Genomic DNA, 56908 nt, shown 5'->3' with positions numbered 1-56908 from the left:
AGGCCGCAGCAAAGGTGTCGCTGCCGCCCGCGGACGTTAGCCAGAAAACCATCACCGTGGATGGCAAGCCGATCAGCCTGACGATCGTGCGCCCGGCCGGCGCGAAGGGCACGCTGCCTGGCTTCATCTTCGTGCACGGCGGCGGCTGGGTGCTGGGCGACTTCCCCACGCACGAACGCTTTGTGCGCGACCTGGTGGCCGATTCCGGCGCCGTCGCTGTCTTTGTCAACTACACGCCGTCGCCCGAGGCGCGGTATCCGGTAGCCATCAACCAGATCTACGCCGCCACTAAATGGGTGGCAGAAAACGGCGCGCAGATTGGCGTAGACGGCAAGCGGCTGGCGATTGCCGGCAACAGCGTGGGCGGCAACATGGCCGCCGTGGTGACCCTGATGGCCAAGGCGCACGGTACGCCCGCACTGCGCACGCAAGTCCTGTTCTGGCCGGTTACGAATGCCAGCTTCGAGAACGCGTCGTACGACGAATTTGCGCAGGGGCACTTCCTGACCAAGCCGATGATGCAGTGGTTCTGGAACGCCTACACGACTGATCCGGCACAGCGTCAGCAGATCTACGCATCGCCGCTGCTGGCCACCCCCGACCAGTTGAAGGGGCTGCCGCCCGCGCTGGTGATCACGGCCGAGAAGGATGTGTTGCGCGATGAAGGCGAAGCCTACGCACGCAAGCTCGACGCCGCCGGCGTGGACGTCACGGCCACGCGCTACAACGGCATGATTCACGACTTCGGCTTGCTCAATGCGCTGGCCGGTGTGCCTGCAACGCGTGCAGCGCTGCATCAAGCCAGTGAAGAGCTGAAGGCGCGGTTGAAGTAATTGGGTGGGCGGGTTGTTTCACCGCCTTCGCCGCCTTCACCGTTCATTGGTCAGCCAGCAATGCGCCCGCCCGTGTCTTTTGCACGCGGTGGGCGTGTTGCGTTGTGTTTCGGTCTGCAACGCTAGCCGCATGAAACAGCCCAACCTGGAAGCCCAAACAACCGTGGCAACCAAGGCATCCACCGTCGTGCAGATCCGTCGCACAAAGCCACTACAATAGCGCGCCTTCGCCGGTGGCGCCCGCTCCTGACACCCCGTGCAGGCGCATGCCTCCCGCTGCACTCCAGAAGCCACAATCCTATGATGTCAAACGCCTGCGGCGTCGATTTCGGCACGTCCAACTCCACCGTCGGCTGGCTGAGACCGGACGCGCCCACCCTGCTGCCGCTCGAAGACGGCAAGGCTACGCTGCCTTCCGTCATCTTCTTTCATGCCGAAGACCCGACGGTCAGCTACGGGCGGGCCGCGCTGGCCGACTATCTTGCCGGCTACGAGGGCCGCCTGATGCGCTCGCTCAAGAGCCTGCTCGGCACATCGATGATGGACGACAGCACCGAGGTCATGGGCCAGGCCATGCCCTTCCGCAAGCTGCTGGCGCATTTCATTGGCGAACTGAAGCGGCGGGCCGAGCACGCCGCCGGCCATGAATTCCGCCGCGCCGTGCTTGGCCGCCCGGTGTTCTTCATCGACGAAGACCCCGAGGCCGACCAGCTTGCCGAAGACACGCTGGCGGACATCGCGCGCGATGCCGGCTTTGGCGAGATCGCCTTCCAGTACGAGCCCATCGCCGCCGCGTTCGACTACGAGGCCGGCATCAGCGGTGAAGAACTTGTGCTGGTGGCGGACATTGGCGGCGGCACGTCGGACTTCTCGCTGGTGCGCCTGTCGCCCGACCGCGCGAAACGCCTTGACCGCCGCGAAGACATCCTCGCCAACGGCGGCGTTCACATCGGTGGCACCGACCTCGACCGCGCCCTGAGCCTGGCCAGCGTGATGCCGCTACTGGGCCTGAACAGCACGCTGCGCAACGGCAAGGCGATGCCATCCGGCCAGTATTTCGACCTGGCGAGCTGGCACACCATCAACCACGTGTACACGCGCAAGGCGTGGGCGGTGGTGATGGACAACTACCGAGATGCCGCCGACACCAACAAACTCGACCGCCTCATCCGCCTGATCCGCGAGCGCGCCGGCCACTGGCTCGCTATTCAGGTGGAAGCCGCAAAGATCGCGCTGTCGGACGCCCCCGTGGCGGAGATCGATCTGCACCGCATCGCGCCCGAGTTGAAGCAGCCCGTCACGCGCGAAGACTTCGACCAGTCGATTGGGAAGCTGGTCGGCAAGACGGTCTCGACGGTGCAGGCGATGCTGAAGACGGCGGGCGTTGCAGCGGAAAAGGTCGATACCATTCTTTTTGCCGGCGGCTCCAGCGGGGTGCCGTTGCTGCGCGAGCAACTGGCGCAGGTGCTGCCGTCGGCGCGGCGCGTTGAGGGCGACCTGTTTGGCGGGATCGGCTCGGGCCTGGCGCGCGATGCGGCGCGCAAGTTTGGCTGACGGGTTGAGAGGCTGGGGGGTAGCGGGACGTTTCAAGCGTACCGGGACGACCGCTTCTGGCCGGTAGCAAGCAATCCAACAGCCAACGCCCAACTGCCACTCCGACCCCACACAGGCATTCCCGCCCGTCACGGGAATGCGTCCATCTCTTGTTATTGGCTATAGCCCCGCCGCTCTATGGCGGCTAACACGTCCCACGTTTGCGGATCGACATCGCGGCCCCCGAGCGACATCGATACGTACGCATCAATCGCATCCACAAAGCCTTTGATAAAAGCCGGCGGAAACGCGTGCGCGGACAGATGTTGAAGCTGCTCGCGCAGCATGCCCGGGCGGCATTGGCCGTGCGAGCGCATGGCGGTGCGCGTGCGCTTGAGATACGCCTGCGCTGCGATGGCGCCGTTCAGGTAAGTACGGTTCTTGGTGAGCCTACCTGTGTCGGATGACGTGGGCGGTGGGCTGGGTGATGCGGGTGGAGATGGGTACGACGCTGGTCGCGTCTCGTCTGCAATAGGCATAGGCGCCTCCGTGAGTATTGATTGGAGGTCCGCCTTCTCGTCGCCAGACGAAGGTGGCGGGCCTGACGGCGGGGCTGGCGAACCGGTACTCACGGCAACCGGCAGACCTTGCGGTCTCCCCACCCGGCCCGCCATAGGAGGCATGCGCGAGTGTGCCCGAGCGTATCCGCCAAGCGGATGCTCGTTGTGAGTATGTCGAGTCGCCAAACCCGACTGCCGTTGGTGCGGCAGCGGAATGGATTATAGCGACGGGGGCAGCGGCAAAAGTTGGATTCTTGATTCGCGGGCAGCCACTGTCAGCAGGTCACGCTCCACCCTCAAACAGTGGCGCTTCACCCTCAGAGAGTGGAACGCGAGAGTCAGACACTGGCGTTTCACTGTTTGAGGGTCGAGCGCCAGTGTCAAAGAGTCGAATTCGACCCTTTGGTGGTCGCGTTTGAGCCTAAAACACTCGAACCTCACTGTCTGAGGGTCACGTTTCACCGTCTGAGGGTCGAGCGTCAGTGTCAGGGCGTCGAGTTCGACAGTCCAAGGCTCGCGCTTCACGCTCCAATATTCGAACGGCGTGAGCGGGCTTGCTCGCCCCATGTGCGGGCGCTTTCCGTCAAAAGTTGTGTACAGCATTGCGATACGCCGCAGCCGTAGCCAACCTCACCGGGTTGTGCCAATCGGCATGACGTTGATATCCGCGTTAGAAGGAACGCAATGTCTCAGAACTTGATCTCGTTTCAACCCAGCGCCACCGACCTGACCGCCATTGACGGTGCGCTCAAGACACTGGAAGAAAAGCTCGTCGGCCTGATTGGCCTGTCAGTCGAGCAGCGCAGCACGCTCATGAAGATGGGCGACAAGTCCGAAGCGTTCTGCCGCCAGGCAGTGGAACTGCTGAGCAACAACCCCGGCGTGCTTCCCGCCAATTTCAACCTGCAGGAAATGCGAGGTGACTTGGTGGGCTTTGACACCCTGCGCCCTCGCCTCGCCCGCGTGGAGAAGTTGCTGGAAAGGATGCAGGATTCGCAACTGGCGATGGGCAGTGACCTGATGACGGCCGCGCTGGAGGGTTACCTGAGTTCGCTGTGTGCCATTCTCGACAAGCTCGCCGATGAGACGTTCAAGGCGCAGCAACTGTCGCAACGATTTCGCGAACTCGAAATCTATTGGGGCATTGCCAACGCGTCGGTCAACTCGTCGATCATCAATGTGACGAAATACCAACGCCTGCTCCGCGAGCAAGTCCGCTTGGACAGCATCCCGAAGCGTCATCCGATATACCAGCGTCTTTCTTACGGCACGCTCGGTCACTACAGCAGTGCGGCACTGCGCTGGGGCCTTGTCGAGCCGGATGGACGCACCCTAAGTCCGCAGGGACGTGATCTCGCAGATGCGTTCTCATCGCGCAGCAAGGCGCAGCGGTTTCACGACGCGTTAGCGAACTGGCAGGACAATCACGTCGTCTCGCAAGGTGATTTCGAGCGAGTGGGCAAGCACTACGGCCTCGATGCGTCGGCTTCGCACAGGGAAAGCGAGATCTGGCGCAAGCTCATCGACATCTGGTGCAGAAAGAATCCGCGCGCCGAACCGTTGTGGCGCGCGCCACCAGAACGGAAAAAACTGCAGGAAGCCTTTGCCAACGCCTCGGCTTATCAGGCGTTCTGGACCGACGCATGCGAGCAATACGACGGCATCGCCACCGAGTTGATAGCGATGGCCCGCTTCGAGCGGCTCGCAGCGGCCACGCAATTCGTGCTCGATTTGCGCATTGCTTCGCTCGAATTTGGTGACACGTTCCGGGACGTGTTGCCGCAGGGTGCGAAATCTTTTGCCGCAGCCACGACGACACTGGCCGCTAAATATGTCGCCGCGCCTGCCTTCCACGATTCGCGCTATCTGTTTTCCAGCGTTGCACAGATCGACGGCGACTTCGCCACGTTGACGCGCTGCGTAGTCGATCACCATATCGACCATCAGACGGCGAAGGGCACCTCTCCGATCGTGAATCGAGGCGAATTGTTGGTGAGCGGTCGCGTGAATCTCAGCACGCTTAAAGACGCCCTATCGATCTTCGACAACGCGCCGAACGACACAGTTGCCCAACTCGACGGTCTTCAATATCTTTATCGCCGCCAATGGCACTTTGAAAAGTGCCGCAGTTGGTCCGACTGGGCCTTCCCGCAGAAGGAGACCGTGCAATGACGGAGCAGGTTGAATCGCTACGCGAGTACTTCACGGGCGTCTTCGAGTCATGCAACGGACGCGATAACGCGTTGCAACACGTGGTGGTGCTCAGTTACGAGTTCGACGACCAGCAAGTGTTGAACCTCGCTCTGCGGCGTTCGCTGAGCGCGGCGCCCGAGGCGCGGACTTCTGATATCGCCGATATGCTACGCATCGTGCCGGTGATGATCTACGACGCGCGGAAGACTCGCGAGCACAATCAGTTGCCGCATTTCATGGAATTGCTGCCGGTGCGCACGCGGCCCTGGACCTGCCATCACGCGAAGGCCTATTTGGTGGTTACACAGCGTCAGGTGCATCTTGCACTGGGCTCGATGAACCTGACGCGCACTGGGCTCTTCGCGAATCGCGAGGTTTTCGAAACGTTCGCATGGGGCGATAGCGGGAACGGTGGGCGGGCAGACCTCGGCATACTGCGCGAGTTCGTTGAGGTGCTGGCGCGTGGCTACGCATCGTTCGATTCGAGGCCGCTGGCTATGGCGATAGAGTCGATTCAGCAGAGGTTGGATCGTTGGGGCGCGTCGGAAAACCAGGAAGGTGCCGTGCTGATCCATCAAGGCTACGACGGCGCAACCGGACTGGATACTCTCGCTCGTGCATGGCGTAGTGCATTCGGCGACGCGTCGCCGGAGCGCGCGATCGCCGTATCGCCGTTCTTCGATCGCAGCGCGCGGGGGGCCGTGTTTGCGCAGGATCTGAAGCAAACCTTCCCGTCTGTCAATGCGCTCGATGTCGTGACGGATGCGCCGGTCGCCAAGCATCTTTGCCGCGATCATTTTCGCGCGCTGCCACGCATACGGCTGTTTCTGATCCCCGAAACTCTCACCGAGTGCGAGCGCGAGCGCATCGCGCAGGCCAATCAACCAGCTGACCTTGCCGGGCTCGCGATTACGCGCAAGCTCCACGCCAAGATACTGGTGCTAGCACGCGGCAACGAAGCGCTTGTCTATCTGGGTAGCGCCAACTTCACCCGCAATGCGTGGTGCGGCGCCAATCACGAAATGGGCGTGGCGCGCGTGCACCGTGGTTCGATCGACAAGTTGTTCGGCGCGATTTGCAACGGCCTGAGCGCGGAGCAGATGGACCGTTATCGTGATCTGCCGTCCGACACGCCGGACGAGATGCCCGAGTCGGACGATGATTATCAGGACCAACCCGACTACCCTGAATTTGTTCAGGCCATTGAGCTCGCCGAATTGCCAAATACGGATCTGATGGCATTCGACGTACGTGTCGAGCCGTCTGAACTTGCGAAACTAGCTGACTACGACGTGAGTTGGGGCGGCATGCCGCTTCATTTCACCAACGGACGCTCGAATCCACTCGATCAATCACAACTGATTGGCCGGATTATCGGCGCGCGCAACCTGAAGTTCGTGCACCACAGCGTGCCCGAACGTGTCTATTACCTTCCGTTCCGGCATGCCGCCACGCTGTTCCAACAGCGCGAGGGCTATGTACTGTCCACCGCGGAAGACTGGATGCTGCATTACCTCAAGGAGAGGTTACCGCTCGACCGCGACGCGGATGAGTTCGTACCGGGCGATCCGAATAGCATCGACGACGATCCCGCCACCGCAATTCGCGCCATGCGCGAACGCAACATCGTGATCGGGATGCAGCAGCATCTGAGCCTCTTCGCGCGCGTGCAGAATGTCTTTCGAAAACGCGCAACGCAATGCCTGGAAGCGGCATTGCCCGAGCAGTCCAGCCGGTGGCGGGACGAGGTGGAGGAGCCGCTTGCCACCTTCGCGGACGTTCTCTTGCGCGACGCAAAAAGCCGCCCGCAATCGAGCGCGGACTCGCTGTTCAGGCTGGGCGAACTGGTGCTGTTCACTCGCGAACTTGCTGCCGAATCGGACGCGGGCCACGTGTTATGGACGCGCCTCAAGGCTAAGTTGCCCACGCAACACCGTGACGCAGCAGTCAAGGAGTATCTTAGTTTCTGCCATGAGGGTCTCCGATCTTGAGTTCGCAACGGTTCGATACGGTAATTCGCGCGGAGGCTGAACGCCCTAGCTTCCAGAAGGATTGGGACCGCCAGCGCAACACGGCGCGGGAGTTCCTCACCCGGTTTGAGAATGGCTTCGACACGCAGTTGCTCGCCGACGAGGTGGGCATGGGCAAGACGTACGTTGCGATGGGCGTGATCGCCGCGCGGCTGCTAGGTGCGAGAGACGCCGACGCGCGCGCGTTGCTTATCACGCCGTCGAGTGCCGTGCTGCGCGCGAAGTGGGAGCAGGAGTTACGCAGCTTTTCGGCGTGCTATGTGAACGGCCAGAACCGGGCGAGCAAGCGTACCTTGCGTCCACTTGTCGTGCATAGCTACTGGGAACTGATCGCTTGTCTTCACGCTTACAAGAACACCACCATCAGCCGCATCAGACCGGAAACGACGTGCTGCATCTTGCAATCGGTTTACGAATGGGCGAGCCGGAACCGGTACCTGTCCCGACGTAGCAGATTCAAGCGCCTGGAGGGCTTCGATGAAAGCTCCAAAAAGGCGCTGGAATTCGCCTCCCAGTATTCGCAGACCGGCTGGTTCAGATACCTCGACGAACTGAAGGCCACGCAAGACCAAACCATGCGCGCGCACCTCACAGCGCTACGCACGGATGACAGACCGGATGCCAGCAACTGGTTCAAGGACGCATTCAAGGAGTTCGCTGCCAAGCAGGAACGGTATTTGCCCAACGTGCTGATTCTGGGCATGTCGTCCCTCGACCGGCCGCGAACCGATCAGGCAGATACGCGGCGCTTCAGCACCTTCGTGCTTGGCGTGCTGGCGACGGGCCTGCACGCGCCCACTCGCGATGCACTGCTGAGTTCGCTGCGCAGGGCCAACATCTTGCTGCCCAATGCCACCAAGGAGTCGCTTAAGGAACTGGCGTCAAGCGATCTGTATCGCACCTACGATTGCGTCATCAAGGCGCGCGACCACGATCCGGATCTCAAGGCTCGCTGGTCGTCATTGCGTGCCGGGGCGGACGACAGTTCGATCAAGAACTTCTTCAAGGATCTGATGAACGCAGTGGTTCAGCAAAAGCTACGCGAGTCCAGAATCGAATTGGCTGTGGTGGACGAAGTACACAACTGGAAGGGCGGCAAACATGGCGCGAAGGCGTTCAGCAAGACGTTCTCCCCTTCGATCCCCAACAAGCTGCTGCTGTCGGCCACGCCGTTCCAGCTCGAAGAGCGCGAAATGCTCACGGTGTTCGACTTCGCGACGGACAAGAACAGTGCAACGTATCGCGTCCTGGATGCTATTTATCGCCCGAACGGCGAGGTCGCCAATTGCCTGAACGCCAACAAGAACTTTCAGAAGGCGTGGGATGCACTCTCCGGTGACGACGAAAGTGTGGCTCGCTTGAACGCATTGTGCGAGGGCACGATTCACGACGCCATCGAACCGATGCTTTCCGATCTAATCACCGACCCCGCCGCGCAACCGGCGTTGCGCGCGTTCAGCGATGCCGCCGTGGCCTATCGCAAGGCGGTGGATCAACTCACGGCCTTGCAGCGCAAGATTGTGATTCGCCATTTGAAGCCGCGCGGGCATCGGTCGTTTCATGCCGGGCAGGATTTCGGCACCGGCCCGGCGGCACAACGAACGATGCTGTACGACGTGGAAGGCATGTCGCGGGACAGCGATGCTTTCATCCATTTTCTGGCGATGCGGGTCGATCAGCAGACGCGCGCGGCGGACGGCAAGCGCGATGGGGCTAATGCGCGTCTGATGAGCGGGCTGACGTCGAGCGTTAGGGCATTCGAAAGCAGCGCGGCCGTGATGGCTCAAGAAAAGCGTGCCTTTGATGCTGAAACGGCGAATTACATGGCGATGTTCCGGCGTGTGCTCGGCATGAGCGAACATCCGAAAGTCCGCGCGACCGTCGACAGAGCTTTGACCAACTATCAGAATGGCCGTAAGACGCTGATCTTCTGTGAACGCGTGGAAACGCTCAATGAGATCGGTGCGATGCTGCAGTCGCGCATCAACCCCACTGAAGCCACAGCACTTGACTTGCGCGCGAAGCGCAAGAGTCTGCTTGAGGAGGCTGCGTTCGTGGACCTGCCGCTTGCGCGCAGCTTCGCGCAAGCCTCGCAGCTCGAGGCGAACCAGATGGAGAGTCTGATAGGAAAATGGCGCTCCGAGGCGGTCGCATTCGCAATCGACTGCCTCTCACGCTGCCGTGTGAGCGCGACCGAGCGGCGCGTATTCCGTTTGCTTGATCTGTGGCTCTTAGTTCAGTTTCGCCGCAGCCGGCGCGTGCGGACTCCGGCCATGCGATTGTTCGAACTCCTGCGTGAAATGGCAATGTCGGAGGGGCAGGATGAACGCTGGCTCCGCACATCGTTTCTCGCGGCGGAGGGGACTAGCGCGGAATCGGCGGAAACCATCAGGGAACTGGTCAACCGTCACGCCGGGACTTTTTTCGAGCGGCCGCTGAATCTCTGGGACGGCGATGACACCGGTTCTTTCGCAACGAATCTGTGGGCACTGATCGAGTCGGAAGCGAGCCTTCTCGTGGACGACGCCGGCATCGACGCCAACGCGCGCCAAGTCGCGCCGGGCTTTTTCGACACGGTACTGGACCTTCAGAAGGGCTTGCGCAAGGTGCTGCTGCGTCCGGACCTGTTCCGCACGTATCTGGGGCCGTTACTGGCTAATCCGTCTGATGATCCGCGCATGGCGGAGATCGTTCGCGCCGTCCATAGTGGCATACGTGCGCCGCGCGGCATGGGTGAATCGATGTGGCGGCGCATGGTGCGCTTCCTGTTGAGCCTTTGCGAAGCGAACGGTTCCATGAATACCGACGACCATACCAACACGCGGCGCCGCAGCTTGTGGCGCGGGGTCAATCTGCAGCGAAGCCGCGCCGACGCGAAGCACGACGACGAAGTAAGCAGCGATGCCAACAAACACGATGACTATGCGGTGCGCACGCTCGACGGCTCCATAAAGCACGACAGCCGCATCGTGCTATGTGCAGCTTTCAATTCGCCGTTGGCGCCGGACATTTTGATCTGCACCTCAATCGGCTCCGAGGGTATCGACTTGCATCGTGAATGCGCCGAGATCATCCATCATGACCTGCCGTGGAATCCGGCGCGGCTGGAGCAGCGTATTGGCCGTGTCGATCGCGTTGGTAGTCTGGCAGAAGCAAGCCGGACCGATCAACCCGGCACAGGGCTCGTGCAAGTCGGCATACCGTTCCAGCAGCAGAGCTACGAGCGCTTCCAGTACAGCGTGCTACTGGCGCGCGCCCAGCGTTTCGAGGTGCTGCTCGGCAAGCCGGACTTCGCCTTGGATGCCCTGGACGAGGAAGAACTGGGCGAGAAGGAACTCGGCGATGTGCTAGAGGCTGTCACCGACCAGGATCTGACGCTCGAGACGCCGCCGCCCTGCTTGCCAGAAGAACTAGCGCGCTGGTTCAGGGTCGATTTGTCACTGTAGACGTGCTGCAGTTGAGGCGGTCAGTAAAGGGCGGCCTCGCGCTCCATCTCTTCCTCCTGCGCTTCCGCTACTCGCCGCGATGCGGCGCAGCTGCGGATGTTACTTCGAGGGGCGTCGTGCATGACCGATCGCTTGGGCTGTGTGGTTGACGGCGCGCAGAGCATCTAGTCGGCGCCTGAAATACTTCAAATCATCGGCCAAAGTGGAAATAGGTTGGCGAGCCACCAAGCCCAGCAGGGCCGCTCGATAGCCGTCCGACCATTTCTCGCTATCAGCTACTTTGCCGATGGCCTCACGCAAATCGGCGACCAAACCGGCTACTCGCTCGGATGTCAGGGGCGCACACCAGGGCATGAATGGTCCATCTGCAATCGGGTATTGCGACAGCGTCACGGTGTCATTCGCGGCGCGGCGCAAGTAGGCCAGAAGTTCGGGCTTTTGTTCTTTTACCGCTTCCAAAAGCGCTGCAGGGACCGCCGACGGGGAAATCCTGATCTTGTCGCCCCTCGCCTCGACGCGGAACCCAGCGCGGGCAAGATCAGCCAGAAGTGCTTTAGCGCTCATGTCACACCTCTGCCGCGTCATCGCTATCACAACCAACGGGGGCAACGCTCTCCTCCGCCCCTTCCTCCTTTTCGGTCACGCCCTCTTCCTCGGTTACTCGGTTACCCTCCTTACCTGACGCGGGTTTCTGGGTAACTAAAGCGTTTTCCGCTTTGCCAGGTAACTGAGCATCAGTTACCCAAAAACCCGCCTCGGCATTGGGTTGTAACCAAGCAACCGATGAAACGGGAGAGTCCGGCGAAGCGGGCAAGTATCGGGCAAACACATCCTCGAATCGCTCGACCTTGTACCCCTTGGATGTCTGGTAGGCGATTTTCAACGTCTGGCTCTCAATACCGTAATCGCGCAGCTTCTTGCCCAACTGTCTGGCGGTCATCTCCTTACCGTGACTCCAGGTTTTCCAGGGAGCTTCATCGTCTTCGCAAAGTGCGGCCAAGAGTTCAGTCATGGAGATGCGCTGCACCTTCTTACGGTCGAACACGGCCTTGATGTCCGCCAGCAGCTCGGCTCCCGCACTTTGCGCCACTGCCGCCTTACACAGCTTAATTGCCGTGCTACGCGCATAGGCAGGCCATGTGCCGCCCGCCAAGTCGGCTACGGCAAGCAGCGGCTCCCAGTTGTCCTGATCCCGGTCGCCCAAGACATCGGGCAAGCTGGGGCGGGCTGCATGAATGGTGGGTGCGCTGTCGTCAGCCCAGCGCGCCAACTTCGCGCGAAGCGTGTCGAATAGATCGGGTTCGGCATAGCGCAGGCGCTCAGCGGTTTCGTGGGGCATCTTGCGACGCATCTGCGCCACCACGGCGCGGCTCGTGATCGTCTCGGCCAGCTTGTCGGCGTTGATGCCAGCAAGCGCCTTGAAACCGAAAACGGTGAAACGCTGGGGGGCGAAATCAGCGCCAGGTGCGGTATTGGCGCGCCAGACGAAAGCCGATTCGCGGGTGTGGCCGGCGTTCATCAGCCCGCGCAGGTCTTCTGCTTCTCTGGTCAGCACGGTCTCGATTTCGTCCACCAGGAGCGTGGGCTTGTACTTCTCGATCATGCGGAACAGCACCGAGGGCGAGATGCCCGCCGCCTGCGCTGGGCGTGGCACCAACTTGCCGACCAAGGTCAGCAGTTGCGTCTTGCCACATGCCTTTTCCGGCGCGTTGATGAGCAGGATCGGGCAGACGTTGACATGATCCACCAGCCAGGCCGCCATACACCACAAAGCTGTCGCGGCGACGGTCTCCAGATCGCAGATGATGAAGCGCTGAATGGTGCGCGCGATCTCGGACAGCAGCGCCGCACCGTCTACCGGCTCGGGCCATGGCTTCACATCCTCGAACGGGGCAGTGTCGCGTGCCGCGTCGCCGCGCGCGTTTTTCACCATTCGGTCAAGCGTGCCGAGTTGTACACCCATGCGCTCGGCCTCGGTCTTGCGCACGCGATCGTATTCAATCCACGTAAGCGCTGCCATACGGGCAATGGCTTCCTCGTCGGTTTCTGCCGACACAGGATCAGTGCTATTGGCCGTGGTCCCCGCAGTCGGGGGGTTTTGCATTACGGTGTCGGTTTTTCCGTTACGGGCGGCCTTGATGCAGGCCATCACAGCATCGCCACCGTAGGCAATGTGCAAGTCGTTGAAGTCGGTAGCACCGTTCGGGCGCTTCGGCCCGAAGTTGGGCACCGCCAGCAGCGCGCCGATGGAATCAGCAGCAACCCGCGCCTTGGTTAAGCCAGGATTACCGTCCGTCTTGCTGTCGTCGTCAGCACAGACAATGATGGGCACATCGGGCATTTCGGCGCGCAGCGCGTGCGCCACCGCCAGCAGGTTACCCGCGTTCATGGCGGCGGCCACAGGGTAGCCGGTCGTTTCATGCAGGCTGCATGCTGTCGCCCAACCCTCGCAGATCAGCTGCGGTGTATCCGGCCCCGGCTTGCCGCCCAGGACGCAGTAGCAGTCAGAGACCTTGCCGCCACTCTTGAATTGTTTCGAACCGTCCGGTCGGATGAATTGCAGGCTATGCAGCGCGCCGGTGGTATCCCACAAGGGGATCAGAAGCGCCTTGCCCAATTGTTTCGCACCCACCGGCTTGATACCCTTACGCTTGATGTACTCGTGATCGTCTTGCACTGCGTCGGCGCGATCCCACAAATTCAAGCATTTGGCGGCGGCTTCCTGCGCTACCTTAGTGCGCGCAGCAACGGCTTCGGCCTTCACCTGTTCGATGCGCAGGCAGTGCGTTTGGCGCTCGGCGTCGGTGAGGGCGTGCTCCGGCTTAGCGCACCACGTCTTGGAAAAATTTGTCCGCCAGTCACCGAACGATCCGGCCGGCAAGCCGTCGCCGTACAGCACGTACCAAGCAGAGCACTTGCCGCGCTTTTCGTCCGGGCCATCGAAGCGGTGCAGCTTGCCATCAGCCACAATCTCGTCGGGTTGCAAACCGTATTCGGCCATAGCGACGGCGAACTGTTGTTCAAACGGAATGGAGCCGTTCATGAGCAGCTCCTTACGCTTTGTAGTCAGCCGGATTGGCCAGCCAAGCATCGATGTCACCTGCACGCCAACCGACGGCGCGAGGGCCAAGTGCTACAGGCGCGGGAAACGTCTTCTCCTTTATGCGCTGATAAATGGTGCTGCGCGAGAGCCCAGTTGCAGCCTCGACCTGCTTGCGGCGCAGGATTGCAAGTGCACTGCGTAGTTGCTCGGCCATGTTTCACCCTTAGTAAGCTGTCCGGGCCAATCCCGGAACACATGGCCATTCAACGTTTTCAGAGCAGCGGCGAATAGGCAGACGGATTGCAAAAACCCACCCCGGAATAACTGGTTTGGGGGTGGGCGGGTTCGAAGTGAAAGGGTGGGTGGATGCGGGCAAAGTTAGCGCGCCCGTAGCCGCCGACAAGACCTGGAACGTTTATGCTTCGGGGGTCTTGGGGGCCCCACCGTTCGGTTGCCAGTTTGCGACCTTCGCAATTTCATCGACGGCCGTCTCATTCGGCTTGCCCTCATCGTTGGTCAAGCCGTACTCCGCCGCATGCTCACGAAGCCATTTCATTAGCGCCTGCTTGGGGTGCATGCCTCGCGGCACCGTCACGGCTTCCCAGGCTTGCACAGCGGCCGCGAGTTTCGGCGCATAGCGCTCACTGCTTGGATCAAGATACCCTGGGCCATCTGCAGCCATCGGAAAGAAGAAGCCCGATTTGACGCCGCGTCGAGTCAACCAGCCGATCAATTCATCGCGAGTCACTGTACTCTGTGACCAATCGGGGATGGACTTGTAAAAGTAACGACCGTCGGAGGTCAGCTCTTCACCTTCCCTTGCGGTGCTGCCACGGCCGTACGGAAGGTCCATTTCTGCGCGGTCGAGCTCTTCCAAAAAATCCAAGTTCCCATACTCGCGGGCCGGATAGCGCAGCGTGGCGTGCAAGCGCCCGTTCATGATGGCGTTGGTCAGGGCATTAAAAGTGACGCTGTATTTCGGATAGGCTTCTTGAAACGATGAATCGCCCTTGCAACGATCGATCGTAGTAGGGTTGTAGCCAGCAACAAGTGCCGCAGCATGAGTGACACCGAAGTCCTCATGAAGATTCCACAGCGGATCGATTTCGTCGAGCCCCGTGCAATCGAGGGGACCGCATTCCAAATTGCTCATAGACCTTTCTCCAGTTGGTTTGTCACCTGGTTCGTACGGTCATTGAGCTGTCTCCTATTTTTGGTGAGTCTGCACGGGCAATTTCGGCGAAGCAGGAGTCCGCCACAATCGCAGTGTTACACCGTCCGTGCTGGAACAATTTGGCTTGTAGAAGAATACCGCCAACTGTAAGGCGCGTTAAGCCACAGAGTGCGGAAATGGCAACACCCGCGCGCCGCCCTTGAGTTCATCAAGGTAGTCCGCCCAGCGCTGCATCATTTCCCGCCGTTCCTTCATGAATCGGGTGCGGTTGTAGGCCGTACCCAACGCGTCGGGCACCTTGTGGGCGAGCTGGTGCTCGATGACCTCGGGCTTGATGTGCAGCTCTTCATGCAGGATCGTCCGTGCCATCGCGCGGAAGCCGTGGCCGGTCATCTCGGTTTTGGTGTCGTAGCCCATGCGCCGTAGCGCGGCGTTGACTGCGGCCTCGCTCATCGGCTTTTTCGGATCACGTCCGGGAAATACATAGCGCCCGCTTCCCGTTAGGTCGGCCAATTCCCGCAGAACGGCGACCGCCTGCGAAGCCAACGGGACAGTGTGCTCGGTCTTGGTTTTGGTAACGAAATAGCGCCACTCGGCTCGGTCCAGGTCGAACCCATCCCATTCCGCTTTCCGCAGTTCGCCCGGCCGCACAAACAACAATGGTGCCAACAGGAGAGCGCAGCGAACAACGAACGTGCCCTTGAACGCGTCGATGGCTCGCAGCAACTCACCCACCTTAGCTGGATCGGTAATGGCGGCGAAGTTCTCGTGTTTGGAAGGTTGCAACGCGCCGCGCAGATCGCCGGAGGGGTCGCGCTCAGCCCGCCCGGTCGCTACGGCGTAGCGGAAAATTTGCCCGCAATTCTGGTGCGCACGATGTGCGGTGTCTAATGCCCCGCGTCCCTCGATCCGGCGGAGCACCGTCAGCAGTTCGGGTGCAGTAATCTCGGCAATCGGGCGCCCGCCCAGCCAGGGGAAGACGTTCTTTTCAAGCCGCTGCATGATCTTGTCTGCATGACTCGCCGCCCAGGCCGGCGCCTGCTTGCAGAACCATTCACGGGCAACGGTTTCGAAACTATTTGACGCACGTTCGACCGTTGCAGCCTTCTGAACCTTACGATGCACGCTCGGGTCAATGCCGTCTGCCAGCAGCTTGCGGGCGGCGTCCCGGCGCACGCGAGCCTCTTTCAGTCCGACCGCCGGATAGACGCCCAGGGCCAAGCGTTTCTCTTTGCCGCCGAACCGATACTTGAGTCGCCAGTATTTCCCACCAGCAGGTGAAACTTCCAGGTAGAGACCAGCGCTATCTGCAAGCCGGTATGGCTTGTCGCGCGGGACAGCATTCCGTACTGCGGCGTCGGTCAGCGGCATTTGTGCCTCCTGGGGGCATCAGGTCATCGTCGAACCCGATATGCCCCCAAAGATGCCCCCTTGTGCCCCCGGAAGTCAATGGGCTCTCTTGGAATCAGTCGGCAACAAAAAACCCCGCAGACGTTGAATCTACGGGGTTCGCCGGACTTCCTGAGACTGCTTGGGAATTGTTCTTGGTGGACCGAAGGAGGATCGAACTCCCGACCTCCGCATTGCGAACGCGGCGCTCTCCCAGCTGAGCTATCGGCCCGTGGGAAATGAGTCTACCCGAACTCCCCAGGCCCTTTCAATCGGGGGTTTAACCCGCGTTTTCCATGCCCGGATTGCCCTCCATGCCGACAATGCGCGGCGTGTTCAGCGGCCTTGCGGTCACTTCGCGCTGGTCGCGCAGCCAGTCGGCCAGCACGTCCCACACGGGGCGGCCGCCCGCCTTGCGGGCTTCGGGCGATACGGCGGCCCAGCCGGCCACTTTGTAGCGGCGGTCGGCGTCGATGGGCTTGCCGTCACCCGGCCCTAAGCGCATGTCGGTAATGCGCTGGCCCATGGGCTTCATCGGGTCGATGGTGTAGCGCAGGCCGCCGGTGCGCACCATGTCGCCGCCCTGTTGGTAGTACGGGTCTGGGTTGAACAGGTTGTCGGCCACGTCTTCCAGCACGGTCTTGATGGTGGCGCCGGTCATCTCAGTCAGCGTGGTGGCCGGGTAGGTGATGGCAGTCTGGGCCATCAGCGCTTCCATGGTCAGGGCCTCGCCGGGCAGCAGCGTGGTGCCCCAGCGGAAGCCGGGCGAGAAGGCAATCTCGGCGCCCTGCGCGTGCATCAGCCCATCAACGATGAGCTGGTCGAACGTGCCGTTGAAGTTGCCGCGCCGGTACAGCAGGCCGCGGTTGGTGGCCAGCGTTTCGCCCAGCTTGTCTTTGTACGGCGCGCGCACGCGGTCAATCAGCGCCGTCATGGCGGGGTCGGGCGGCAGCAGATCGGCAAACACGGGCAGCAACGTATAGCGGATGTCGCGCACGGTGCCGCCGCGCACATCCAGATCGAGCACGCCGACAAACTTGCCGTTGGCGCCCGCGTTGGTGACGAGCGTCACACCGCCCGGGTTGCTGACCTTGACGGGCGCGGGCACGGCGTCGTGCGTATGCCCGCCGAGGATGGCATCCAACCCGCGCACGCGCGAGGCGAGCTTCAGGTCGACATCCATGCCGTTGTGCGACAGCAGCACAACCACCTTGGCGCCCTTGCCGCGCGCCTCGTCAATCATCTTCTGCAGCCGTTCTTCCTGAATGCCGAAGGTCCAGTCGGGCGTGAAATCGGCCGGGTGGGCGATGGGCGTGTACGGAAACGCCTGCCCGATGATGGCGACCGGCACGCCGTTCAGCTCGCGCAGCACATACGGGTCGAACACCGGATCACCAAAGTCGGCGGTCTGGATGTTCTGCGCGACAAAGGCGACCTTGTTCTTGAAATCGTGATCGACCACGTGGCGCACTCGGTCGGCGCCGTAGGTCATTTCCCAGTGCGGGGTCATGACGTCCACGCCCAGCGCGAGGGCGGCGTCGACCATGTCCTGGCCGTTGGTCCACAGCGCGGTGGCGGAGCCCTGCCAGGTGTCGCCGCCGTCCAGCAGCAGCGCATTCGGGCGCGTGGCGCGCAGCCGCTTGATGAGCGTGGCCAGGTGGGCAAAGCCGCCCATGCGGCCGTAGCGGCGCGCGGCCTCGGTAAAGTCGAGCGACGTGAGCGCGTGCGCGGCGCGCGAGCCCGGCGCAATGCCGTAACGCTTGAGCAGCGCGTGCCCGACCAGATGCGGCGGCTGCCCGGCCCATTGCGCCACGCCGAGGTTGACGTTGGGCTCGCGGTATTCGATGGGCAGCAACTGCGCGTGGCAGTCGGTGAAGTGCAGCAGGTGGACGTTGCCGAAACGGGGTACGTCGTAGCTGAACGTATCTGCGTGGGCGTCGGTCAGGCGCAGGCCGGCGGCTGCGGCAATCGCCAGGGCTTGAACGAATTCGCGGCGGTTCATTGCTTGGGGTTGTGTGCGTAGCGTGCGAGGTCGGCCACGTCGTCTTCCAGCATCTCGCCGACTTCCTTGCGCACCACGCGGCCCTTGGCGTCGAGCACGAGCAGTTCGGGCAGGCCCTTGCGCGGGCCGGTGGCGGCGCACAGCGCGTCGGTTTCCATCGTCACCGGAAAGGTGAAGCCGCGCTTGGCGACGTAGTCCTTCGCAAGCTGCGGGTTGGCGTCGATGCTGATGGTGAGGATGCGCAGGTCCGTGCCGCGCGTGGCGTCATACAGCTTTTGCAGGCGCGGATTCTGCAGCGCGCAGAACGGGCACCACGATGCCCACGTGGCGATGATGACGGGGTGCCCGCGCCACGCATCGCCCGGCACGCGCGTGCCGTCGAGCAGCTGCACGTCGGGCAGCGCCGCCACGTCGCCCACTTCGACGGCCTGCGCGGTGCTGGCAACGAGCACCATTGCCGCCGTCCACATCAGGAACCGTCGAAGCGTACGCATGGCGTTACTGGTTCACGGGCGAGGCCGGGTCGAACAACAGCGCCATCACATCGCGAATCTGCTGCTCGGTCAGGATGCCCTTGTGCCCGAAGCGCGGCATGTTGGAGCACGCCGCATACGCGTTGGAGTTGTAGATCTTGCCCCACGTGTAGCGCAGGATCGCCTCAGAATCGCCGCGCAGCTTGCCGTACTGGTACAGCGACGGGCCGATGGTGCCGTACGATACTTCGTCTTTCGACAGGCGGTGGCAGGCATAGCAGTTGGCACCGTTCGCGCCGCCGGCCGGGTCGGAAAACTGCATGCCGCGGCCGCTCTGCGCGGTCTTCTCGCCTTCCTTCCAGTCGCCCAGCCAGGTGTTGTCAGCCGGGTAGTGGATGGTCTTGAACTGCGCGTCTTCCAGCTTCTTGGCAACTGCTGCGGGCACGGCGTTGCGGTCGGCAAACTGGCTGCAGATCTTCTGCACGTCGTCGCGGTCGGTCACGCCTTCGACGGTGGCCGGGCCTTTGGAGACAAAGCTCTCGTGGATGGCCTTGGCGAGTGCCGCGTCGGCCTTGGCATCGGGCTTGGGTGCGGTTACGCCCTTGGCGGTGGCGTCCGCTGCGTGCGCCGTGCCGGCAGCCAGGGCCAGTGTCAGCGCCGTCAGAACGATGGGGGTCAGTCGGGTCATGCGTGGCCTCATCGTGTCATCGTTTGATGGACGGCGCGTCCATCTTGCCGCCGTTGGCGTTGCGGGCGAGGAACATCTCCAGCGCGGTAATCACCTCGCTGCCGTAGAGCGGTTCCGGAAAGCGCTGCTGGCGCAGGCAGTCGTACAGGCGGTGCTGCATCGTGCGTACCTCTCCCTGCGAGACGCGATAACCGGGCCATGTGGAATACGCAAAGCGCGCGCCGTCGGCGGTCAGCAAGTCAGGCAACTCCTGCAGGCGGATGCGCAAACCCGGCTGGGCATGGCACGTGGCGCAGGCAAAGTCGTACGCGCCGCCGCGGTAGAAGAACATGCGCCGGCCGAGTTCGTACACGCGCTTTTCTTCGGGGTGGGCGAGCGGAATGTCGATGGCCGCGCCCCGCGATTCCGAAGCCACGTACGCCATCAGCCGTTCAATGTCCGACGCCTTGCCGGGCGACGAGAACGGGCGCGCCGATGCCTCTTCCTTGGTCAGCCCTTGCAGCGTCATGCGGCAATGCATGAGGCGCTGTTCGGCGTCCATCACGCGGCCGGTGTCTTTGAAGAAGCGCGGCAGCTTGGCGTAGGCGCCCTTCACCACGCCGGGGCCCAGGCCCAGGTCGCACGCTTCGAGCGAGGCCTGCTTGGGGCCGGCGGGCTTCTTCCAGAGTTCTTCGCCGGCGGCTTCCCAGAGTTCGGCCGGGTTGCCGTCGGCCAGCATCTCGCGGTACTGCGCGATGCCGGCGGCGGTGCTGTCCTTGGCGTCCTGCGCGGATGCCATGACGGCGCTGCCGGCAACCCACGCCGCAGCCAGCACCATCGTCCATGTCTTGTGTTTCACGGTCCCCTCCGTGGGTCGCCTACGGTTTGATATAGGCGAAACCTTCTTCCTGCTGCAAGCGGGTGATTTCCACCACGCCGGCCGGCACCACCTTGGCTTCGAGCAGCAGCTTGTCTTCCGGCACCTTGAAGGCCATCAGCGAGTTGTGGCACACGCGAAACTCCACGCCCATGCTGGCCAGCGCGGCCACGGGCGCATCAAACGGGCGCCCCTGCGCATCCTTGGCGCCTTCAACGAGGAAGTCGATGCCGTGGCCCAGCGCCACCACCACGATCTTCGTGCCGGGTGCGCCGTTCAGGTGGTTGCGCAGGTTGCCGATGGCGCGCACAGCCTGGTCGATGCCTTCGCTCAACTGGTAGACCACCTTGTAGCGGGCACCGCCGCCGCCAGCGCGCGGGGCGTTCTGGGCAGCGGCCTTGCCGGCCACGCCCAAGGCCGCCAGCGCGGCGGTCACACGAAAGAAGCTGCGTCGCATTTGGGCCTCCGGGGGCTTACTGGATAGACGTTTCGTCGGTGCGCTTGTCGCCGTGGTTGTCGACCCACGTGACCGTCACCTTGTCGCCCTTGGCGCCGCCCTTGAACTTGAAGTTGAGGAACGGATCTTTCGACACGGCCGGGCCGAACTGCGCGTCGAGCACGGTCTTGCCGCTGTGCTGCACCGTCACGTTGGTGATGTGCCAGGCGGGCACGACCTTGCCGGACGCGTCTTTGCGCTGGCCGGTTTCCATGTCGTGCTTCATCAGGATCTTCACGTCGGTGGTGCCGCCGTTTTCCATTGCGCGAATGCGCATCGGGTCAGCCATGGTGTGTTCTCCTGAGGTTTAACCGCCGCAGCCACCAAGGGTGACCTTCACTTCCTTGCTCGCCAGCACCCATTTGCCGTTGGCGCGCACGGCGGCGTAGACCGTTGAGGTCTCGCCCATCTTCACGCGCGTGCTCACAAACGGGTCGGTGCCGGCCGGAATGGCGAACGTTGCGGCCAGCGTGTTCGGGTTCTTTTCGACCAGGATGGCGATAAGGTCGGTGCCGGGCAGCGTGCTGGTCACGACCAGTGGCACCACGGCGCCGTTCTCAGCAATGTCCGGTGCGGTGAGCTGGATGCCGGCGCCGCCCTTCTCCACCGCGCCACCGCCCAGTTGCTTGAGCACGTCGTTCACGCCCTTCACGGCAAAGGCGGCCTTGTTCCACTCGGCCGCCTGGGCCGGCGTGGCAATGCCGGCGGACACCAGCAGTGCCATCATGGCGCCGGCGCGCAGCACGTCGCGGCGGCCCAGGTTGATTGCGTCGTTCATCGTCCGTTCCTCACTTGGCCGGGGCGCCCGCGAGCACCCAGTCGATCACGGTTTTCAGATCGGCATCGGCAATCTTCGGGTTGGCCGGCATCGGGATCTGGCCCCAGTTGCCCATGCCGCCTTCGCGCACCTTCTTGATGAGCTTGGCTTGCGCGCCGGCATCGCCCTTGTACTTGGCGGCAACGTCCTGGTAGGCCGGGCCGACGAGCTTGCGGTCGACGGCGTGGCAGCCCATGCAGGCGTTCTGGTTGGCGATGGACAAGGCGCGGGCAGCATCAACGGCAGCCAGGGCGGGCGTGGCGGACAGCGCCAGGCCGGCCAGCACCGCCGCAGCCGCGAGCGTGGGGGCGAACTTCATGTGGTCTCCAGAAGACGAGGCTGCCCGCATGCGTGTGCGGGCGAAATGGCGGGAATCGGACCCGGTATTGTGCCCGAAACAGGCCAAATCCTATGTCGCCCGCAAATGTCGCCCGCAAAGCAAAACGCCCGGTACTTTTCGGCCCGGGCGCTGGTTTGATGGGGATGCGGCGATCAGGCCATCGCCCGCCGCGCCGCCAGCCGGCCGCCAAACACGTTGAGCAGCAGCCCGGCCATCACCACGGCGCCGCCCAGCCATTGGGCCGGCACCAGGCGCTCGCCCAGCAGCACGGCCGCCGACACCAGCCCCACCACCGGCACCAGCAGCGTGAGCGGCGCAACCTGGCTGGCCGCGTAGCGCGCCAGCAGGCGGCTCCACAGGCTGTAGCCGAAGATGGTGGCGCCAAAGGACAGGTAGACGATCGCGCCGATGCTCGACGCGCTGATGTTCGCCAGGCTGTGCGCAATCTGCTCCGGCCCCTCCAGCCAGTACGACAGCAGGAAGAACGGAACCGGCGGGATGGCCGCACCCCACACCACCAGGCTCACCACATTCACCGGCCCGATCCGCTTGGTGACGATGTTGCCGCTGGCCCACGAAAACGCCGCGCACAGCGTCAGCAAGAAGCCGGCGGTGGTCATGCCCGTGACCGAGCCGCCGCCCGCCATGCCGATAGCGGCCAACCCGCCCGCGGCCACCGCCATGCCGGCCAGATGGAACCAGCGGATCGGCTCGCGCAGCACGATGGCGGCAATCGTCAGCGTAAAGAACGCCTGCGACTGCAGCACCAGCGAGGCCAGCCCCGCCGGCATGCCCACATACATGGCGGAGAACAGGAACGCGAACTGCCCGAAGCTGATGGTGGCGCCGTAAGCCACCAGCCACTTGAGCGCAATCTTTGGGCGTGGCACGAACAGCACAGCCGGGAAGGCGACCAGCGCAAAGCGCAGCGCACCCAGCAGCATGGGCGGCACGCCGTGCAGGCCCACCTTGATGACGACGAAGTTGACGCCCCACACCAGCACAACGGTCAGGGCCAGCAGCAGATCCTTGGGAGACATGATGATCGGAAGGTTCGGACGGCCGCCCGTGCGGCCACATGACGCACTGTAGGCGCGGGCCGCTTACACGACTTGCACAATCTTGCGCATTGTTTGTGCCCGGGGCCGCACCTTCCGCCTGACATTCAACCGAGCATGTCCGACCAGATGGCGCGGCTCCAGCCTTGCGCCAGCTTGCCCTCCGCTGCGGAAGGCACGTCGGAAAGCCCGCCGGCGCCGGGCACCGTCACCATGGTGTGCTCGGTCGCGTCGTAACGGTGGACGGTTGCCACGTGCATGGCCTCGTCGGGCGTGGCAAAGCTGTAGCAGGTGTTGGTGTACAGCGGTGACGCATCGGGCGCGTGCCCGGCCAGCATCGCCACCACGGCGGCGGCGGCCACCTTGCCGTGCTGATTGGCCATGTGGCCCGACTTGGGCATCAGCGGCGCGGTCTGGATGGCATCGCCAATCACATGCACGCCCGGCGCCACCTTGGATTCAAACGACAGGAAGTCCACTTCGCACCAGCGCCCGTTGGCCGTCGCCAACCCGGCTTGCACGGCAATCGCCCCGGCGCGCTGCGGCGGGATCAGGTTGACGACATCGGCCTGCACGTCGTCCTGCACATCGAACTTGAGCACGCGGCCCGTGGCATCGATGTCGACGGCGTTGTATTGCGGGCGATATTCGATGTGCTGTGGATAACGCTCTGCCCACACGCGCTTGAACAGCGCCCCCTTGGACGTGACGTCGTCGTTGGCATCGAGGATGAGCACGCGCGAATCGGGCTTGGCGCGCTGCAGCCAGTTGGCGATCAGGCACGCACGCTCGTACGGCGCGGGCGGGCAGCGGTATGGCGCCAGCGGAATGCTGATCGCCACCGTGCCGCCGTTGGGCATGGCTTCGAGCCGATGGCGCAGCGCCAGCGTCTGCACGCCGGCCTTCCATGCGTGCGGCGCCTGCGCCGCGGTGGCCGCATTGGCGAGACCCGGGATGGCTCCGGGCACGAAATCGATGCCGGGCGAGAGGATCAGCCGGTCGTAATCAAGCGTGCCGCCGCCTGCCAGCCGCACCTGCTTGGCGCCAGGGTCGATGGCCGATGCGCGGTCGCGCACCCACCGCACGCCGTGGCGCTCGACCAGCGCGTCATACGGCACGGTGATCGACGCCATGTCACGGTCGCCCGACAGCACGAGATTCGACAGCGGGCATGAGACGAACGCGGCGTTCGGCTCGACCAGCGTCACGTCGACATGGCCGCCGGAAAACACGCGCACATACTTGGCAGCCGTCGCGCCGCCGTAGCCGCCGCCAACCACTACAACGCGCGCATTGCGCACACCCGACAGCGAAGCGCATGCGGCCAGCGGCCCGGCAAGCGCAGTTGCCCCGAGCGCACGCAGGAGTGCGCGTCGATCCTTGCGCAGCCGTTCGCTCATGGCGCCTCCTGCGGTTGGCGCGACAGCCAGCCGGCAATGGCGGCGATCTGCGCATCGTCATAACCGCGGGCGATCTGGCCCATCACCGTGGAGGGGCGCGCGCCGCTGCGAAAGGCTTGCATGGTGTCGATCAGCTCGGCCTGCGAGCGACCGGTCAGCGGCGGCAACGTCTGCGCGGGGAGCTTGGCGCCAGGGGCGGTATCGGCGTGATGGCAGCTGGCGCACGTGGCAGCCCAGGTGCGGGCCTGCAGATTGGTGGGGGGATGATCGGCCGCATGGGCCACATCGGGCGCAGGGGCCGTAAGCAGCGCCGCAAGCAGTGCTGCGGCGGCAGGGCGGTGGACGACGGGCATCGGGGGGGCTGCGAAGTCGCGGGAGCGTCATACGCTAACACGCACGGCCGGCCATGCGCCCTGTGATGCGTGCAGCCAACAAAAAACGCAGCGCGGTGGCTGCGTTTCTTGCGATGCGGTGTGGCCGCGCTGGCTTACGGCAGTTGCTTGCCCGGCGGCAGCGCGGGCGAGGTGGTGGGCGACACGGTCACGCCCGGCGCGGCCGACGTGACCGGGGCCGGTGCCTGCGTGGCCGTCGGCGTACCCTGCGTGCGGGTTGGCGTGCCTTGCGACGCGTCGGGCGCGGTCGACGGGTTGGTCGACGTGGCATTGGCGTCCAGGCGCTTGCGCTCGTCTTCGGTCACGTAGTCGAACACCTTCACGACCTTGTTGACGCCGCTCACGGTGCGCACGGCTTCGGTGGCGCGGTTGCCTTCGGCCTCGGTCACCACGCCCAGCAGGAAGACGGTCTGCGCTTCGGTGGTCACCTTGATGGAGTTCCAGGGCAGGCCTTCCGTGCCGGCCAGCACGCTCTTCACCTTGGTGGTGATGTACGTGTCATTGGTGCGCGAGCCGAACGTGCTCGACTCCGGCGTCACCACGATCTCGTTGACGACCTCACGTGCGTTCTGCAGCTTCTGCGCGTATTGGCCGATCTCCTGCTTGGTCTGCTCAGTGCCGGCTTCGCCGGTCAGCAGGACCTTGCGGTTGTAGACCGTCACGTTCACGTGGGCGCGGCCGTCGTAGCGCGAGATCAGCGTGTTCTCGGCTTCCATCTGCAGGCCGCGGTCGATGGTCTGGGTGGCGGTTGGGCGCCGGTCGGTCGCAAGCGCCACGCCGCCGGCCACGGCGCCCGCAAACAGCGGGAAGCAGGCGGTCAACTGCGTTGCGGTCATGCCGGCCAGGGCGGCCAGCACGGCGGTGCGCGTGACCGTGCGACGGAAACGGGCAAACGTAGGCGACGAGAGTTTCATGCTGTCCTTGAATGAAGTGCGGAAGAAAGAAGAGCGGGGTTCATGCGTCAACACCAAAGGCATCGCGCATCCATTCGATACGCGCGCCATCGATGGCGATGACGTCAAAACGGCAGGCCGGCACATCTTCAACCTGCCGCGCGAGAAAATCTTCAGCCGCGGCAATCAGGCGACGCTGCTTGGCGGGCGTGACACTTGCGGCCGCCCCGCCGAAGCGCTGCGTGGAGCGCGCCACGCGGGCACGCACTTCAACGAACACCAGCGCGCCGGCGGCATCGCGCATCACCAGATCGATCTCGCCGCCCTTGCAGCGATAATTGCGGCTGACCACGGCCAACCCGCGTGCCTGCAAGTAGCGCAGCGCGCGGTCTTCACCGGCTTCACCGGTGGCGGCTGTGATGGGCTGCGGCGCATGCATTCGCGGTTTGAATCAAGTAACAGAGAGAAGTTCTCGTGAGTGATCCTGACTGGACCCTGCTGGCGCACGACCAGCACTATCCCGCCGGCGCATTATATGTGGTGGCTACCCCCATCGGGAACGCTGCCGACGTGTCGCTGCGGGCGCGTTACGTGCTGGGCATCGTCGACGCGGTGGCCTGCGAAGACACGCGCAATACCGGGCAACTGCTCCATCGGCTGGGGCTGTCGCGGCCGATGCTCGCGGCGCACGAACACAACGAGCGCGAGGCCGCGGCGCGCATCGTCGCGCGGCTGGCGCAGGGCGAGCGCATCGCCTATGTGTCGGATGCGGGCACGCCGGGCGTATCGGACCCGGGCTCGCGCATTGTCGAGGCGGTGCGCGCTGCAGGCCAGCGCGTGATTCCGCTACCGGGCGCGAGCGCGGTGGTGACGGCGCTTTCCGCCGCCGGGGAATTGCTCGACACGTCCGGCGGGCAGTTCACCTTCGTCGGCTTCCTGCCGCCCAAGGCCGGGCAGCGCGAAGCGGCCATCCGCCAATGGGCCACGCACGGGCCGGCATGGGTTCTGTACGAGGCGCCGCATCGCATCGAGGCCACGCTCGCCGCGTTGGCAGAACACCTGCCCGCCCGACGCATCCTGATCGGCCGCGAGTTGACCAAGCTGTTCGAGCAGATCGTCGTGCTGCCCGCTGCGGATGGGCCCGCATGGCTTGCCGCCGATGCCTCGCACGGCAAGGGTGAATTCGTGCTGGTCGTGGAAGGCGCAGGCGCGCAGGACGCGGCACCGACCGCCATGGCGGCGGATCAGGTCTTGCGTCTGCTATTGGTCGAGCTGCCCGCCAAGCGCGCAGCCAAGCTGGCCGGAGCGATTACGGGCGCGTCGGTAGACACGCTGTATCAGAGCGCGCTGGCGTTGAAAAACGAAGGGAAGGACTGAGGCAGGACGGTGGCCGAATCAGCGGCTCAGCGGTGCTTGGCGCGGCGCTTCATCGCCTTCTTCTTCGCCGGTGCGGGTTCATCACCACCCACATCGGCATCGCCGTCGTTGCTGGCGACATCGGTCTGCGTCAGCTCAGGGCGCAGCGCTTCAACTTCCGCCCGTGACAGTCGGCGGATTTCCACCTGCGTCGAGCCGCGCTTGACGAAGTCCAGCCGCTTGGCCGCGGCATACGACATGTCGAGGATGCGCTTGCCATAGTAGGGGCCGCGATCGGTCACCTTGGCCACGACCACGCGGTCATTGGCGAGATTGCGCACCAGCACCCAGCTCTGCAGCGGCAGCGACGGATGCGCCACCGTGAATGCATGCATATCGAAGCGCTCGCCGCTGGCGGTGCGGCGGCCGTGGAAGCCGCGGCCGTACCAAGACGCCAGGCCGCGCTGTTCGAAGGTGCCGAGGTCAGCGCGCAGGCCGGGGCTCGTATCGGTGTTCTCGTCGAGCTTGAGGCTGCTCGAATCCGGCACGCCACGGAACGACAGCGTGCCCCAGGCATCGGGGTTGTCGCGCGGGTCGGCCAGCTTCAATGCAGGCGCAGCGGGTTTGCTGGCCTGAAGACCGGATTGCCTGCCCGCGGGCGGTTCGCTAGGAACTGCGGCACAGCCCGCCAGCACCAGCAGCGCGGTGCCATGCGTCAGCCAGGCACGCAGGGTGCGGCCGGCCGGAAGGCTGGAAATCGGACGGGTCAACTTGAGCATGGCCGCGAGTCTAACATGCATGCTTCGATCGTTTATTTACATTTCCTATTAAAACGATCACATCATGCTGTCATCTCGCACCAATTTTGTAATATTTTCTTTCCGATGTAACGGCGCACCCCGCAAGCCCAGTGCTGGCGCGGGCTCGGCCCGATACAATCGGGTTATCCCTGCCACGTGCAAATGCGCACATAAGATCACATGAAAGTCGTTGTCGTCCCCGTTACGCCGTTTGAACAGAACTGCACGCTGCTGATTGGTGACGATGGCACTGCCGCCGTCACCGACCCGGGCGGCGATATCGAGCGCATCCTGGCTGCCGCCAAGCAACACGGCGCGCGCATCGAAAAAATCCTGCTCACGCATGGCCACGTCGACCACTGCGCCGCCGCCGACGCCCTGCGCACGCAGCTCGGCGTGCCGATCGAAGGGCCGCAGAAGGATGAAGCGTTCTGGATCGATCAGCTGCCAGCGCAGAGCCAGCGCTTTGGCTTTCCGCCCGCCAAGGCGTTCGTGCCCGACCGCTGGCTGGAAGACGGCGACACCGTGGAAGCCGCAGGCCGCACACTGCAGGTGTTCCACTGTCCTGGCCACACACCCGGCCACGTGGTGTTCTTCAGCGCGCAAGACCGCGTTGCCATCGTCGGCGACGTGCTGTTCGCGGGGTCGATCGGCCGCACCGATTTTCCGCGTGGCAACCATGCGGACCTGATCAACGCGATCCGTACCAAGCTGTGGCCACTCGGCGACGACGTCACCTTTGTGCCGGGCCATGGGCCGGTCTCGACCTTTGGCGAGGAGCGCGCCAGCAACCCGTACGTTGCTGACCGCCTGTTTGCCAACGAGGGCTCAGCATGAGCGGGACCACCAACGACAGCGCCAAGGACAGCGCCAACGAGAGCGACGACCCCTTCGCCGACAGCGCGCCCGCTGCGCCGGCCGACAAGCCCCGCCGCAAGCGGGGCAACCAGCTGCCCGACACGCGGCCCGAAATCTACGTCAGCACAGACATCGAGGCCGACGGCCCCATCCCCGGACCGCATTCGATGCTGAGCTTTGCCAGCGCGGCGTACCTGGCCGACAAGACGCTCGTCGGCACGTTTGAAGCGAACCTTGAAACGCTGCCGGGCGCAGAAGGCCACCCGATCCAGATGCAATGGTGGAAAACGCAGCCCGAGGCATGGGCCGCGTGCCGCACGAACCTCGAAGCGCCCGAGGTGGCCCTGCCGCGTTACGTGGAATGGATCGAGAGTTTGCCCGGCAAGCCCGTGTTCGTGGCGTTTCCGGCGGGCTTCGATTTCACGTACATGTTCTGGTACATGATGCGATTTGCAGGGCGCTCGCCGTTTGGCTGGGCGGCGCTCGACATCAAGACGCTAGCTTTTGCGCTCACTGGCATGCCGTATCGGCGCAACGTCAAAGCGGCCTTCCCCGAGCACTGGCACGACCCGCTGCCGCACACGCATATCGCGCTGGATGACGCAAAAGAGCAAGGCGCGCTCTTCTGCAACATGCTCGCCGAACTGCGCAAGCGCGAAGGCGAGCGCGCCGCCGCACAAGTGTCCCAGCAATCTGCTCAGGATTGAGCGCCGGACACGTCACGCATTTCGCGAAGACCCGCGCGCGGTTTGCCTCTTGCCCGCGTGATTCGCGCACCATGCCGCAACGCAACTTGCGGGGTCGCAAACCCCCGTCTACGCTGGGTTTGTGCGAGGCGACCAGACGACTGCGCCACCCGGCGCCGACAAGCAAAGCCACTCGCATACGCCATTTGCTTGCCGTATCGTCTTCGGGCCGCACGTGCCCCCGACGCCGGTGCGTGCCGGCGTCGGCTATCAGCCAACAACGGGAGGTACCGCGGTGCGATTTTCCCGTGACGCGTTTGACACGCAACACTTGCGAGCGATGACGGAGCGCTTGCATTGGCATCGCAAATCCTCTGCGAAGGCGGTTCCGTTGAGCATGCGTGCGCAGCATCTGCATCACACGCACAGCAACGCGCACCACGACGCAGAAGTCATGAAAGTCGCCATGGTCTCGACCGCGGCGGCGCTGGCAGTGGTGCTTGCCGCCCTGCTGGCAGTAGGTTTCGGGTCAGAAATGGCTCGATGGATGGGCCTGGAATAAACCGGTGCCCTTGCGCGTCTTGACGGACGCAGCCCCGGCCCTCGCGCAAAGCGAGATACGGCCACCCCTGAACGGCCTGTCCGATGGAAATCGGCAGGCCGTTCAACTTTGTGGGGCGCGGTGAATTACTTCAGGAATACGTCGAGCGCTTCGGGCGTGCGACCGATGGTGGCGCGGCCGTTGCGAACGAGCACTGGGCGCTGCAGCAGCTTCGGATGTGCTGCGATGGCCTTGAGCAGCGCGTCATCGGATGCATCGGCCAGATTGAGTTGCGCGTATTCGTCTTCGTTTTCGCGGATCAGGCTGCGCAGCGGTGTGTCGAGTTGCGCTGCGAGCTTTTTGAGGTCGGCCAGCGTGGGCGGCGTGGCCAGGTATTCGATGACCTCGAGTTGTTCGCCGTTTTTTGCGGCGAAGGATTGGGCTTGTTCGAGGGCGGTGCGGGATTTGGAGCAGCGGGGGTTGTGGTAGATCTGCATGGGCTCTGGTTTTGGCTTGATGGAACGTGCAGCAATCTTAAGGGCTGGCGTGTGGTTGCTGGTTTCGTGGTTGGTTGTGAGGGGGTTCGTGATTTTTGAGCTTGTTGGTGCACCCCTGTTTCGTTCCCTGCCGGGACCGAAAGGGGGATGGACCGCCAAGTCCCAAAAAAAAACCCAAAAGCAAAAGGGCCGACCAAAGCCGACCCCGCAAAACAATGCCATCAAGCGATATCAATCATCCGCCCAACAACTCCCCCACAGCGCACCCCACCACCACAGTCGCGCCCCGCAGATCATTCAACCGCAGGTTCTCATCCGTGTTGTGCCCACGCGCTTCCATCAACGTGCGCGGCCCCGCGCCATACAGGACCGTCGGCACGCCATGCGCCGTGTAATGCCGCGCATCGGTATACAGCGGCACGCCGTGCACCGGCACATCGCCACCAAACACCGCCAGCGCATTCCGTCGCAGCGCGCCAATCAGCGCGTCCACGCCCGGCAGTTCGGCAAGCGGCTCTGCCAAGAGAATGCGTTCGACTGAAACCTCGATCCCCGGCCGTTCTGCCGCCGCGCGCTCGATCACGGCGCGCAGTTCGCCTTCTGCATCGCGCCCGGCTTCTTCAGGAATCATCCGGCGGTCAACGCGGAACGTCACCAGATCGGGCACCACGTTGGTGTTGATGCCGCCCTGGATCAAACCGACGTTGAGCGTTACGTGGTCGATGCCCGGCACGGCGGATTTGCGCGTTGCGAGTTCTGCGCGATAGGCATACACGGCTTGCAGGATATGCGTGGCTGCCTCGATGGCGTCGATGCCCGTATGCGGCATGGCAGCGTGCGCCTGCTTGCCGCGCACCGTCACCTGCACGTGCAGGCAGCCGTTGTGCGCCGAAGTGATGCCATAGGCAAAGCCGGCGGAGATGGCGTAATCGGGCTTGCTTAAGCCCTGATCCAGCAGCCACTTCGGGCCGATATCGCCGCCGGTTTCTTCGTCGTAGGTGAAATGGAGTTCGACGGTGCCATTGAGCTTCGCGCCGCGCTTTTCCGCGTCGATCAGCGCAAGCAGCGCCCACGTGTACGTGGCGAAGTCCGACTTGGACACCGCCACGCCGCGGCCGAACATGGTGGGGCCGTGTTCGGTCTCGACGGTCTCGCCGCCGTACGGATCGTGCGTCCAGCCAAGGCCGGGCGGGACGACATCGCCGTGTGCGTTCATGGCAACCGTGGGGCCGCCGCTACCGAAGGTGTGCCGCACGATCAGGTTGGTGGCGCTGACCATGCCGGCGGCACGTACCTGCGCCTGCGGCACGGCATGCGCCTCGACCGTCAGGCCCAGCGCCTCCAGCAGCGCCTTGGCGCGCACGGCATGCGGAGCGCAATCGCCGGACGGGTTGTCCGACGGCACCTTCACCAGCTCGCGCAGGAATTCAATCTGCTGCGCGTGCGCGGCCTCGACAAACGCGCGGATATCCGCATCGATGCCGGGGGTAGCAAGTTGGGCCTGGGTCATGTCGATGTCTCGCTGATTGCGGGGGACGGAGATTGAAAGTGACTGAGCCCCCGTTGTGCGGGGGCTCAGGATCGGCACCGATGATGCGATGCTTACAGCGCGCCCTGCATGGCCTCGGCGGTCAACCACACCGATTCGGCCAGGTCTTGCTCGTCGCAGTTGTGGCCTTCGCCACCACGGTCGACGACGATGAAATCGCTCACCTCGCCCAGGGCCAGCAGCGGGTGATGCCACACGCCGCGCGCATAGTTCACGCCTTGCCAGCCACGCGAGACGAACGCGCGCAACTTGGACGGATCCAGCTCGCCGGCCGGCGCCACAACCACCAGATACGGCTTGTCGTTCTGCGGGATGAAGGCCTGGCTGCCACGCGGGTGGCGCTCCAGCATCTTGATCTCGAACGGCAGCGTACGCGGCTGGCCACGGAACAGGCTGATCAGCGCGCGGCCGCCCTCGCCCACATCGACGTTGGCGAGGTCGTGAAAGCGGATGGTCGTGCCCTGGTTGATGGGGAATTGCTTGGCCCCTTCCAGCTCGATCACATCGCCGAACGGCGCGAAGGCTTCGCGCGTGAGCGGCTCGATGGTCAGCGCAATGCGTGCGGCGGTTTCTTGGCTCATTCGATCACCCCCCACAGGCGCAGACGCGACACACCACCGTCCGGGAACATGTTGAAGCGCACGTGCGTGACGATGCCCAGGTCGGCGATTTCCGCCTCGTAGTAGTGCTGCAGATCCATCTGCAGCTTCTGCTCGGGCAGCAGCGTTTGCCAGAACATCGCCTGCGTCTTCAGCGAGCTGTCGGTGCCGCCCACCACGCGGGCGGCCTGGATGGAAACGCGGTCAGCGAAGTTGCCCTTGAAGTGGGCGGTGTCGACTTCGATCTTGCGGATGCGGCCCGGGTTGGCCAGGGCGATCACGCACCAGTCGTTGCCCGGTTCGCGGCGGCGGCGCGTTTCCCAGCCATCGCCCATGTTCACGCCACGGCCCGGCATCAGCATGCGGGAAGCCGGCCCAAAATGTTCGTTGTTCGCTTCGACCACGTAGGCGCCGTTTTCCATGGCGGCCAGGTCGAACAGCTTGGTGCGGTCCGCGCCCTTCCAGTCGACCTGCGGCTGGCCGTAGACGCGCAGGCGCGCGATGCCGCCATCCGGGAAGATGTTCACGCGCAGGTGCGTGAAGGCTTGCGTGCTGGCCACGGCCACGTAGGCGTGACTGTTGCCTTGCAGCGTGGTCGACGGAACGATTTCAGTCCACTGTGTGGCATCGGTCGGCTCGCCATCCGGCAGATAGGCAGCTTCGATGGAAGCGGCCGGCGGAAAGTTGCCTGTGAAGTGGCTGGTGTCGATGTCCACACCCTTCACGACGCCCGGGCGGGCCAGGCGGACGATGCAGTGGTCATAGCCACCATTGCGGCGGCGACGCGTTTCCCAGCCATCCATCCACTTGCCGTGGTCGTCGTACTTGCCGGGAATGAACACCGCCGGCTCGGGATTGAGCATGCGGTCTTTCGGTGCGAAGAATTCGTCGGTCGCGAACGTGGCCTCGGCGCCAAGGCGGGGGTCCGCCAGGTTCGGATATCGGCGCGTGAAATCCGGCGCGTTCGGATCGAGCGTAGGCATCGCCATGTGGAACTCCTTGGTGTTTGTCTCTGGATGTTATACGGCCAGCCCATCGAACAAAAACGGCGAGTCAGGACACTCGAAACTGTGGCGATGGGAACGCCGGAAGTGCAGCGTAAACGGCGGAAGCACAAGGCTTCGCGGGACTGCATGGGTCGATCCTAGCATGTGAATTCAAAAATTGCATACAAAAATTGGATCGCCTATGATGCCGTCAACGCTCGACAATTCGTCGCAACAATTCGTTGCAATCCAGTGAGCGAAACAAAGCCGTGACGACAATCGCAGCAAACCGAACTAGACGATTGGGCGCGGCTTGAGACACCCGTAATCCAAAGGAGGATTCACCATGCAACGCTTTACGCGCCCGTTGTTCGGGCAGGTTTTGATTGCCCTGGCGGTGGGCATCGCGCTGGGCATCTGGGCGCCCGAATTTGCGCAGAAGCTGCAGCCGCTCGGTGATGGTTTTCTGAAGCTGATCAAGATGCTGATCGCGCCGATCGTCTTCTCCGTCGTGGTGGTGGGGATCTGCGGCGCCGGCGAGCTGAAGAAGGTCGGGCGCGTGGGCGGCAAGGCCGTCATCTACTTCGAGATCGTCACGACGATCGCGCTGGCGCTGGGCATTGCGCTGGCCTATCTGTTCGGGCCGGGCCACGGCATGAATGTGGATCCTAAGACGCTCGATCCGGCGGCCATGGCGTCATACATGACCACCGCCAAGCAGGTGGAATCGACCGGCGTTGCAGCGTTCTTCCTCAAGCTGATTCCCGATACGTTCGTCAGCGGCTTTGTGAAGGGCGACATCCTGCAGGTGCTGCTGGTGTCGATCCTGTTCGGCTGCTCCCTCTCGCTGCTAGGAGAGCGGACCAAGCCGCTGGTCAACCTGATCGATCAGCTCTCGCATGTGCTGTTCCGCATGATGGCCGTGATCATCCGCCTGGCGCCGCTGGGCGTGCTGGGCGCGGTGGCCTTTACCGTCGGCAAGTACGGCGCAGGTTCGCTCAAGCAACTGGGCTTCCTGGTGCTGCTGTTCTATGCAGCCGTGGCGATCTTCGTGGTGGTGGTGCTCGGCACGATCCTGCGCCTGGCGGGCTTCAACATCTTCAAGCTGATCCGCTTCCTACGCGCGGAACTGCTGGTGGTGCTGGGCACGGCGTCGTCCGACGCAGTGCTGCCGTCCATCATGAACAAGCTGGAAAAGATGGGCATCAAACGCTCGGTGGTCGGCCTTGTCATCCCGACGGGCTACTCGTTCAACCTCGATGCGTTTTCGATCTATCTGACGCTGGCCGCCGTGTTCATTGCACAGGCGACCAATACGCCGCTGGCGCTGCAGGATCTGCTGCTGATCCTGGGCGTGGCGCTCGTCACCTCCAAGGGCGCGCACGGCATTCCGGGTTCGGCCATCGTGATTCTGGCGGCCACGCTGTCGGTCATTCCGGCCATTCCGGCGATCGGCCTGGTGCTGGTGCTCTCCGTCGACTGGTTCATCGGCATTGCCCGTGCGCTGGGCAACCTGATCGGCAACTGCGTCGCAACGGTCGTCATCGCGGCGTGGGAGAAAGACATCGACCGCGTACGCGCCAATGCGGTGCTCGACGGCAAGATCGACATCACCGAAGAAGGCGAAGCGATTCCGCACGGCCTTGGCGTTGCGGCACCTGCAGCCCATACGCTGCCGCATGCCTGAAGCGGCGCTGTTGTCGGACGGCGGTAAAATCGGCGCCATGACTGAAACCACCGCCGCCGACATCTCCTCCGAAGGCATTGCCGATGACATCGCCCAGGCGATCGTCGCGCATCGGCTGCCGCCGGGCACCAAGCTGCGCGAAGAGGCGCTGGCGCGGGTCTACCACGTCAGCCGCACGAAGATTCGCGCAGCGCTGCTAATGCTGGCCAAGGACAAGCTCATCCGCATGGAGCCCGATCGGGGCGCCTTCGTGGCCAAACCCGACGAGACCGAGGCGCGCGAGGTCTTTGCGGTGCGCCGCGTGCTGGAGGTTGCGCTGGTGCGCGAGTTCATCGCCAAAGCGACGCCCGCCGATTACAAGCGGCTGGAAAAGCACCTGGCCGAAGAGCACAAGGTGGCGGCCAGCGGCGACCTGTCGGACGTCCCGCGCCGCAATCGCCTGATGGCCGACTTTCACCTCCTGATGGCCGACGTGGTCGGGAACAGCGTGCTCAAGGAAATGCTGTACGAGCTTTCCGCCCGCAGCTCGGTGATCACGATGATGTATCAGTCGACGTACGACGCCGTGCGTTCATCGGAGGAGCACACAGCTCTCCTGGACGCCGCTAAGCGCGGTGACGTGGAAGGCGCTATCGCTCTGATGGAAGAGCACATGGCGCACACCGAGGCGTCACTCAAGTTCGAATCGCCGGGCGGCCGTGCGACAGATCTCGTAGCCGCCCTCCTCGCCTGACCGCGCGTGCCGACGTATACGCTGCGCGCGCCGGTTTCTGCCGAGCTGGAAATCAAGAAGAGCCGCTTTATCGGGTTGGCCGTGCCGGTCGAAGACCGAGCCGCCGCCATGGACGTCATTGCACGCCTGCGCGCCGAACACCCCGCTGCCACGCACGTCTGCTGGGCGCTCCTGGCGGGCGGCCAGTCGGGCATGTCCGATGACGGGGAACCCTCCGGCACGGCGGGCCGCCCCATCCTCGAAGTGCTGCGCCATCACGACCTGGATGGCACGCTGGGCGCCGTGGTGCGTTACTTCGGCGGCGTCAAGCTCGGCGCGGGCGGCCTCGTGCGCGCCTACACGGACGCCATCGCCACCGCGCTCATGCACGCCGAACGCGTGGAGCGCATCGCCAGCACCACGCTGACCCTCGCCACCGATTACGCCGATGAGGCGCGCATCCGCCGCTGGATTGACGATGGCGGCTACACGCTCGTCGATGCTGCGTACGATGCGGGCGTCACGCTGACGGTGCGGTTGCCGGTGACGGACGAGGCGGCTGCGCGCGTCGCGTTGCGGGATTTGACGCAGGGGCGTGTGGCAATTACCTAGCGTTTATCGCGCGGGAGCGAGCGGAGCGGCGGGCGTGGAGCCCGTGCAACACGGGCTCTGGCAGTCCGGTTGGAAAACGACGTAGGCGGCTGTCGGCATTTTGGGGGCGACACCCTCGCGTTCCGCGGCACGTAGATGCGTATCGGCTTCCGACGACTCGACTTTGTCGCCCTCGATTCCGACAGCGTCCAGCACGGCCTGGATGCTCCTGAGGCGCAGCACTGCCAGCTCTGGGTCGGGAGCAGGCTCGGACGCCTCTTGCAAGCGCACCCGGTACTTGCCGCCGCTGCGAAAACCTTCTTTGAGCTGCGAATCCCATTCCGCCAGTTTCAGGATTTCGGTGGTCGGCAGTGCAGAGTCGCTGGGCGAGAACACCAGCGGGTGCTCAAGCCCGGTCAGATCGCACGCCAGGGCGGAGGTGCTGAGCATGAGAGCGCCGACAACTGCAGTTCTGTGTAGCATCTTCAGTCTCCGGCATTGAGCGCGCCACCCGCGATGCGTCTGATGACAAGTTTAGGAACCGTCATCCGTTTCCGCACGCTCAACCCGTTCGCGACCAATACCCTGCCTGCCCGTACACCGACTTCAGGTGTTCGATAAAGAACCGGATCTTTGCCGGCACCGGCCGCTGCTGCGGGTACACGGCGAGGATGTCGTAGTCGGGCAGCGCGTAGTCGTCCAGCACCGTCATCAGCGCGCCGGATTCCAGCTCCGGCTGAATCTCCCACGTTGAGCGCCAGCCCAGACCGAGGCCTTCACCCATCCAGCGGTGCAGCAACTCACCATCGTTACAGTCGAGGTTGCCGTTCACCTTCACGGTGACGGCCTTGCCGTTCTGCTGGAAATACCAGCCGCGCTGCTGCCCGCCCTGCAGGTTAAAGGCTAGGCAGTTGTGGGGCGCGAGATCATCGAGCGTGCGCGGCACGCCATGCTTGGCGAAGTACGCGGGCGTGCCGCACACGACGCGCTTGTTCGACGCCAGGCGAATCGCCACGAAGTTCGGATCGATCGCGCCGCCAATGCGGATGCCCACGTCGTAGCCTTCGCGCACGAGGTCGACCACGCGGTCGGTCAGGTTGAACGAGATGCGCACGTCGGGGTTGGCACGCAGAAAGTCCGGCGCATGCGGCGCGACGTGCTTGCGGCCGAAGGCTGCGGGCGCCGAGACGATCAGGTGCCCGGTCGCCTTGTGGCGGCCTTCGGCAACGAGCAGCTCCGCGCGGTCCAGCTCGCCCAGCGCCTTCTTGCACTGTTCCATGAAGACCGCGCCCTGCTCCGTCACCGCAATGCGGCGGGTGGACCGATGCAGCAGCTTCACGCCAAGGCGGGCTTCCAGCGCGTTGATGCGGCGGCCGATCATGACGGGCGTCACATCCTGCGTGAGCGCGGCGGCGGCCATGCTGCCGTGCTCCACCACGGCGATGAACGCTTCGATCTGCTTGAGCTTGTCCATTCCATCATTCCAGTTCGCAATGTCTGACCATTTTAGTGAGCATTCCGTACCTGGATTGCGACTTTCTGGCGCATATCACCTGTGACGAATGACAGAAATGATGAGTGACGATGTGATCGATGCGCGGGCGCCGGGCAGAATTTTTGCGATGCACAAAAACTCTCCGAAACGGCTTAGTGGTGCCGTTCTTCCGCACCTTGATCCGCTCGGATTGGTGCAGCACGCAAAATAATTCGGTATTCAGAGTTAGCAATCAACTGACGAAATCTGCGTTTATCCATATCGGCATGCGGGAATAGGATCAACTCCAACGTATTCCCACCTTCCCCTTCCTGGAGACACCCCATGCCGAAGATGAGAGCGATTGATGCCGCAGTTGCGGTGATGGAAAAAGAAGGCATCACCACGGCCTTCGGCGTGCCCGGTGCCGCCATCAACCCGTTGTACTCGGCCCTGCGTCGCGCCGGGAGCATCGACCACGTGCTGGCGCGTCACGTCGAAGGCGCCTCGCACATGGCCGAGGGCTATACCCGTGCCGAACCCGGCAACATCGGCGTGTGCATCGGCACGTCGGGCCCTGCAGGCACCGACATGATCACCGGCCTGTACTCGGCCTGGGCAGACTCGATCCCCATCCTGTGCATCACCGGCCAGGCACCCCGTGCCCGCCTGTACAAGGAAGATTTCCAGGCCGTCGACATCGAATCGATCGCCAAGCCGGTCACGAAGTGGGCCGTCACCGTGCGTGAGCCGGCGCTGGTGCCGCGCGTGTTCCAGCAGGCGTTCCACCTGATGCGCTCGGGTCGTCCGGGCCCGGTGCTGATCGACCTGCCGTTCGACGTGCAAGTCGCCGAGATTGAATTCGACCCCGACACGTACAGCCCGCTGCCGGTCTACAAGCCCGCGGCCACGCGTGCCCAAGCCGAGCGCGCCATCGAGATGCTGTGCCAGGCCGAGCGCCCGCTGCTGGTGTGCGGCGGCGGCGTGATCAACGCTGATGCGGCCAAGCTGATGGTCGAGTTTGCCGAGCTGGTGAACGTGCCCGTCGTCCCGACCCTGATGGGCTGGGGCGTGCTCGCCGACGACCACCCGCTCAACGCCGGCATGGTCGGCCTGCAGACGTCGCACCGCTACGGCAACGCCACGCTGCTGGCGTCGGACTTCGTGTTCGGCATCGGCAACCGCTGGGCCAACCGCCACACCGGCAGCATCGACGTCTACACCAAGGGCCGCAAGTTCGTGCACGTCGATATCGAACCGACCCAGATCGGCCGCGTGTTCGGCCCGGACCTGGGCATCGTGTCGGACGCCAAGGCGGCATTGGAGAAGTTCATTGAAGTCGCGCGTGAGCTGAAGGCCGCCGGCAAACTGCCGTGCCGCAAGAGTTGGAACGCCGACGTGCAGAAGCGCAAGCGCACGATGCTGCGTCGTTCGGACTTCGACAACGTGCCCATCAAGCCGCAGCGCGTGTACCGCGAGATGAACCAGTACTTCCCGCGCGACGTGCGTTACGTGAGCACGATCGGCCTGTCGCAGATCGCTGCCGCGCAGTTCCTGTCGGTCAACCAGCCGCGCCACTGGATCAACTGCGGCCAGGCAGGCCCGCTGGGCTGGACGATTCCCGCCGCCATCGGCGTGAAGGTGGCATCGCCCAACAGCGACGTGGTGGCCATCTCGGGTGACTACGACTTCCAGTTCATGATCGAAGAGATGGCGGTGGCCGCGCAGTTCAAGGTGCCGTACATCCACGTGGTGGTGAACAACTCGTACCTGGGCCTGATCCGCCAGGCGCAGCGCAACTTCGAGATGGACTACTGCGTCCAGCTCGCCTTCGACAACGTCAACGCTCCAGAGCTGAACGGCTACGGCGTCGACCACGTGAAGGTGGTGGAAGGCCTGGGTTGCAAGGCAATCCGCGTGTTCAAGCCCGAAGACATCGAACCCGCCTTTGCGCAGGCTCGCCTGCTCATGGCCGAGTTCTCGGTGCCGGTGATGGTGGAAGTGATTCTCGAGCGCGTGACGAACATCGCCATGGGCACGGAGATCGACAACGTGGTCGAGTTTGAAGAGGTGCTCGACCTGGAAGACACCCTCACGGAAGCCGAAGGCGCCACCGCATAAAGACGGCGCGCTATTCCCTCACCGTCCGATAACAGGAGAAACCATGACAAAGCTGGCAGCCAACCTGACCATGCTGTTCAACGAGCAGGCCTTCCTCGACCGCTTCGAAGCCGCCGCGCGTGCGGGCTTCCGCGGTGTGGAGTTCCTGTTTCCCTACACGTTCCATGCCGACCAGATTGCCGATCGCCTGAACCGCTTCCAGCTCGACCTGGTCCTGCACAACCTGCCGGCCGGCAACTGGGACGGCGGCGAGCGCGGCATCGCCATCCTGCCGGACCGCGTGAGCGAGTTTCAGGACGGCGTGGGCGAAGCCATCAAATACGCCAAGGTGCTCGGCGCGCGCCAGCTCAATTGCCTGGTGGGCATTCGCCCCGAAGGCGTGAGCGAAGACGCTGCGCGCAAGACGCTGGTGGAGAACCTGAAGTTTGCGGCGAAGGCACTGAAGGCAGAAAAGATCGATCTGCTGATCGAGCCGATCAACACGTTCGATATTCCGGGCTTTTACCTGAACCGCACGCAGCAGGCGCTGGATCTGATCAACGACGTGGACGCGTCCAACCTGTACGTGCAGTACGACATCTATCACATGCAACGGATGGAGGGCGAGGTGGCAAGCACGCTGAAGCGCCATCTGGACAAGATCAAGCATGTGCAGTTGGCGGACAACCCTGGGCGCAATGAGCCGGGGACTGGTGAGATTAACTATCAGTTCTTGTTCAAATGGCTCGATGAGATTGGTTACGCCGGGTGGATTGGGTGTGAGTACAGGCCTAAGGCTGGGACTGTGGAAGGCTTGGGCTGGCGCGCTGCTCACAACGTTGCTTGATTTTTTGTTTGCCTTGTTCCGGCGGGGCGGTTCATCCCTTGTTTCATCCCCTGCCGGGGCTGACTCACTTTCTTTGTCTTGCCAAAGAAAGTAAGCAAAGAAAGGCGCGCCCGAGATGGCGAAAGATTCCTTGAATTTATGTCGCAGGGAGGGAGGAGAGGCAAACTCGCTTCGCTCAAACAGCCTCCCCTCTTTTTCCTCCCTGCAACAGAAATTCAAGGCGCCATCTAGGGCTCCAACGGCCAAACCATCGACCACAAGTGCTGTAGGCACGAGCAGCACAACGCGAAGCAAAGCGAGCAACACAGCAACAAACAAGAGCCAGCTGGGACAGCACACAGATTGTGTGGCCGTACCCTGCCCTAGATGGCGCCTTGAATTTGTGTAAGCGGGCGGAAACAAGACGGGGAACTGTCTGAGCGCAGCGAGTTTTCCCCGTCTCCGCCCGGTTACACAAATTCAAGGAAGGGGTCGCCATCTCGGGCGCGCCTTTCTTTGCTTACTTTCTTTGGCAAGACAAAGAAAGTGAGTCGCCCCCGGCAGGGGGTGAAAAGGGAGTGGACCACCAAGGCCCAAACCACAAACCACGAACCACGAACCACGAACCACCAACACATCCAAACCAAGGAGATCCCTCACCATGGCAACCGCAACTCTGAACCTCGGTTTCATCGGCCTCGGCATCATGGGCGCCCCCATGGCAGGCCACCTGCGCGCAGCAGGCCACACGCTCTTCGTGCACGACGTCAACCCGGCACCCGCCGCGCTGGTGGAAGCCGGCGTGACGGTCTGCACGAGCGCGGAAGAAGTCGCCAAGCGCGCCGACATCATCTTCATCATGGTGCCGGACACCCCGCACGTTGAAGCCGTGCTGTTCAGCGAGAAGGGCGTCGCCAAGGCGCTGAAGGATGCCGGCAAGGACGCTGCTGCCAGCAAGATCGTCGTCGACATGAGCTCGATCTCGCCGATCGCGACGAAAGACTTTGCAGCCCGCATCAACAAGACCGGCGCGCAGTACCTGGACGCTCCGGTGTCGGGCGGTGAAGTGGGCGCGAAGGCTGCGTCGCTGACGATCATGGTGGGCGGTGAGCAGGCTGCGTTCGACCGCGTTGCTCCGCTGTTCAACCTGATGGGCAAGAACATCACGCTGGTCGGCGGCAACGGTGACGGCCAGACCACCAAGGTGGCCAACCAGATCATCGTGGCGCTGAACATCCAGGCCGTGTCCGAAGCGCTGCTGTTTGCATCGAAGGCGGGTGCCGATCCCGCAAAGGTACGTCAGGCACTGATGGGCGGCTTCGCTGCGTCGCGCATTCTTGAAGTGCACGGCGAGCGCATGGTGAAGCGCACGTTCGACCCGGGCTTCCGCATCGAGCTGCACCAGAAGGACTTGAACCTGGCCCTGCAGGGCGCCAAGACGCTGGGCGTGGCCCTGCCGAACACGGCCACCGCGCAGGAGCTGTTCAACACCTGCGCCGCCAACGGCATGGGCAAGCAAGATCATTCGGCCTTGTGCCGCGCGATCGAGATCATGTCGAACCACGACATCGCCTGAATGCGCGCCTAAGTTGTGTGCACTGTCGCAGCCTTCGGGCGGCGGCAGTCTTTTTGCTGTCTCCCCCGCTTTCTGCCATGCACCACGACCAGTCTGCCCAGGCCGCCCTGCGCGCTGCCTTGCCCAATCCGTCGCCGCGCGCGTTGCTGCACGGCCTGTTTGATACTGCGGTGGCTGCGGTCAGCGCGGCGCAATGCCTGCAGGCATTCCTGCCTGAACCGCCGCGTGGCCGCACCATCGTCATCGGCGCCGGCAAAGGCGCAGCAGCGATGGCCGAGGCGGTGGAGCAGCACTGGAAGGGCGATCTGTCTGGCCTGGTCGTCACGCGTTACGAGCACGGCCGCGCGCCTGGCACACAAGGCCGTATCGAAGTGGTGGAAGCCTCGCACCCGGTGCCCGATGCAGCCGGCCAACGCGCTGCGCAACGCATGGTCGGCCTGCTCGATGGTTTGACGGAAGACGACCTCGTGCTGTGCCTGATCTCGGGCGGTGGCTCGGCCCTTCTGGCTGCACCGGCGGAGGGCCTGACGCTGGCCGACAAGCAGTCCGTCAACCGCGCGCTGCTCAAAAGCGGCGCCAGCATCGGCGAGATGAACTGCGTGCGCAAGCACCTGTCGTCAATCAAAGGCGGGCGCCTGGCGCTGGCATGCGCACCGGCACGCGTCGAGACGCTGCTGATCTCCGATATTCCAGGCGACGACCCGACGCTCATCGCCAGCGGCCCGACGCTACCCGACGCCACCACCTGCGCGGATGCCCTGACCGTGATCGACAAATACGGCATCGACGTGCCCGAAGCGGTACGCCGTCATCTGGAAACCGGCGCGGGCGAAACACCCAAACCCGGCGATGCAGGCTTTGACGGCCATCGCAGTCACGTCATTGCGACGGCCCAGCACGCGCTGGAAGCTGCCGCCGCGCAGGCACGCGCGCTCGGTTACGAGGCACACATCCTGTCGGACAGCATTGAAGGCGAAGCACGCGATGTGGCCGAAGTCCACGCCGGCATCGTGCGGCAGATCGTGGCGCGCGATCAGCCGTTCACCAAGCCGTGCGTGATTCTGTCGGGCGGTGAGACGACCGTGACGGTGCGCGGTAGCGGCCGCGGCGGGCGCAATGCCGAGTTCCTGCTGGCGCTGGGCGTGGCGTTGGATGGCCTGCCGGGTGTGCATGCGATTGCTTGCGATACCGATGGCATCGATGGGTCCGAAGACAACGCTGGGGCGATTCTTACGCCGGATAGCCTGGCGCGTGCTGAAGCGCTTGGGTTGAAGCCGAAGCAATTGCTCGACAACAACGACGGGTATGGGTTCTTTGATGCGTTGGGGGATTTGATTGTGACTGGGCCTACGCGGACGAATGTGAATGATTTTCGGGCGATTTTGATTACTGGCTGAGTGGATTCGGATGCGGGGATGGATTGATGTTTTTGGTTCATCCCTTGTTTCATCCCCTGCCGGGGCTGACTCACTTTTCTTTGTCTTGCCAAAGAAAAGTAAGCAAAAGAAAGGCGCGCCCGAGATGGCGAAAGACTCCTTGAATTTATGTCGCAGGGAGGGGAAGGGAAAAACTCGCTTCGCTCAGACAGTTTCCCTTCCTTTTTCCTCTCTGCAACAGAAATTCAACGCGCCATCTAGGGCTCCAAGGGCCAAACAATCGGAGCACGACTGCAGCAGGACCCAGCAGCACAACGCGAAGCAAGGCGAGCAGCAACAGCAACAAACAAGAGCCTCTAGGTCAGCACACAGATTGTGTGGCCGTACCTTGCCCTAGATGGCGCCTTGAATTTGTGTAAGCGGGCGGAAACAAGATGGGGAACTGTCTGAGCGAAGCGAGTTTTCCCCGTCTCCGCCCGGTTACACAAATTCAAGGAAGGGGTCGCCATCTCGGGCGCGCCTTTCTTTGCTGACTTTCTTTGGCAAGACAAAGAAAGTGAGTCGCCCCCGGCAGGGGGTGAAAGGGAGATGGACCGCCAAGGTCCGCAAACGCAGCAAGCAATAGCCAGCCACCGGAGCCATCAACGATGCGCCGCTTCCGCAATACCAAAATCCTAGCCACCCTAGGCCCCGCCAGCAGCGACAAAGACACCATCCGCGCCCTCTTCGACGCCGGCGCAGACGTCTTCCGCCTGAACTTCAGCCACGGCTCGCACGAAGACCACCGCAAGCGCTACGACACCGTGCGCGCGGTGGAGGCCGAGACCGGCCGCCCGATCGGCATCCTCGCAGACATGCAAGGCCCGAAGTTGCGCATCGGCACGTTTGCCGACGGCCGCGTCGTGCTCAAGAACGGTGATCGCTTTGTGCTCGACCGCGATCCGGCGCCGGGTGATGTCACGCGTGTGCACCTGCCGCACCCCGAGTTGTATGCCGCGGCCGCGCCGGGGCAATCGCTGTTGCTCGATGACGGCAAGATCCGCCTGGCCGTGGAAGCCGCCGACCCGACGGCCATCGTCACGCGCGTGGTCGATGGCGGCCCGCTGTCCGACCGCAAGGGCGTGAATGTGCCGGATGCCGTGATTCCCATTCCCGCGCTTACCGAGAAAGATCTGCGCGATCTGGACTTCGCGCTGTCATTGGGTGTGGACTGGATTGCGCTGTCGTTCGTGCAGCGCGCCGAAGATGTGATCGCCGCACGCGAGATCATTGGCGACCGCGCCGGGCTGCTCTCCAAGATCGAGAAGCCCGCAGCGCTGCTGCATCTGGAAGACATCGTGCAGGCCTCCGACGCGCTGATGGTGGCGCGTGGTGATCTGGGCGTCGAGCTGCCGCCCGAGCGCGTGCCCGGCGTGCAGAAGTGCATCCTGCGCATGGCGCGCCAGCACGGCAAGCCGGTGGTCGTGGCCACGCAGATGCTGGAATCGATGATCGAAGCGCCAGTGCCGACACGTGCCGAAGCCTCCGACGTGGCCAGCGCCGTGTACGACGGCACCGATGCCGTGATGCTGTCGGCCGAGTCGGCCAGCGGCAAGCATCCGGTGGCGGCGGTCAGCATCATGAACCGCATCATTGCCGAGACCGAGCGCGACCCGCTGTACCGCAACCTGATCGACGCGCAGCATCAACCGCCGCTGCCCACGCGCCAGGATGCCATCTGCGCAGCCCTGCGCGACGTCACGCACATCCTGGGTGCAGTGGCTACCGTCACCTACACGTCCAGCGGCAAGACGAGCCTGCGCGCCGCACGCGAGCGGCCACTGGCGCCCATCGTCAGCATCACGCCGCGCCTGGATACAGCGCGCCGGCTGGCGATCGCGTGGGGCGTGCATAGCACGGTCAGCCCCGATGTGAGCAATGTCGACGAGATGGTGGACGCGGCGTGCCGCGCCGCCGCGCGTGAAGGCTTTGCCGTGTCGGGCGACCAGATCGCCATCACGGCGGGCATGCCGTTCGGTCAGGCCGGGTCAACCAACCTGCTGCGCCTGGCAGAAATATGGCCACAGACGTTGGTCAGCGCCCAGACGCAAACCACTGCACTGCAGCCCGAACCGGCAACGGTCTGACGTGGCTTCGGGCCAGCAGGAAGGTCAGACCACCTTGGAGTAGCGCGGGACAAAGGTGACGGGCTTGCCCTCGGCTTCCATCGCGCGCTCCGTGCCCGCCTCGCGCAGGTGCGCATCGAACACCATCGCGATGCGGCGCACGAGCAGCCGCCCTTGCGGTGTGATGACGATGCGCTCGTCCCCGACCTTCACCAGCCCGGCTTCTTCCAGCGGCGCCAGCGCCTGCAACTCGTCCGCAAAACTGCGCTTGAAGTCCAGCCCGTGGCGCGCGCCGAATGCGCGCATGTTCAATTCAAATCCGCACATCAGCTCGCCGATCAGCGCGCGGCGCACGTGATCGTCCGGCGTGAGCGACATGCCGCGCAGCACGGCCAGCTCGCCTGCGTCGATGCGAGCGTAGTACGCGTCGAGATCCTTTTCGTTCTGCGCATACACATCGCCCACGCGGCTGATGGCGGACACGCCAAACGCCAGCATGTCGCAATCGGCGTGCGTGGAATAGCCCTGGAAATTGCGCTGCAGCCGCCCTTCACGCTGTGCGACGGCGAGTGCATCGTCAGGCCGCGCAAAGTGATCCATGCCGATGTAGACATAGCCTTCGGCGACGAGCCGCTCGACCGTCATGGCGAGCAAGTCGAGCTTTTCGTCGGCGGTAGGCAGCGTGAGCATGTCGATGCGGCGCTGCGCCTTGAACAGGTGCGGCAGATGCGCATAGCTGTAGACGGACAGCCGATCGGGCGCCATCTCCAGCACGCGATCCAGCGTGGCGTTGAAGGTTTCCGTGCGCTGATATGGCAAGCCGTAGATCAGGTCGAAGCTGATCGACTCGAAGCCCAGCCGGCGCGCGGTGTCGACCACGCGACGTGTCTCTTCCACGCTTTGGATGCGGTGGACCGCGCGCTGGACGTCGGGGTCAAAGTCTTGGATGCCCAGGCTTGCGCGGTTGAAACCGATCTCGGCCAATACTTCGAGCGTGGCGTCGTCGGCATGGCGCGGGTCGAGTTCGACGGAGATCTCCCCATCGTTGGCCACGTCGAAATGCTCGCGCGTGGCGGCCATCACGGCACGCATTTCGTCGTGCGCAAGAAAAGTCGGCGTGCCGCCGCCCCAATGCAACTGCGTCACGCGGCGCAGTGGGCCGATCTGGTTGGCGACCATCGCCATCTCGCGGGCGAGCGTTTCAACGTACCGTGCGCTGCGGGAGTGATCCTTTGTGATGACCTTGTTGCAGCCGCAGTAGTAGCAAAGGTTCGCGCAGAACGGCAGGTGCATGTACAGCGACAGCGGCGCATGCAGCGCGGGCGCGATCGCGGCGCGGCGGTGCAAGGCGTCGAGGTAATCGGCGTTGCCGAATTTGTTGTGAAAGCGGTCGGCCGTTGGGTACGAGGTGTAGCGCGGGCCGTGCGTATCAAAGCGCTGCGCGAGCGCGCGCACCTGCGGCGCCGACCAGCGGAAGGCGGTGTCATTTGCGGCGGACGGATTGTCGGCCGGCTTGGCGAACGGAAACATGGGGGCGATCGTTGTGGGGGCGATGCCTCATCCTAAAACTGCGATGTGGGCGCCGCGTTGATGTGTGTCAACGTCCGTCAACGCCTGTTCAAACGCGCCTCACCCTCCGTTGGGAGGGCCCCAACTTCACCGATCTGTCATGTTCTGCCCCCTAACATCGGCGATCGGCGCCAAGGGCTCGTCGCCCGTCGTACGCAGGCCGTCAAAACAACACAACAGCACAGGCCGTCGACTCGTCTTTTGGGGGAAGCACCATGTGGCAGAGACTGGCACGCCGCGGCGCGTGCGCACTGGCCTGGGCGGCCGTCACGCTGACGGCGCATGCGCAAGGCACGTCGTTCGTCGTGGGGCAACTGATCGAGCGCGGCGCAGACCAGGCCGACTATGCGCGCGACTTCATGGCGGGCGCCAAGGTGGCTTTCGATGCAGCCAACCAGAGCGGCGGCATCAAGGGCCGGCGCATCAGCCTCGTCCGGCGCGAGGCGGCGCTCAACGAAGCCATCCCGCAGGCCGTTGACATGATCGAACGCGACCATGTCGAGTTGCTCTTTGGCGTAAGCGAACGCTTGCTGCCGGTGCTGGCAGCGTCTCCCGAGATCGCACGGCGCAATGTGCCGTTGCTCGCCCCGCTCTCAGGTGCGACGTCGACCGCCGACAACGTTTTGTTCATCCGCCCCGATTACGACCACGAAATCGTCGCCGCGCACAACCGGCTGCGGCAGTTCGGCATGCGGCGGATTGCACTCGTCACGGCAGCGGGCTTCGATCCGCAACTCGGGGTGCGTCTGCGTGGCTCGATCGCCAAGGGAAATGCTGCCGAAACGCTGGACCTTTACACACTTACCGGAGACCCGGCCGAGCTTGCGGCCCGCATCGCGCCGACAAAGCCAACAGCGGTGATCATCGCCGGCGACACGCTCACCTACGCCACCGTCGGACGTGCGCTGGCGCAGCAGGGCTGGTATGGCTTTCTGGTCGGGCTGTCGTCCGTCAACCCTCAAGTGGCGCGCGAAATCCTGGGCTCCGGCTACAGCGGCGGCATGCTGCTCGCCCAGACGGTGCCAAACCCGGCCAGCGGCGTCACCAAAGTCGCGCGCGAGCATATGGCGCGGATGAAGCAGTTTCTGGATGAACCGCCTTCCGCTGCGACGCTATCGGGGTATATCGCCGCGGTGTATTTGATTCAGGCGATGAATGCCGCGGGCGGCAAGATGACCGGCGTGGAACTGCGGCGCGCGTTGCAGACGCGCGTTGATGTGGGCGGGTTCACGCTGGATTTCACGCGTGGAAATCGGGGAAGCGAGTTTGTTGATCTGAATTACATTCAGGGAGCGGGGAATTGATTCTGGCTTGGTGGTCCGCCCTCCTTTCGTTCCCTGCCGGGACCGACTTACTTTTCTTTGTCTTGCCAAAGAAAGTAAGCAAAGAAAGGCGCGCCCGAGATGGCGACTTCCCCTTGAATTTGTGTGACCGTGCGGGGAAGGAGGCAAACTCGCTGCGCTCAGACAAGCCTCCTTCCTTTTCCAGCCCGCTCACAAAAATTCAAGGCGCCATCAAGGGCTCAACGTCAAAAGAGAAAGGCCAACCCGTCGTGAGGTTGGCCTTTTCGTTTGGGCTTGCGCCCCGAGGGTGTGGCTTTTGTCCTTTGACTTTCCTGCCCTAGATGGCGCCTTCAATTTTCGTAAGCGGGCGGAAAAAAGGCGGGGAACTGTCTGAGCGCAGCGAGTTTTCCCCGCCTCCGCCCGGTTACGGAAATTGAAGGAATCTTTCGCCATCTCGGGCGCGCCTTTCTTTGCTTACTTTCTTTGGCAAGACAAAGAAAGTGAGTCAGCCCCGGCAGGGGATGAAACAAGGGATGCACCAAAACCAAAAACCAAAACCCCCTCACGAAGCCACAGGTTTCTTAGCCGCCAACAACCCCTTCAACGCCCCCAACCGATCCTTCGGCGACATCGCCGGCATGGTGTCCTCCGGCGTCGGGCCGGCATCTTCCCCAAGCTTCATCTCGGCGATATAGCGCGACGGCTCACACACCACCGTCTCTCTCGCGCGCTTGCGCTTCTTGCACCAGCTGATATGCAGGCTGCGCTGTGCCCGCGTGATACCCACATACATCAGCCGCCGTTCTTCTTCGATCTTCTCGTCGGTCAACTCATCGTCTTCGCGGCAGTGCGGCAGGATGCCCTCTTCCACGCCGACCAGGAACACGTGCGGATACTCCAGCCCCTTGCTCGCATGCAGCGTGGACAGGCGCACCGCATCCGGGTCCTCTTCCCGGCCTTCGAGCATGCTGATCAGCGCGATGGTCTGCGTGAGTTCCAGCAGGTTCTTGCCGGCGTCCATCAGGCCATCGGCATTGTCGAAACCGGTGGCGTCTTCTTCGCTTTCCTTCTCCGGCTTGGTGCCCTTGCGCTTGAGCCAGTCGAGAAACTCCAGCACGTTGGTCCACTTGTTCTGGGCCTGGCGCTCGTCATAGGTGTCGTACAGGTAGGCCTCGTAATGGATGCCTTCCATCATCTCGTCGAGCAGCGTGGCAGCAGGCTCCTTGGCGGCGCGGTCCGACAGCCGCACGATGAACTCGCAGAACACGCGCAACGGCTCAAGCTGGCGCGGCGCAAGCTGTGCTTCGATACCACCCATCATCGCCGCCTCGAACAGCGACACCTTGGCCTGCCCCGCAAACGAACCCAGCACTTCGAGCGTCGCATTCCCCACGCCGCGCTTGGGTGTGGTGATGGCGCGGATGAACGCAGGATCATCATCCGCGTTGGCAATCAGGCGCAGATACGCGCACAGATCCTTGATCTCGGCCTTGTCGAAAAAGCTCTGCCCACCCGAGAGCACGTACGGAATGCGCTCGCGCCGCAGGATCTGCTCGAACAGACGCGCCTGGAAGTTGCCGCGATACAGAATCGCGTAATCCCGAAACTGCGCGCGGCGCTCGAACTTGTGGGCGGACAGCTTGAAGACGACGCTCTCGGCCTCGTGCTCCTCGTCATTGGCGCTCGTCACGTTGATCGCGTCGCCCATGCCGTGCTCGCTCCACAGCGTCTTCTCGAACAGCTTCGGGTTCTGTGCGATGACCGCGTTGGCGGCATTCAGAATACGCACCGTGGAGCGGTAGTTCTGCTCCAGCTTGATCACCTTCAGGTTCGGGAAATCCGTCTGCAGCAGCTTGAGGTTGTCGAGCGTGGCGCCCCGCCAGCCATAGATGGCCTGATCGTCGTCGCCCACCGCCGTGAAGGCCGGCGCACGCAAGTGCGAGCCCCCCGCCAGCAGCTTCAACAGTTGATACTGGCAAGCGTTGGTGTCCTGGTATTCATCGACGAGGAAGTAGCGCAGACGGTTCTGCCACTTCAGGCGCACCTCTTCATTGCGCGCGAACAGCTCGGCGGGAATCCGGATCAGGTCGTCAAAATCCACCGCCTGATACGCATGCAGCGTCGCCACGTAGTTGCGGTAGACGAGCGCCGCCTGGTGATCATCAACATTGTTGTTGGCGAGCGCCTCGGCAATCGCGGTGTCCGGATCGACGAGACCGTTTTTCCACAGCGAGATCGTGCTCTGCACGCGGCGGATCAACTGCTTGTCGGTGGTCGCCAACTGCTCCTGGATCATCCCGAAGCAGTCGTCCGAATCCATGATCGAGAAGCGCGGCTTCAGGCCCACGTGCTCGGCTTCGGTCCGCAGGATCTGCACGCCCAGCGAGTGGAACGTACAGACCGTCAACTGCTTGATGGGAATGCGCTTGCCGTCTTCGCGCGTCTTGCCGTCCATCAGCTTGGCCACGCGCTCCTGCATTTCCTTGGCCGCCTTGTTGGTGAACGTGACGGCGGCGATGTGACGCGGCTCGAAGCCCTTGTCGAGGATCAGGTGCGCGATCTTCTGCGTGATCACGCGCGTCTTGCCCGAGCCCGCCCCGGCCAGCACCAGGCATGGGCCGTCGAGGTAATGCACACCTTCGGATTGGGCAGCATTGAGCCCGTGGGCGAGACCGGAAGACATGGGAACAGGCGGAAGAAAAAGCAGGCGGGAACGACAGCGGAGGGCGATGGTAGCACGGCGCGTTTGCATCGATTGAGCCGATGAAAAGCCGTTTGCCGGGGCGCTGTCGGAGGTGCCAATACCGCACCGCACGCGTTTGCGCCCCTCGCTTTGCTTCCGGCCGTTACACCGCTTACGCCCCGTTACACGATGGCGGTCAGCCCGGAGCCAAAACGTGCCGTTATGGACGGGACAGCGGCTGAATCGGTCAGCCGCCCACCGGAGGAAGAAACCATGAACCGCATCGCCAAGATCCTGGCCGTAACCGCCGTCGCCCTGTCCGCCACCACCGGCGCCTTCGCCCAGACGCAATGGCAAAAGGACCACCCGCGCCGCGCCGAGGTCAACCACCGCCTCGCCAACCAGAACAAGCGTATCCACAACGAAGTGAAGGAAGGCGAAATCACCAAGGGCCAGGCGCGCCAGCTGCACAAGGAAGACCGCCAGATTCGCCAGGAAGAGCGCGACATGGCCTCGCAAAACGGTGGGCACATCACCAAGCAGGAACAGCGCACGCTGAACCAGCAGGAAAACCAGGTCAGTCGCCAAATCGGCAAGTAAGTCGAAGCAACACCAACCAACAGCCGCACTCCGGCCACACGCTTTGGGTTGGCGGCCCCGCCAGCGCCCCGAAGGTGTGGCCGTTTTTGGCTGTGTGGCTGCCAAAATGCGCCATCGATTTGTCCTGATTGACAATCCCATCCCCCTTCCGTAAATTCCGCCCATCCATCCGGGAGAGCGTGCCCGCCGTACACGGCAAGGCGCCGCCGAAGGGGTAGCACCCGAAAACTCTCAGGCATCCAGGACCGGGCGGATCGGCGGACATGCGTCCGACCGCACTCTGGAGAGCTGGCGCCGCACGACCACTGCGGGCGCCCACCGAAGGGGCTCACGAACGGCGCGCACCGCTATGCGCCCCGCTTCGCAATCTCTCAGGTACCAAGGACAGAGGGGCCATCTGCGCAGCTTGTTGATCTTCATGGCGTCACCATGAGGCATCAGGCTGCGCGGGTGGCCTTTTTGCTTTTCTGGTCCCGAATAACGCGCCGCGCCCGGCCACAGTGGCGGCGCCTCTGCCGAGAGATTCCATGACGCTCCAACACACGCCGCTCAATGCCATCCACCGCTCGCTGGGCGCCCGCATGGTCGACTTTGGCGGCTGGGACATGCCCGTCAACTACGGCTCCCAAATCGAAGAGCACCACGCCGTGCGCCAGGACGCCGGCGTCTTCGACGTCTCGCACATGTGCGTGGTCGACCTCACCGGCGCGCGCGTGCGCGACTTCCTGCGTGGGCTGCTCGCCAACAATGTCGACAAGCTCCAGACGCCCGGCAAGGCGCTCTACAGCTGCATGCTGAACCCCAAGGGCGGCGTGATCGACGATCTGATCGTCTACTTCTTCCGCGAAGACTGGTTCCGCTTGGTGGTCAACGCAGGCACCGCCCCGACGGACCTGGAATGGATCGTCGCGCAGAACGCCGCCGCCGGCACCGACGTGACGATCACGCCGCGCCGCTCCGACAACAACGCGGGTGCCGAGCCACTGGGCATCCTGGCGGTGCAGGGCCCGAACGCGCGTGCCAAGACCTACGCCGCGCTGCCCGGCTCGCAGGCCGTGGGCGACGCGCTGAAGCCGTTCAACGCGGGCTTTGTGACCGTGGAAAACGTGGGCGAGATCATGGTGGCCCGAACCGGCTACACCGGTGAAGACGGTTTCGAACTGGTCGTGCCGGCCGCGCAGATCGCGGGCGTGTGGGAGCGCCTGCTGCAGGCCGGCGTGCGCCCGGCAGGCCTCGGCGCGCGCGACACGCTGCGCCTGGAAGCCGGCATGAACCTCTACGGCCAGGACATGGACGAGCACGTCTCGCCGCTCGACGCCGGCCTCGCCTGGACGGTCGACCTGCAAAGCGAACGCGACTTCACCGGCAAGGCCGCGCTGCAAGCCGGTGGACAACGCGAACAGTTCGTCGGCCTGATCCTGCGCGACAAGGGCGGCGTGCTGCGCGCCCACCAGAAAGTCATCACCGCCGCCGGTGACGGCGAGATCACCAGCGGCACGTTCAGCCCGAGCCTGTCGCTCTCCATCGCACTGGCGCGCCTGCCCAAGGAGGTGCCCGTCGGCACCGACGTGCAGGTCGAAATTCGCGACCGCAAGTTGACCGCGACTGTGGTTAAACTGCCGTTCGTGCGCAATGGCAAGGCGCTGGTCAGCTGAACACCGAATCTGCATTCCCCCATACCCATCTTCCGGAGAAACCTTTCATGAGCAACGTCCCCGCCGATCTGAAGTACACCGAACACGACGAGTGGATCCGCGTTGAAGCCGACGGCACGCTGACCATCGGCATTACCGACTTCGCGCAGGAACAGCTCGGCGACATCGTCTTCCTGGAGCTGCCGGAAGCCGGCCGCGCCGTCGCCAAGGACGAAGCGATTGCCGTGGTGGAGTCTGTCAAGGCCGCTTCCGACATCTTCGCCCCGGTGGCCGGCGAGATCGTCGCCAACAACGCAGATGCCGCGGGCGCGCCGGAATCCGTGAACGCAGGCGCCTACGACGCTTGGCTGTTCAAGATCAAGCCGGCCAACGCCGACGACGTGAACGCCCTGATGTCGGCTGCTGATTACGAAGCCAAGATCGGCTAAGCCGGTCCTCCGGCCGGTGCGCGCGCCCTGACCTGCGCTGCGCATCGGCCATTGCTTGCATCGCCTGAATTTCGAGCCCTTGCCATGAACGCTCCGCACCCCGCTTCCTCGGCGCTTGCCGCCGAACGCCCGACGTTGGCTGACCTGGAGGCGCGCGACGCCTTCGCGCACCGCCACATCGGCCCGTCTGCCGACGAGCAGACCGCCATGCTCGGCACGCTGGGCTACACCAGCCGCGCCGCGCTGATCGACGCCGTGATTCCGCCGGCCATCCGCCGCCAGGACGGCATGCCGCTGGGCGAATTCACGCAGCCGCTGACCGAAGAAGCGGCGCTTGCCAAGCTGCGCGGCATCGCCGGGCAGAACCGCGTGGTCAAGAGCCTGATCGGCCAGGGCTATTACGGCACGCATACGCCAGGCGTCATCCTGCGCAACATCCTCGAGAACCCTGCCTGGTACACGGCGTACACGCCGTATCAGCCGGAAATCTCGCAGGGCCGCCTGGAAGCGATGCTGAACTTCCAGCAGATGGTGATCGACCTGACGGCCATGGACATCGCCAATGCGTCGATGCTGGACGAAGCGACCGCCGCAGCTGAAGCCATGACGCTGCTGCAGCGCATTGGCAAGTCGAAGTCGACCGTGTTCTTCGTGGCGGACGACGTGCTGCCGCAAACGCTGGAAGTCGTGCGCACGCGCGCCGAGCCGATCGGCGTGCAAGTGGTGACCGGCCCGGCGGCCGATGCGGCCAAGCACGACGCGTTTGGCGTGCTGCTGCAATACCCGGGCGCCAACGGTGCGCTGCTGGGCGATCTGGCGACGTACCAGGCCCTGACCGATGCCGTGCACGCCGCCGGCGGTCTGGTCGTAGCCGCCGCCGACCTGCTGGCACTCACGCTGCTGGCCGCGCCGGGCGAATGGGGTGCAGACGTCGTGATCGGCAACACGCAGCGTTTTGGCGTGCCGTTCGGTTTCGGCGGCCCGCACGCCGGTTACATGGCCGTGCGCGATGCGTTCAAGCGCTCGATGCCCGGCCGACTGGTCGGCGTGACGATCGATGCGCAAGGCAATCCGGCCTACCGCCTCGCACTGCAAACGCGCGAACAGCACATCCGTCGTGAGAAGGCGACCTCGAACATCTGTACCGCGCAGGTGCTGCTGGGGGTGATGGCATCGATGTACGCCGTCTACCACGGCCCGCAAGGCCTGAAGCGCATCGCCCAGCGCGTGCACCGCCTGAGCGCCACGCTGGCCGCCGGCCTGCGCGCAATCGGCTACACGCTGGAATCCGACGCCTTCTTCGACACGCTGACCGTTGTCACTGGCCCGCGCACCGCGAACCTGCACATCGCAGCACAGGCGCACGGCATCAACCTGCGCCAGATCGACGACGCACGACTGGGCATCTCGCTGGACGAGACCGTCACGCGCGCCGACGTCGTGGCGCTGTGGGAAGTCTTCGCGCATGCCGCCCACGCCGCCGCACCGGACTTCGACCAGACCGAAGCGGGCGTGGCCGATGCGTATCCGGCCTCGCTGGTGCGCCAAAGCGCGTACCTGACGCACCCGGTGTTCAACGCGCACCACTCGGAGCACGAAATGCTGCGCTACCTGCGCAGCCTTGCCGACAAGGATCTCGCGCTGGACCGCACGATGATCCCGCTGGGCTCGTGCACGATGAAGCTCAACGCCACCGCAGAAATGCTGCCGGTGACGTGGCCCGAGTTTTCGAACATCCACCCGTTCGCACCGGCCGACCAGACCGTCGGCTACCGCGAGATGATCGACCAGCTCGAACAGATGCTGTGCGCCGCTACCGGCTACGCCGCCGTGAGCCTGCAGCCGAACGCGGGTTCGCAAGGTGAATACGCCGGTCTGCTGATCATTCACGCCTACCACGCCAGCCGTGGCGAAGCGCACCGCAACGTGTGCCTGATCCCATCGTCGGCGCACGGTACGAACCCGGCATCGGCGCAGATGGCCGGCATGCAGGTCGTTGTCGTGGCGTGTGATGAGCGCGGCAACGTCGATCTGGCCGATCTGGAGAAGAAGGCGGCCGAGCACAGCAAGAACCTCGCGGCGATCATGATCACCTACCCGTCCACGCACGGCGTGTTCGAGGAAGGCGTGAAGCGCGTCTGCGAAATCGTGCACAGCCACGGCGGCCAGGTCTACGTGGACGGCGCCAACATGAACGCCATGGTCGGCACCGCCGCACCGGGCCACTTCGGCGGCGACGTCTCGCACCTGAACCTGCACAAGACGTTCTGCATTCCGCACGGCGGCGGCGGCCCGGGCGTTGGTCCGGTGGCCGTGGGTGCGCACCTCGCGCCGTTCCTGCCCGGCCGCGCGGCGTCGGGTGAAGATGCCAGCCAGAACATCGGCAACGTGTCGGCGTCGGCATTCGGTTCGGCGTCGATCCTGCCGATCTCGTGGATGTACATCGCCATGATGGGTGCCGCCGGCCTGACCGCCGCCACCGAGACGGCCATCCTGTCGGCCAACTACGTGGCCAAGCGTCTCGCGCCGTACTACCCGGTGCTGTACACGGGCGCGCACGGGCTGGTAGCGCACGAGTGCATTCTCGATATCCGTCCGCTGCAGAAGGAATCGGGCATCAGCAACGAAGACATCGCCAAGCGCCTGATGGACTTCGGCTTCCACGCGCCGACGATGAGCTTCCCGGTACCGGGCACGCTGATGATCGAGCCGACCGAAAGCGAGCCGAAGGTGGAACTCGACCGCTTCATCGACG

Annotated in this window: 49 protein-coding genes, 1 tRNA gene, 1 pseudogene and 2 riboswitches (2 of these 53 running past the window's edge); of the genes and pseudogenes, 22 read left to right on the top strand and 29 right to left on the bottom strand. The window is 63.8% G+C overall.

What is annotated here, in order from left to right; all coding sequences use genetic code 11:
• Together ACUXH0_RS07805 and ACUXH0_RS07800 are read left to right on the top strand one after the other, a co-directional pair.
• Positions 1-833 carry the 3' portion of an alpha/beta hydrolase gene (locus ACUXH0_RS07805; protein ID WP_012436682.1) on the top strand. Its footprint begins 187 nt before the window's first position, so 833 of the gene's 1020 nt are visible here — the last part of the coding sequence; the start codon falls outside the window, past its left edge; the stop codon is at positions 831-833.
• Positions 834-1133: 300 nt separating this feature from the next.
• Positions 1134-2387, top strand: coding sequence for an Hsp70 family protein (locus ACUXH0_RS07800; RefSeq protein WP_182593864.1), 1254 nt, complete (start codon positions 1134-1136; stop codon positions 2385-2387).
• A 152-nt stretch (positions 2388-2539) separates the two neighbouring features.
• Here the strand turns inward: ACUXH0_RS07800 and ACUXH0_RS07795 are convergent, their stop codons facing one another.
• On the bottom strand, positions 2540-2905 hold the full coding sequence (locus ACUXH0_RS07795) for a hypothetical protein (protein ID WP_182593863.1): 366 nt from the start codon (positions 2903-2905) through the stop codon (positions 2540-2542).
• Between the two features lie 705 nt (positions 2906-3610).
• On the opposite strand from ACUXH0_RS07795, the gene ACUXH0_RS07790 reads away from it, so the two are divergent.
• The 3 genes from ACUXH0_RS07790 to ACUXH0_RS07780 are packed head-to-tail and all read left to right on the top strand — an operon-like array spanning position 3611 to position 10595.
• Entirely contained in the window at positions 3611-5098 is a 1488-nt protein-coding gene (locus ACUXH0_RS07790; RefSeq protein ID WP_259393671.1) for a hypothetical protein, read from the top strand.
• Positions 5095-7110: a phospholipase D-like domain-containing protein gene (locus ACUXH0_RS07785; protein ID WP_182593862.1), complete on the top strand. Its 2016-nt coding sequence runs from the start codon at positions 5095-5097 to the stop codon at positions 7108-7110. The genes ACUXH0_RS07790 and ACUXH0_RS07785 overlap by 4 nt, the downstream gene beginning before the upstream one ends.
• A complete protein-coding gene (locus ACUXH0_RS07780) occupies positions 7107-10595 on the top strand; it encodes a DEAD/DEAH box helicase (protein WP_220485454.1) in 3489 nt (1162 codons plus the stop codon). Before ACUXH0_RS07785 ends, ACUXH0_RS07780 begins: the two co-directional genes overlap by 4 nt.
• Positions 10596-10694: 99 nt before the next feature.
• On the opposite strand, the gene ACUXH0_RS07775 is transcribed toward ACUXH0_RS07780, so the two are convergent.
• The 19 genes from ACUXH0_RS07775 to ACUXH0_RS07685 form a co-directional block, all read right to left on the bottom strand.
• On the bottom strand, positions 10695-11159 hold the full coding sequence (locus ACUXH0_RS07775) for a TubC N-terminal docking domain-related protein (RefSeq protein WP_182593861.1): 465 nt from the start codon (positions 11157-11159) through the stop codon (positions 10695-10697).
• 1 nt (position 11160) lies between these two features.
• On the bottom strand, positions 11161-13638 hold the full coding sequence (locus ACUXH0_RS07770; RefSeq protein ID WP_182593860.1) for a DUF3631 domain-containing protein: 2478 nt from the start codon (positions 13636-13638) through the stop codon (positions 11161-11163).
• A 10-nt stretch (positions 13639-13648) separates the two neighbouring features.
• Complete coding sequence (locus tag ACUXH0_RS07765; protein ID WP_182593859.1) at positions 13649-13852, bottom strand: AlpA family transcriptional regulator; 204 nt, start codon at positions 13850-13852, stop codon at positions 13649-13651.
• 201 nt (positions 13853-14053) lie between these two features.
• Positions 14054-14791 (bottom strand): hypothetical protein, encoded by a 738-nt coding sequence (locus tag ACUXH0_RS07760; protein WP_182593858.1) that lies wholly within the window; start codon positions 14789-14791, stop codon positions 14054-14056.
• 177 nt (positions 14792-14968) lie between these two features.
• A complete protein-coding gene (locus ACUXH0_RS07755) occupies positions 14969-16183 on the bottom strand; it encodes a tyrosine-type recombinase/integrase (RefSeq protein WP_182593857.1) in 1215 nt (404 codons plus the stop codon).
• Between the two features lie 174 nt (positions 16184-16357).
• Positions 16358-16433: transfer RNA gene (locus tag ACUXH0_RS07750), tRNA-Ala, on the bottom strand.
• 48 nt (positions 16434-16481) lie between these two features.
• Complete coding sequence (gene soxB / locus ACUXH0_RS07745) at positions 16482-18203, bottom strand: thiosulfohydrolase SoxB (protein WP_182593856.1); 1722 nt, start codon at positions 18201-18203, stop codon at positions 16482-16484.
• A complete protein-coding gene (locus tag ACUXH0_RS07740; protein WP_012436688.1) occupies positions 18200-18697 on the bottom strand; it encodes a TlpA family protein disulfide reductase in 498 nt (165 codons plus the stop codon). The genes soxB and ACUXH0_RS07740 overlap by 4 nt, the downstream gene beginning before the upstream one ends.
• A gap of 4 nt (positions 18698-18701) precedes the next feature.
• Entirely contained in the window at positions 18702-19364 is a 663-nt protein-coding gene (soxX, locus tag ACUXH0_RS07735; protein WP_012436689.1) for a sulfur oxidation c-type cytochrome SoxX, read from the bottom strand.
• A 16-nt stretch (positions 19365-19380) separates the two neighbouring features.
• On the bottom strand, positions 19381-20181 hold the full coding sequence (soxA, locus tag ACUXH0_RS07730; protein ID WP_027693088.1) for a sulfur oxidation c-type cytochrome SoxA: 801 nt from the start codon (positions 20179-20181) through the stop codon (positions 19381-19383).
• A 40-nt stretch (positions 20182-20221) separates the two neighbouring features.
• The gene (locus ACUXH0_RS07725) at positions 20222-20677 is read right to left on the bottom strand and encodes a DsrE family protein (RefSeq protein WP_012436691.1); all 456 of its coding nucleotides are present in this window, start codon (positions 20675-20677) and stop codon (positions 20222-20224) included.
• A 16-nt stretch (positions 20678-20693) separates the two neighbouring features.
• The gene (gene soxZ / locus ACUXH0_RS07720) at positions 20694-21005 is read right to left on the bottom strand and encodes a thiosulfate oxidation carrier complex protein SoxZ (RefSeq protein ID WP_004628733.1); all 312 of its coding nucleotides are present in this window, start codon (positions 21003-21005) and stop codon (positions 20694-20696) included.
• Positions 21006-21023: 18 nt separating this feature from the next.
• Positions 21024-21494, bottom strand: a complete 471-nt coding sequence (gene soxY / locus ACUXH0_RS07715) for a thiosulfate oxidation carrier protein SoxY (protein WP_012436692.1) — start codon at positions 21492-21494, stop codon at positions 21024-21026.
• A gap of 10 nt (positions 21495-21504) precedes the next feature.
• Entirely contained in the window at positions 21505-21852 is a 348-nt protein-coding gene (locus ACUXH0_RS07710) for a c-type cytochrome (RefSeq protein WP_012436693.1), read from the bottom strand.
• A gap of 173 nt (positions 21853-22025) precedes the next feature.
• Positions 22026-22913 (bottom strand): O-acetylserine/cysteine exporter, encoded by an 888-nt coding sequence (locus ACUXH0_RS07705; RefSeq protein ID WP_012436694.1) that lies wholly within the window; start codon positions 22911-22913, stop codon positions 22026-22028.
• Between the two features lie 125 nt (positions 22914-23038).
• Entirely contained in the window at positions 23039-24331 is a 1293-nt protein-coding gene (locus ACUXH0_RS07700) for an NAD(P)/FAD-dependent oxidoreductase (RefSeq protein ID WP_012436695.1), read from the bottom strand.
• Entirely contained in the window at positions 24328-24684 is a 357-nt protein-coding gene (locus ACUXH0_RS07695; protein WP_012436696.1) for a c-type cytochrome, read from the bottom strand. Before ACUXH0_RS07695 ends, ACUXH0_RS07700 begins: the two co-directional genes overlap by 4 nt.
• Positions 24685-24818: 134 nt before the next feature.
• Positions 24819-25637, bottom strand: coding sequence for a BON domain-containing protein (locus tag ACUXH0_RS07690; protein ID WP_004628720.1), 819 nt, complete (start codon positions 25635-25637; stop codon positions 24819-24821).
• 40 nt (positions 25638-25677) lie between these two features.
• Positions 25678-26055, bottom strand: a complete 378-nt coding sequence (locus ACUXH0_RS07685) for a YraN family protein (protein ID WP_004628719.1) — start codon at positions 26053-26055, stop codon at positions 25678-25680.
• Between the two features lie 35 nt (positions 26056-26090).
• Here ACUXH0_RS07685 and rsmI point away from each other — a divergent pair, with 35 nt between their 5' ends.
• On the top strand, positions 26091-26993 hold the full coding sequence (rsmI, locus tag ACUXH0_RS07680) for a 16S rRNA (cytidine(1402)-2'-O)-methyltransferase (RefSeq protein WP_004628718.1): 903 nt from the start codon (positions 26091-26093) through the stop codon (positions 26991-26993).
• A gap of 26 nt (positions 26994-27019) precedes the next feature.
• On the opposite strand, the gene ACUXH0_RS07675 is transcribed toward rsmI, so the two are convergent.
• Positions 27020-27751, bottom strand: a complete 732-nt coding sequence (locus ACUXH0_RS07675; RefSeq protein WP_024542308.1) for a septal ring lytic transglycosylase RlpA family protein — start codon at positions 27749-27751, stop codon at positions 27020-27022.
• Positions 27752-27952: 201 nt separating this feature from the next.
• On the opposite strand from ACUXH0_RS07675, the gene ACUXH0_RS07670 reads away from it, so the two are divergent.
• From ACUXH0_RS07670 to ACUXH0_RS07660, 3 genes are all read left to right on the top strand, one after another.
• Positions 27953-28609 (top strand): MBL fold metallo-hydrolase, encoded by a 657-nt coding sequence (locus ACUXH0_RS07670; RefSeq protein WP_004628716.1) that lies wholly within the window; start codon positions 27953-27955, stop codon positions 28607-28609.
• Complete coding sequence (locus ACUXH0_RS07665) at positions 28606-29337, top strand: PolC-type DNA polymerase III domain-containing protein (RefSeq protein WP_004628715.1); 732 nt, start codon at positions 28606-28608, stop codon at positions 29335-29337. The genes ACUXH0_RS07670 and ACUXH0_RS07665 overlap by 4 nt, the downstream gene beginning before the upstream one ends.
• A gap of 274 nt (positions 29338-29611) precedes the next feature.
• Positions 29612-29878: a hypothetical protein gene (locus ACUXH0_RS07660; RefSeq protein WP_004628714.1), complete on the top strand. Its 267-nt coding sequence runs from the start codon at positions 29612-29614 to the stop codon at positions 29876-29878.
• A 125-nt stretch (positions 29879-30003) separates the two neighbouring features.
• On the opposite strand, the gene ACUXH0_RS07655 is transcribed toward ACUXH0_RS07660, so the two are convergent.
• The 4 genes from ACUXH0_RS07655 to alc form a co-directional block, all read right to left on the bottom strand.
• Positions 30004-30354, bottom strand: a complete 351-nt coding sequence (locus ACUXH0_RS07655) for an arsenate reductase family protein (RefSeq protein ID WP_012436698.1) — start codon at positions 30352-30354, stop codon at positions 30004-30006.
• Between the two features lie 235 nt (positions 30355-30589).
• Positions 30590-31864, bottom strand: coding sequence for a M20/M25/M40 family metallo-hydrolase (locus ACUXH0_RS07650; protein ID WP_012436699.1), 1275 nt, complete (start codon positions 31862-31864; stop codon positions 30590-30592).
• A gap of 92 nt (positions 31865-31956) precedes the next feature.
• Positions 31957-32484: an ureidoglycolate lyase gene (locus tag ACUXH0_RS07645; protein WP_012436700.1), complete on the bottom strand. Its 528-nt coding sequence runs from the start codon at positions 32482-32484 to the stop codon at positions 31957-31959.
• Positions 32481-33491 carry an allantoicase gene (gene alc / locus ACUXH0_RS07640; protein WP_012436701.1) on the bottom strand — a complete coding sequence of 337 codons (1011 nt, stop codon included), beginning with the start codon at positions 33489-33491 and terminating at the stop codon, positions 32481-32483. The genes ACUXH0_RS07645 and alc overlap by 4 nt, the downstream gene beginning before the upstream one ends.
• Positions 33492-33834: 343 nt before the next feature.
• On the opposite strand from alc, the gene ACUXH0_RS07635 reads away from it, so the two are divergent.
• The 3 genes from ACUXH0_RS07635 to ACUXH0_RS07625 are packed head-to-tail and all read left to right on the top strand — an operon-like array spanning position 33835 to position 36499.
• Positions 33835-35175 carry a C4-dicarboxylate transporter DctA gene (locus tag ACUXH0_RS07635; RefSeq protein ID WP_012436702.1) on the top strand — a complete coding sequence of 447 codons (1341 nt, stop codon included), beginning with the start codon at positions 33835-33837 and terminating at the stop codon, positions 35173-35175.
• A gap of 37 nt (positions 35176-35212) precedes the next feature.
• Complete coding sequence (locus ACUXH0_RS07630; protein WP_024542307.1) at positions 35213-35908, top strand: GntR family transcriptional regulator; 696 nt, start codon at positions 35213-35215, stop codon at positions 35906-35908.
• A 6-nt stretch (positions 35909-35914) separates the two neighbouring features.
• Entirely contained in the window at positions 35915-36499 is a 585-nt protein-coding gene (locus tag ACUXH0_RS07625; protein ID WP_012436703.1) for an IMPACT family protein, read from the top strand.
• Positions 36500-36502: 3 nt separating this feature from the next.
• On the opposite strand, the gene ACUXH0_RS07620 is transcribed toward ACUXH0_RS07625, so the two are convergent.
• Positions 36503-36928 (bottom strand): hypothetical protein, encoded by a 426-nt coding sequence (locus ACUXH0_RS07620; RefSeq protein WP_249262908.1) that lies wholly within the window; start codon positions 36926-36928, stop codon positions 36503-36505.
• Positions 36929-37040: 112 nt separating this feature from the next.
• On the bottom strand, positions 37041-37952 hold the full coding sequence (locus ACUXH0_RS07615) for a LysR family transcriptional regulator (RefSeq protein WP_182593855.1): 912 nt from the start codon (positions 37950-37952) through the stop codon (positions 37041-37043).
• 345 nt (positions 37953-38297) lie between these two features.
• Here ACUXH0_RS07615 and gcl point away from each other — a divergent pair, with 345 nt between their 5' ends.
• The 5 genes and pseudogenes from gcl to pyk all read left to right on the top strand — a co-directional run bounded on the left by gcl (position 38298) and on the right by pyk (position 45956).
• Complete coding sequence (gene gcl, locus ACUXH0_RS07610) at positions 38298-40073, top strand: glyoxylate carboligase (protein ID WP_012436706.1); 1776 nt, start codon at positions 38298-38300, stop codon at positions 40071-40073.
• A 43-nt stretch (positions 40074-40116) separates the two neighbouring features.
• Positions 40117-40899, top strand: coding sequence for a hydroxypyruvate isomerase (gene hyi, locus ACUXH0_RS07605; protein WP_012436707.1), 783 nt, complete (start codon positions 40117-40119; stop codon positions 40897-40899).
• Between the two features lie 619 nt (positions 40900-41518).
• Positions 41519-42454: pseudogene (gene glxR, locus ACUXH0_RS07600) on the top strand (2-hydroxy-3-oxopropionate reductase); the annotation flags it as partial.
• A gap of 77 nt (positions 42455-42531) precedes the next feature.
• On the top strand, positions 42532-43851 hold the full coding sequence (locus ACUXH0_RS07595) for a glycerate kinase type-2 family protein (protein WP_012436709.1): 1320 nt from the start codon (positions 42532-42534) through the stop codon (positions 43849-43851).
• A gap of 626 nt (positions 43852-44477) precedes the next feature.
• Complete coding sequence (gene pyk / locus ACUXH0_RS07590; RefSeq protein ID WP_012436710.1) at positions 44478-45956, top strand: pyruvate kinase; 1479 nt, start codon at positions 44478-44480, stop codon at positions 45954-45956.
• 24 nt (positions 45957-45980) lie between these two features.
• Here the strand turns inward: pyk and hemN are convergent, their stop codons facing one another.
• Complete coding sequence (gene hemN, locus ACUXH0_RS07585) at positions 45981-47465, bottom strand: oxygen-independent coproporphyrinogen III oxidase (RefSeq protein ID WP_012436711.1); 1485 nt, start codon at positions 47463-47465, stop codon at positions 45981-45983.
• Positions 47466-47719: 254 nt separating this feature from the next.
• Here hemN and ACUXH0_RS07580 point away from each other — a divergent pair, with 254 nt between their 5' ends.
• The gene (locus tag ACUXH0_RS07580) at positions 47720-48808 is read left to right on the top strand and encodes an ABC transporter substrate-binding protein (protein ID WP_004628686.1); all 1089 of its coding nucleotides are present in this window, start codon (positions 47720-47722) and stop codon (positions 48806-48808) included.
• Positions 48809-49349: 541 nt separating this feature from the next.
• Here the strand turns inward: ACUXH0_RS07580 and ACUXH0_RS07575 are convergent.
• Positions 49350-51470 carry a UvrD-helicase domain-containing protein gene (locus tag ACUXH0_RS07575; RefSeq protein ID WP_012436712.1) on the bottom strand — a complete coding sequence of 707 codons (2121 nt, stop codon included), beginning with the start codon at positions 51468-51470 and terminating at the stop codon, positions 49350-49352.
• 273 nt (positions 51471-51743) lie between these two features.
• Here ACUXH0_RS07575 and ACUXH0_RS07570 point away from each other — a divergent pair, with 273 nt between their 5' ends.
• From ACUXH0_RS07570 to gcvP, 4 genes are all read left to right on the top strand, one after another.
• Positions 51744-52070, top strand: a complete 327-nt coding sequence (locus ACUXH0_RS07570) for a hypothetical protein (RefSeq protein ID WP_004628683.1) — start codon at positions 51744-51746, stop codon at positions 52068-52070.
• A gap of 160 nt (positions 52071-52230) precedes the next feature.
• Positions 52231-52328: riboswitch (glycine riboswitch) on the top strand.
• Positions 52329-52340: 12 nt separating this feature from the next.
• A riboswitch (glycine riboswitch) is annotated at positions 52341-52468 on the top strand.
• A gap of 129 nt (positions 52469-52597) precedes the next feature.
• Positions 52598-53725, top strand: a complete 1128-nt coding sequence (gene gcvT / locus ACUXH0_RS07565; RefSeq protein ID WP_004628681.1) for a glycine cleavage system aminomethyltransferase GcvT — start codon at positions 52598-52600, stop codon at positions 53723-53725.
• A gap of 47 nt (positions 53726-53772) precedes the next feature.
• Positions 53773-54153, top strand: coding sequence for a glycine cleavage system protein GcvH (gene gcvH, locus ACUXH0_RS07560; RefSeq protein ID WP_004628679.1), 381 nt, complete (start codon positions 53773-53775; stop codon positions 54151-54153).
• Between the two features lie 84 nt (positions 54154-54237).
• A protein-coding gene (gcvP, locus tag ACUXH0_RS07555) for an aminomethyl-transferring glycine dehydrogenase (protein ID WP_004628678.1) crosses the window boundary here: on the top strand, positions 54238-56908 show its 5' portion. The gene runs 269 nt beyond the window's last position; only the first 2671 of its 2940 coding nucleotides appear in the window; it begins with the start codon at positions 54238-54240; the stop codon falls past the right edge of the window.

It is taken from the genome of Ralstonia sp. 110700041-2 (assembly GCF_056280165.1).
Note: the sequence above shows the minus strand (reverse complement) of the source record. Positions and strands in the feature narration are given on the sequence as shown.

What these genes read in the sequence shown, in the direction of transcription:
- ACUXH0_RS07570 (WP_004628683.1), top strand. Translation starts at nt 51,744, where the DNA reads ATGAACCGCATCGCCAAGATCCTGGCCGTAACCGCCGTCGCCCTGTCC.
- gcvH (WP_004628679.1), top strand. Translation starts at nt 53,773, where the DNA reads ATGAGCAACGTCCCCGCCGATCTGAAGTACACCGAACACGACGAGTGG.
- ACUXH0_RS07800 (WP_182593864.1), top strand. Translation starts at nt 1,134, where the DNA reads ATGATGTCAAACGCCTGCGGCGTCGATTTCGGCACGTCCAACTCCACC.
- ACUXH0_RS07655 (WP_012436698.1), bottom strand. Translation starts at nt 30,354, where the DNA reads ATGCAGATCTACCACAACCCCCGCTGCTCCAAATCCCGCACCGCCCTC.
- ACUXH0_RS07645 (WP_012436700.1), bottom strand. Translation starts at nt 32,484, where the DNA reads ATGAGCCAAGAAACCGCCGCACGCATTGCGCTGACCATCGAGCCGCTC.
- ACUXH0_RS07695 (WP_012436696.1), bottom strand. Translation starts at nt 24,684, where the DNA reads ATGCCCGTCGTCCACCGCCCTGCCGCCGCAGCACTGCTTGCGGCGCTG.
- pyk (WP_012436710.1), top strand. Translation starts at nt 44,478, where the DNA reads ATGCGCCGCTTCCGCAATACCAAAATCCTAGCCACCCTAGGCCCCGCC.
- alc (WP_012436701.1), bottom strand. Translation starts at nt 33,491, where the DNA reads ATGGCGATGCCTACGCTCGATCCGAACGCGCCGGATTTCACGCGCCGA.
- ACUXH0_RS07635 (WP_012436702.1), top strand. Translation starts at nt 33,835, where the DNA reads ATGCAACGCTTTACGCGCCCGTTGTTCGGGCAGGTTTTGATTGCCCTG.
- ACUXH0_RS07765 (WP_182593859.1), bottom strand. Translation starts at nt 13,852, where the DNA reads ATGGCCGAGCAACTACGCAGTGCACTTGCAATCCTGCGCCGCAAGCAG.
- ACUXH0_RS07755 (WP_182593857.1), bottom strand. Translation starts at nt 16,183, where the DNA reads ATGCCGCTGACCGACGCCGCAGTACGGAATGCTGTCCCGCGCGACAAG.
- soxB (WP_182593856.1), bottom strand. Translation starts at nt 18,203, where the DNA reads ATGAACCGCCGCGAATTCGTTCAAGCCCTGGCGATTGCCGCAGCCGCC.
- hemN (WP_012436711.1), bottom strand. Translation starts at nt 47,465, where the DNA reads ATGTTTCCGTTCGCCAAGCCGGCCGACAATCCGTCCGCCGCAAATGAC.
- ACUXH0_RS07710 (WP_012436693.1), bottom strand. Translation starts at nt 21,852, where the DNA reads ATGAAGTTCGCCCCCACGCTCGCGGCTGCGGCGGTGCTGGCCGGCCTG.
- ACUXH0_RS07775 (WP_182593861.1), bottom strand. Translation starts at nt 11,159, where the DNA reads ATGAGCGCTAAAGCACTTCTGGCTGATCTTGCCCGCGCTGGGTTCCGC.
- ACUXH0_RS07630 (WP_024542307.1), top strand. Translation starts at nt 35,213, where the DNA reads ATGACTGAAACCACCGCCGCCGACATCTCCTCCGAAGGCATTGCCGAT.
- ACUXH0_RS07785 (WP_182593862.1), top strand. Translation starts at nt 5,095, where the DNA reads ATGACGGAGCAGGTTGAATCGCTACGCGAGTACTTCACGGGCGTCTTC.
- ACUXH0_RS07700 (WP_012436695.1), bottom strand. Translation starts at nt 24,331, where the DNA reads ATGAGCGAACGGCTGCGCAAGGATCGACGCGCACTCCTGCGTGCGCTC.
- ACUXH0_RS07790 (WP_259393671.1), top strand. Translation starts at nt 3,611, where the DNA reads ATGTCTCAGAACTTGATCTCGTTTCAACCCAGCGCCACCGACCTGACC.
- ACUXH0_RS07665 (WP_004628715.1), top strand. Translation starts at nt 28,606, where the DNA reads ATGAGCGGGACCACCAACGACAGCGCCAAGGACAGCGCCAACGAGAGC.
- ACUXH0_RS07725 (WP_012436691.1), bottom strand. Translation starts at nt 20,677, where the DNA reads ATGCGACGCAGCTTCTTTCGTGTGACCGCCGCGCTGGCGGCCTTGGGC.
- ACUXH0_RS07685 (WP_004628719.1), bottom strand. Translation starts at nt 26,055, where the DNA reads ATGCATGCGCCGCAGCCCATCACAGCCGCCACCGGTGAAGCCGGTGAA.
- ACUXH0_RS07675 (WP_024542308.1), bottom strand. Translation starts at nt 27,751, where the DNA reads ATGCTCAAGTTGACCCGTCCGATTTCCAGCCTTCCGGCCGGCCGCACC.
- ACUXH0_RS07615 (WP_182593855.1), bottom strand. Translation starts at nt 37,952, where the DNA reads ATGGACAAGCTCAAGCAGATCGAAGCGTTCATCGCCGTGGTGGAGCAC.
- soxZ (WP_004628733.1), bottom strand. Translation starts at nt 21,005, where the DNA reads ATGGCTGACCCGATGCGCATTCGCGCAATGGAAAACGGCGGCACCACC.
- ACUXH0_RS07705 (WP_012436694.1), bottom strand. Translation starts at nt 22,913, where the DNA reads ATGTCTCCCAAGGATCTGCTGCTGGCCCTGACCGTTGTGCTGGTGTGG.
- ACUXH0_RS07795 (WP_182593863.1), bottom strand. Translation starts at nt 2,905, where the DNA reads ATGCCTATTGCAGACGAGACGCGACCAGCGTCGTACCCATCTCCACCC.
- ACUXH0_RS07670 (WP_004628716.1), top strand. Translation starts at nt 27,953, where the DNA reads ATGAAAGTCGTTGTCGTCCCCGTTACGCCGTTTGAACAGAACTGCACG.
- ACUXH0_RS07595 (WP_012436709.1), top strand. Translation starts at nt 42,532, where the DNA reads ATGCACCACGACCAGTCTGCCCAGGCCGCCCTGCGCGCTGCCTTGCCC.
- gcvT (WP_004628681.1), top strand. Translation starts at nt 52,598, where the DNA reads ATGACGCTCCAACACACGCCGCTCAATGCCATCCACCGCTCGCTGGGC.
- soxX (WP_012436689.1), bottom strand. Translation starts at nt 19,364, where the DNA reads ATGACCCGACTGACCCCCATCGTTCTGACGGCGCTGACACTGGCCCTG.
- ACUXH0_RS07650 (WP_012436699.1), bottom strand. Translation starts at nt 31,864, where the DNA reads ATGACCCAGGCCCAACTTGCTACCCCCGGCATCGATGCGGATATCCGC.
- ACUXH0_RS07690 (WP_004628720.1), bottom strand. Translation starts at nt 25,637, where the DNA reads ATGAAACTCTCGTCGCCTACGTTTGCCCGTTTCCGTCGCACGGTCACG.
- ACUXH0_RS07740 (WP_012436688.1), bottom strand. Translation starts at nt 18,697, where the DNA reads ATGCGTACGCTTCGACGGTTCCTGATGTGGACGGCGGCAATGGTGCTC.
- ACUXH0_RS07620 (WP_249262908.1), bottom strand. Translation starts at nt 36,928, where the DNA reads ATGCTCAGCACCTCCGCCCTGGCGTGCGATCTGACCGGGCTTGAGCAC.
- ACUXH0_RS07760 (WP_182593858.1), bottom strand. Translation starts at nt 14,791, where the DNA reads ATGAGCAATTTGGAATGCGGTCCCCTCGATTGCACGGGGCTCGACGAA.
- soxY (WP_012436692.1), bottom strand. Translation starts at nt 21,494, where the DNA reads ATGAACGACGCAATCAACCTGGGCCGCCGCGACGTGCTGCGCGCCGGC.
- gcl (WP_012436706.1), top strand. Translation starts at nt 38,298, where the DNA reads ATGCCGAAGATGAGAGCGATTGATGCCGCAGTTGCGGTGATGGAAAAA.
- hyi (WP_012436707.1), top strand. Translation starts at nt 40,117, where the DNA reads ATGACAAAGCTGGCAGCCAACCTGACCATGCTGTTCAACGAGCAGGCC.
- ACUXH0_RS07770 (WP_182593860.1), bottom strand. Translation starts at nt 13,638, where the DNA reads ATGAACGGCTCCATTCCGTTTGAACAACAGTTCGCCGTCGCTATGGCC.
- ACUXH0_RS07575 (WP_012436712.1), bottom strand. Translation starts at nt 51,470, where the DNA reads ATGTCTTCCGGTCTCGCCCACGGGCTCAATGCTGCCCAATCCGAAGGT.
- ACUXH0_RS07580 (WP_004628686.1), top strand. Translation starts at nt 47,720, where the DNA reads ATGTGGCAGAGACTGGCACGCCGCGGCGCGTGCGCACTGGCCTGGGCG.
- soxA (WP_027693088.1), bottom strand. Translation starts at nt 20,181, where the DNA reads ATGGTGCTGGCTGCGGCGTGGGTTGCCGGCAGCGCCGTCATGGCATCC.